The sequence below is a fragment of the Paraburkholderia sp. GAS348 genome, from assembly GCF_050434205.1.
Classification (GTDB): Bacteria; Pseudomonadota; Gammaproteobacteria; order Burkholderiales; family Burkholderiaceae; genus Paraburkholderia.
This window is the reverse complement of record NZ_JBNPVT010000020.1, coordinates 57,034-111,737: the sequence shown is the minus strand read 5'-3', so window position 1 is coordinate 111,737 and position 54,704 is coordinate 57,034. Positions and strand designations below refer to the sequence as shown.

Genomic DNA, 54,704 nt, shown 5'->3' with positions numbered 1-54,704 from the left:
GCTCGACACGCTGGTCGACAAAGCGCTCGCCGGGGCCACCAAGGGCGTGCATGCAATCGGGCCCGCCGCGGCGGCGCCGGTTGCGCCTCCCGCAGAGGCCAGCAGCTGTTTGCCGGCCTTGCCGCCCGAGGCCGCTTCAAGTGACTGTTTGCCCGCCTTGCCGGCCGAGGCCGATCTGACTCAGAAAGCCGGCTCGACCGGGTTGTAAGCGGATCGCACGGCTTTAGACGATTGCGATCGGGTTGCGGCCCGTTTGCAGCTGGTTTGCAGTTTCACCTTTCACCACAACACTTACCCGCGCTTCGGACCATCACATGCTGCAACAGGAAACGACTATTGTGAACAAGCTGGGGCTGCACGCGCGCGCGTCGGCCAAGTTGACGCAACTCGCGGGCAACTACCAGGCGGAAATCTGGATGAGCCGCAATGGCCGCCGTATCAATGCCAAGAGCATCATGGGCGTGATGATGCTGGCCGCGGGTATAGGCAGCACGGTGCTGATCGAAACGGAAGGCGCCGACGAAAAAGAAGCAATGGACGCATTGTTGAAACTGATTGCCGATAAATTCGGCGAAGGTCAGTGAATTCACGCGCTCCGCTTGCCTGAAGCGAAATGCCGCGGCTGTCCGCGGCATTTTTTTTAGCGCGAGACAATCGATGCATGACCGGTGTGAGGGTGCATGACCCGGTCGTGCCGGCGGCGCGTCAAGGGTGCGTTGCCGGAACGCAAGGCGGATGAGGGCGCATTGTCGTGGTCGGTTACGGCATTTCGTGCTGCGCTGCACACAGCCCCGGCGTACTTGCAAAGAGCGCGGAATTTATAATGACAAAGAGAGTCTGAGAGCATTGCAGCGGTTTGCCGCGGCATCACACAACTAGAGGAGGTGCGCGTGTCCTTCACGCTGCATGGAATTCCCGTGTCACGCGGTATCGCCATCGGGCGGGCTTATCTGATCGCCCCGGCTGCACTTGACGTAGACCACTATCTGATCGAACCCGCTCAGATCGAGGGCGAGATCGAGCGCTTTCGCGCGGCCCAGCAACATGTGCACTACGAACTCGACGCGTTGCGCGCCGATCTCGCTGTGGATGCGCCGAGCGAAATGGGCGCGTTCATCGACGTTCATTCAATGATCCTGAACGATGCAATGCTCGTGCAGGAAACCATCGACCTGATCCGCACGCGCCGTTACAACGTCGAGTGGGCGCTGACCGAACAACTCGAGCGCCTGTCGCGCCATTTCGACGATATCGAAGACGAATACCTGCGCGAGCGCAAAGCCGACATCGAACAGGTCGTGGAGCGCGTGCTGAAGGCGCTCGCCGGCGCGTCAGTGGCGCTGGTGGACGGTGTGCACGGTACCTGCGACGAGATGATCGTGGTCGCGCATGACATCGCGCCGGCCGACATGATGCAGTTCAAGACGCAAACGTTTCAGGGGTTCGTCACCGATCTCGGCGGACGGACTTCACATACGGCGATTGTCGCGCGCAGCCTCGGCATTCCGGCCGCGGTCGGCGTGCAGCATGCGAGCCAGCTGATTCGCCAGGACGATCTGATCATTGTCGACGGCGATCACGGCATTGTGATCGTCGATCCTGCGCCGATCGTGCTGGAAGAGTATTCATACCGCCAGAGCGAAAAAGAGTTGGAGCAGCGCAAGCTGCAACGGCTCAAGTTTTCGCCGACGCAAACACTCTGCGGCACGCGCATCGAGCTGTGCGCGAACATCGAATTGCCGGAGGACGCGCGCGCCGCGGTCGATTCGGGTGCGGCCGGTGTGGGCCTGTTCCGCACCGAGTTCCTGTTCATGAATCACAAGCACCAGTTGCCGGAAGAGGAAGAGCAGTTTGCTGCCTACCGTCGCGCGGTCGAGTTGATGAATGGCTTGCCGGTGACGATCCGTACGATCGACGTCGGCGCCGACAAGCCGCTCGATTCGATGGCGGGAGGCGACGGCTACGAAACCGCACCGAACCCCGCCTTGGGGCTCAGAGCGATTCGCTGGAGCCTCTCGGAGCCGCAAATGTTCCTGACGCAACTGCGCGCTATTCTTCGCGCGTCGGCGTTCGGCAAGGTGAAGATTCTGATTCCGATGCTCGCGCACGCGCAGGAGATCGATCAGACGCTCGATCTGATTCGCGAAGCCAAACGTCAGCTGGACGACGCCGGCATCCCCTACGATCCGAACGTGCAGGTCGGCGCGATGATCGAGATTCCGGCTGCCGCGATTGCGTTGCCGCTGTTTCTCAAGCGGCTCGATTTCCTGTCGATCGGCACGAACGATCTGATCCAGTACACGCTGGCGATCGATCGCGCGGATAACTCGGTCGCGCATCTGTACGACCCGTTGCATCCGGCGGTGCTGCACCTGATCGCCTTCACGCTGCGCGAGGCGAAGCGGGCGGGTGTGCCGGTGTCGGTGTGCGGCGAGATGGCGGGCGATCCGGCGTTGACGCGTCTGTTGCTCGGCATGGGCCTCACCGAGTTTTCGATGCATCCGAGCCAGTTGCTGGTGGTCAAGCAGGAAGTGCTGCGCTCGCATCTGAAGACGCTCGAGAAGCCGGTGGCCGACGTGCTGGCTTCGTTCGAACCGGAAGAAGTACAGGCGGCGCTCAAGCGTGTGGTGCTGGCTTGAAACTGAGAGCCGGTTAGGTTCAAACGGAAAACGCCGCACAGTGTGCGGCGTTATTTATTCGGCGTCCTGCTTGGGCTCAGGCCTGATGCCGTTCCCCGCATACCGGACAGTCCGGCTGGCGCGCAATGCGCATCGTGTTCCATTCCATTCGAAGCGAATCGAGCATCGTGAGGCGGCCCACCAGCAGCGTGCCGATCTCGCCGATCACTTTTAGCGCTTCAGCGGCTTGCATCGAACCGATGATGCCGACCGTGGGCGCGAACACGCCCATGGTCGAGCACGCGACTTCCTCGAACGGTTGATCCTCCGGGAACACGCACGCGTAGCAGGGCGACGCGGCGTCGCGGAAATCAAAGGTGCTGATCTGGCCGTCAAAGCGCAATGCCGCCCCCGACACCAGCGGCACGCCATGATTCACGCACGCCCGGTTGATCGCGTGGCGCGTGGCGAAGTTATCGGTGCAATCGAGCACGACGGTGGCGTGCGGCACCTCGCGATCGAGCCATGCATCGTCGACGCGTTCGCCTACTGCGTTCACTATTACTTCGGGATTGATCTGGGCGATCGCGTCGCGCCCGGACTCCACCTTCTTGCGCCCGACCGACGCGCTCACGTGCAGAATCTGCCGCTGCAGATTGGTCAGGTCGACCGTGTCGGCATCGACCAGCGTCAAGCGGCCGACGCCTGCCGCCGCCAGATACATCGCTGCAGGCGACCCCAGCCCACCCGCGCCGACGATGATCGCGTGCGCGTCGATAAAGCGCTGCTGCGCCTCGATGCCGATTTCGTCGACGAGGATATGGCGGGAATAGCGGAGGAGTTGATCGTCGTTCATGGCGGGGCGCGTGGAGTGTCGCGCAATGAAATGCAGGACCAGTGGCCTGCCGTGCGCGGTTTCGTTATTTTAATCGCGCGGGGAGCGGGTGTTCATGCTGGTGCTGGGTATAGCAAGGTGCACTGCGACGTGTCTTCGCAGCAGGTTCGGCTGCGAAGACACGTTGAATTTACTGCTTAGTTGCTTTGCGCAGCAGGCGCCGAGGCCGGGACCGATGCGCCCGGCACCGGTTGCGTCGGCTTCACCGCGACCGGCGCGGACGCCGAAGCTGCCGGCTTGTTCTGCGCCAGACGCCGCTCGGTCAGCGACTTCGATTCCACCACCGGCTTGCCTTCCAGCTTGTTCAGCGCCTGTTGCAGCATGAAGTCGTCGGTCGAACCGAACTCGACCGGCTTGCGCTCACGATCCTTCTGACGCTGTTCCGGCGTCTTCTTGTCGTTCTGCTCTTCGAGCTGACGCAGTTGGTCCATGCGTTCCTGTTCGCGCTGTTCCGCTTCCTTCTTCTCGTTCGGATCCTGCGTGTTCGCAAGGTGGTTCGAGTAATCGACTTCGCGGGTGACCAGTGCGTCGTCCGGATCGCCCTCCGCGTATTGATCGACCGCGGTGTCAGGACGGATGCCCTTGTTCTGGATCGAACGGCCGCTCGGCGTGTAGTAGTACGCCGTGGTCAGACGCAGGGCCGTGTCGGCCGTCATCGGACGGACGGTTTGCACCGAGCCCTTGCCGAAAGTAGTCTTGCCGACGATCAGCGCACGATGCTGATCCTGCAGCGCGCCCGCGACGATTTCCGAAGCCGACGCCGAGTAGGCGTTGGTCAGCACGATCATCGGCACCGTCTTGAAGATCGGCGCTTCGTCTTTCAGCGGATCGCTGTCGAACGATTGCAGGCGGTAGTTATCGTACGTATCGCGATAGACCTGCTTCGAATCCGGAATCTGGCCGTTGGTGGACACCACCACCGAATTCGGCGGCAGGAACGCGCCGGCTACGCCGACCGCGCTTTGCAGCAGACCGCCGCCGTTATTGCGCAGATCGAGCACGAGACCCTTCAGGTTCGGCTGTTGACGGGCGATGTCTTGCAGCCTGGCGGCCAGATCAGGCGTGGTGCGTTCCTGGAAGCTGGTGATGCGGATATACGCATAGCCCGGTGCGAGGATCTTCATCTTGACCGACTGGACCTTGATGATCGCGCGCGTCACCGTGAGCGGGAACGTACGGTCGTCGGTCTTGCGGAAGATGGTCAGCGTGACCTTGGTGCCCGGATCGCCGCGCATCTGCTTGACGGCCTGGTCGAGCGTCATGCCGCGCACGGGTTTGTCGTTGATGCGGGTGATCAGGTCGCCCGGACGGATGCCGGCGCGGAATGCGGGCGTGTCTTCAATCGGCGAGATCACCTTGATCAGGCCGTCTTCAGACGAAATTTCGATGCCGAGACCCGCGAAGCGACCCTTGGTCTGCTCCTGCAGTTCTTCGTAATCGGTCTTGTCGAGATACGACGAGTGCGGGTCGAGGCTCGACACCATGCCCTTGATCGCAGCGGTGAGAAGCTTTTTATCGTCGACCGGTTCGACGTACTCATGCTTGATTTGCCCGAAGACTTCGGCAAAGAGCCTGAGCTGGTCCAGCGGCAACGGCGCCACGGCGCTCGAGGCGGCGCTGGCGGGTTGCTGGGCCGAGGCGGAGAGTTGCAGGGTGGCGAATGCGCCGGTAGCAAGGCCCGCGGCAATCAGGCCGATATTTTTCAGGTTCTTTCGCATAGAGTCTGTTGCGGTCGGAAGCGCGTGGCAGCGTCGATAGAGATGGGACGGACAAGTATAACTGCACACCCGCCCGGTCAGGGCGCAGCACAGGGAATCGTGATTCGACAGCGCGGGCCGGACCTGGTTCGTGAGATCGCCGCTGCGGTGGTGAAGTAATGTGCGGTAACCGTAGGATGGCGGCCAGAAAGGCGCGCTCGGGGGATGCGGGCCGCGCTGACCGGTATGTGTGTTGCTGGTCGGCGCGGCCCGTTTGCCGCAACCCTGCTGCATTTTTCACCGCGGGGCTGCGGTTCGAACGGGCTTAGCCTGCCTTGCCTTGCTGGGCCACAGCGGCTTGCGCCTTGGCAATCGCGTCCTGGTCGCCAAGATAGTAGTGCTTGATCGGCTTCAGATTTTCGTCGAGTTCATAGACGAGCGGCACGCCGTTCGGGATATTCAGGCCGACGATGTCGTCGTCCGAAATGTTGTCGAGGTACTTCACCATCGCGCGGATCGAGTTGCCGTGCGCGGCGATCACGACCTTGCGGCCCGACTTGATGGCCGGTGCAATCGACTCGTTCCACAAGGGCAGAACGCGCGCCACGGTGTCTTTCAGGCACTCGGTGAGCGGCAATTGCTCGCGCGGCACCTTGGCGTAACGCGGATCGCGGTAGGGCGCGCGGTCGTCCGACGGATCGAGCGCCGGCGGCGGCGTGTCGTAGCTGCGGCGCCAGACCAGCACCTGCTCGTCGCCGAATTTGGCTGCGGTTTCCGCCTTGTTCAGGCCCGACAGCGCGCCATAGTGGCGCTCATTCAGACGCCACGAATGCACGACCGGCAGATACATCAGATCCATCTGGTCCTGCACATGCCACAGGGTACGGATCGCGCGCTTGAGCACCGACGTATAGGCGATGTCGAACGTATAGCCCGATTCCTTCAGCAGCACGCCGGCTTGCTGCGCTTCGCGATTGCCCTGCTCGGTCAGGTCGACGTCGACCCAGCCGGTGAAGCGGTTTTCCTTGTTCCACGTCGATTCGCCGTGGCGGATGAGAACGAGTTTGTACATGAGATTGCCGGTCGGTAGTAAGGAAGCGGTAAAGCGTTGCGAGGGTCCTCTAGAGGAGCGTCGCCATCGCGTCAGACGGTTATTTTATAATGGGCGGATTGCCCTTTTCGATTTCTCTCTTTTTCGGCGGATTTTCCGTGAAGTTTTTCACTGATTACACAAACCTTGTACTGATCGCAATCGTCCTCATCTCCGGTGGATTGCTGCTGTGGCCGACGATCAGCCGGCGTGGCCGCGGGGGCCTGTCGGCCGCTGAGGCGACTCAACTGATCAACCGGCGCAATGCAACGGTCATCGATCTGCGTCCGTCCGCTGATTTTGCCAAGGGCCATCTGCCTGCGGCGCGGCAGCTTGAATTTGCCGAGTTGCAGGCGAAAGTCGCGCAACTCGTGAAGAATAAGAACAACCCGGTGCTGCTGGTGTGCCAGACCGGCCAGCAGTCGAACAAGGCGGCGCGTATCGTGCAGGATGCCGGATACGCCGAAGTCCATGTTCTCGAAGGCGGTGTCGACGCCTGGCAGAAGGCCGGTATGCCGGTTGTGAAACAAGGAGCAGTCAAGTGAACAAAGTGATCATGTACAGCACGCAGGTGTGCCCGTATTGCCAGATGGCCGAACGTCTTTTAAAGTCGCGCGGCGTCGAGCACGTTGAAAAGGTACTGATCGACAAAGACCCGGCCCGTCGTGAAGAAATGATGACCCGGACCGGTCGCCGTACGGTGCCGCAGGTGTTCATCGGCGAGACGCATGTCGGCGGGTACGATGACCTTTCCGCGCTCGATCGCGCGGGCGGTTTGATGCCTCTGCTCGAACCTGCCTGAACGAAGCTGCGCTTACTTGTGCGCCGGCCTTATGCGCCGGCCGGCTCGTGAGTGGGGCGGGTGAAATACAAGTCGGCGCATGCTGGCCCTATCAGGGCACGCGATGCGTCGCAACGATCTGGCGGTCCGTGAAGCCATGGGCCGCCGCCATGCATACCTATCAGGGAATCACTCAATCATGTCCGACGAGAATAACCAGCCGTTCTTCAATATCCAGCGCATCTACCTGAAGGACATGTCGCTCGAGCAGCCGAATTCGCCGGGCATCTTTCTCGAGCAGGAAATGCCGTCGGTCGAAGTCGAAGTCGACGTGAAGGCCGAGCGCCTCGCCGACACTGTGTTCGAAATCCTCGTCACGGGCACGGTCACGGCCAAGGTGTCGGACAAGGTTGCGTTCCTGATCGAAGCCAAGCAAGCCGGCATTTTCGACATCCGCAACATTCCCGCCGAACAGATCGACCCGCTGGTCGGCATTGCCTGCCCGACGATCCTGTTCCCGTACCTGCGCTCGAACATCGCCGACGCGATCACCCGCGCAGGCTTCCCGCCGATCCACCTCGCCGAGATCAACTTCCAGGCGCTGTACGAGCAACGTCTCGCGCAAATGGGCGGCCAGGACGGCGCGACGCAAAACGGCGTCACGCATTAACGCGTCCGTTCGGTGCCGGCTATGAAGGTCGCTGTCCTCGGCGCCGGTGCATGGGGCACAGCCCTCGCCGGACATCTTGCCGCACGGCACGACACGGTGCTGTGGGCGCGAGAACCCGCGCTCATCGCCGATCTCTCCGCTTCGCACGAAAACGCCCGCTATCTGGCGGGCGTTGCGTTGCCGCCGTCCCTTCGCTACGCAGCCGATCTGAACGCAGCGCTCGACCACGCGCTCGCCGACGACGCGTTATGCATCGTGGCGACGCCCGTCGCCGGTCTGCGGGGGCTGTTCCGGGCCATGCACGACGCGGGCAAAGTGCCGGCGCATGTGGTGTGGTTGTGCAAAGGTTTCGAAGCCGACTCACAGTTGTTGCCACATCAGGTGGTCGCGGCTGAACTGCCGGGGCATGGCAGCAACGGCGTGCTGTCGGGTCCAAGCTTTGCGCGCGAAGTCGGGCAGGGCTTGCCGGTCGCGTTGACGATCGCGAGTACGTCATTAGCATGCCGCGAGCGCACGGTTGCCGCGTTCCATCATGGCGCCATGCGCATCTATACCGGCGACGACATCGTCGGCGTGGAAGTGGGCGGCGCGGTGAAGAACGTGCTGGCGATTGCCACAGGCATTGCTGACGGTCTTGGCCTCGGTCTCAATGCGCGCGCGGCGCTGATCACGCGTGGCCTGGCGGAGATGTCGCGCCTTGGCGTGACGCTCGGCGGACGGGCGGAGACGTTCACCGGTTTAACCGGCCTGGGCGATCTGATCCTGACCGCCACGGGCGATCTGTCGCGCAATCGCACGGTCGGCGTGCAACTCGCCGCGGGCCGTACGCTCGACGACATCCTCGGTGCCCTTGGTCACGTGGCAGAGGGCGTGCGTTGTGCGCAAGCCGTGCTGGCGATTGCTCGCGCTCATGCGATCGAGATGCCGATCACGCAGGCAGTCTGCGCCGTGCTGTTCGACGGTGTAGCGCCCCGCGACGCCGTCAGCGCCCTGCTGCGGCGCGATTCGAAAGCAGAATAAGTCTTGTCTTTCAGCCGTTTAGCGCGAAAAGCGCTGAACGGCTGCCCGCTATCGCTGTCCACGTTTTATCGACGCTTCGGGCCAGCGAGGTTCCCATGCTCAGTTTCTACAATTGCACGCTAGACGCGCGCGTGGTCGACATCACGACACTCGTCGTGGATGTGATTGTCAACGCTGCGAATACTTCGTTGTTAGGTGGAGGTGGCGTGGATGGCGCGATTCACCGCGCGGCCGGCAAGGAATTGCTGCGTGAGTGCGAGGCGCTGGGCGGCTGTGCGACCGGCGACGCGAAAATCACCCGCGGCTACCGCTTGCCGGCCGAACACGTGATCCATGCGGTCGGCCCGGTTTGGCAGGGCGGTGCGCGCGGCGAGGCGGATCTGCTTGCCTCCTGCTATCAGCGCTCGCTCGAGGTCGCGCATCAGGCGCATTGCACAAGCATTGCGTTTCCCGCGATTAGTTGCGGCATCTACCATTTTCCTGCCAATGAAGCCGTGCAGATCGCCGTGGGCACTGTGCTCGAAACTTTGCCGCGCACCCCGAAGATCGAACGCGTGGTGTTCGCCTGTTTCGACGACGCCATGCTCGCGCGCTACGAAGCCGAGCTGAAACGCCGTCAGGCGCCCCCGTCGAAGCCGGTCTGACGCCACGCTTCGAACACGACCACGGCGACCGTATTCGACAGATTCAGGCTGCGGTTGCCCGGCCGCATCGGCAGGCGCACGCGTTGTTCATTGGCGAATTGATCGAGCACCGTGTCAGGCAGGCCGCGCGTTTCGGCGCCGAACACGAACCAGTCGCCGGATTGAAACGCATGCTCGTGAAACCGGCCCGAGCCGCGGGTGGTGAAGGCGAACATCCGCGCCGGATCGGGTGCCTCTTTGGCGACGAACGCACCCCAATCGGCATGCACATTCATCTGCGCATACTCGTGATAGTCGAGGCCGGCGCGGCGCAACTTGGCGTCGTCGAGCGGAAAGCCGAGCGGCTCGATCAGATGCAGCCGCGCGCCAGTGTTGGCGCACAGGCGGATGACGTTGCCGGTGTTCGGCGGGATTTCCGGTTCGACGAGAACGACATTGAACATGATGGCTTCAGGTAGAGACTAGTTTTTCGGCGTACGCAGCGCGACGAAGTTGGTGACGCGCCGCGCACCGGCAGCTTTGAGCTTACGTGACAGCGCTTCGAGCGTCGCGCCGGTCGTCATCACATCGTCGACGATGCCGACATGCAGGCCTTGCACCGGTTTGGCGATTTCGAACGCGCGGCCTACGTTCAACCGGCGCGCGTCCAGGTCGAGCCGTGATTGCGGCGCGGTGTGGATCACGCGATGCAGCAGGGTGGCGTCGCTGCGCACATTCAGCGCGCGGGCCAAGGGCCTCGCAATCTGCCAGGCCTGGTTGTAGCCGCGCTCGGTAAGACGTTTGTTGGCGAGCGGCACGGGTGCGAGTACATCCGGTTTTTCGGCCGCGTCTGCCCAGGTGTCCTCCGCGAGACGCGCAAGGCGTTGTGCGAATTCGCGCGCCAGCATCAGCCGGGCGCGGAATTTCAGGCCGAGCGCCAAGGCGTCGAGCGGCTGACGGTAATCGGCGAGAGCAAAGGTGGCCTCGAACGGCGGCGGCTCGCCGATGCAATCCGCGCAGCGATATTGCGCGTGACCCGCCAAGCGTATTCCGGACAACGGGACCGCGCACACCGTGCAGCGCAACCTGCTTTCGTTCCAATATGTCTCATCGCAACCGGCACACAGCGTCTTATGCGACAAATTGCCGCACAATGCGCACAGGTTCGGCAGCGCGGCGTGCATCACATGCGGCCATGCCGAATACAAGCCGCGCGCGAATCGTACAAAACGCGCGTTCGAGCCGCCGGAAAAGGAAGATTTTTTTCGGAATGGCATGATTGGACCGACCGCGAAGGCCTTTCACGCTGAATGGACGGAAGCGAGCGAGTATACTTCGTGCTCTACGCCAGTACGACACCCATGCCCCCAACTTCGTCTCAATCTGGCCGTCCGGCCTATGATTCCCGGCGCCTCAGGCAGATTTTCGACCGCCGTGCGGCGACGTTCGGCAACGTCGCCTTCCTGCCGCGCGAAATCGCCCAGCGCATGCGCGAGCGCCTCGACTACATCAAGGTTACGCCGGCGAGCGTGCTCGACGCCGGTTGCGGCGCGGGCGAAGACATCCCCGCGTTGCGCGAACGCTTCCCCGAGGCGCCGGTGTTCGGCACCGACCTGTCGTACGGCATGCTCAGCCGCGCGCTGCGTCACGATTCCGGCGACACGAGCTGGCGGCGCTTTCTGCCGGCCACGCTCGGCAAGGCGCTCGGCGCCCGCGGTCCGCGTTTCGCGCAGGCCGACTTCTCGGCGCTCCCGTTCGGGGCCGGCGCCTTCGAATTCATCTGGTCCAATCTCGCCCTGCACTGGCACTCGCGGCCCGACCTTGTGTTTCCTGAGTGGCAACGGGTGCTGAAAGTGAACGGCCTGCTGATGTTCAGCACGCTCGGTCCGGATTCGCTGAAGGAATTGCGCGGCGCCTACGCCGAGGTCGAGGCCGCGCATGGCGTTGCTTCGCGCCAGCATGTGATCGACTTTGTCGACATGCATGACCTGGGAGATATGCTGGTGGAGAGTGGTTTCGAGATTCCTGTGATGGATCAGGAAACACTCACTATTACGTATAAGTCGCCCGAGTCGCTGCTCGCGGACGTGCGCCGCTGGGGTGCCTATCCGTTCGAGCGCGAGGCCACCTCGAATGCCATCGCGCGTAGGCTGCACGAGGCTTTGCTGGGAGCGCTCGAAGCCCGTCGGCGCGCCGACGGCACGATCGCGCTGACCTTCGAGGTGATCTACGGCCACGCCTGGAAAGCCGTGCCGCGCACCACGGCTGAAGGTCATGGGATCGTGAGGATCGAGGATATCGGGCGAGGTTCGTCGAGGAATCGGTGAGGAACCAAGGAAGCGGTAAAGAGGACATCTGTTATGTCTGAAATTACCGCTTCAAAAGACGCGCGAAAGCTGTGTCAAAACGGCGCGGAGGCTTGTCGCACCTGGCTTGTAAGCCGATTGAGGCTTGCTTGTGGATGCTATGGATCGCGCCTATAATGCGTCAGTTTGTCGCCCGGAGTTCCCACATTTGGGGCGACAGGCCCGAAGCACAGGGCTGCAACATGAAGTGGCGCGGCGGTGATTGAGGGGCCGCTGATGGGCCGTTAGCGGTCGGTCGCGAGCAATGGCCGCAGGTGGCGCTTGGTGAGGGTCGGCAGGAGGCAGCGATGGAAGCATCAGATCTGCTGGCGGATTCAGAACCGGTTCTCAAAGACTGGACGATGAAGCGCAACTGTTCGATTTCGCCGCGGCAGTTTGTATGTTTCTACGTATCGCTTGCGTTGTTCTCGTTGGCAATTGCTTTCATGCTGGTTCTGGTCGGCGCCTGGCTGGTGTTGCCGTTCACCGGTATCGAATTGCTGGCGGTTGGCATCGCGTTTGCCATATATGCGCGTCATGCTGTCGATTACGAGCGCGTGCGGCTGTTTCAGAACCGGCTCGTGATCGAGCAGGTCAGCGCCGAGCGGCTCACGCAGTTTGAATTCAATCCGCGCTGGGTGCGGATCGAACCGGGCGCGACGCCACGTGACCAGATCAAACTGGTCTCGCGCGGCCAGACGATCATGATCGGGCAACATCTCGCGCAATATCGGCGCGCGCAGTTCGCAGGCGAACTGCGTATGTGGCTCACGCGGTGTTAGACGTGTTGAGACGTGCGGCGTTCCCGGGGAGCGCGAGACAGCCTGCCAGCGGGGTCGAGGGTTTGAATGGAAATTTTGGGTAAGGAAGCTATGAAAACAATCAAGCGAGCCCTCATGGGCGTGCTGGCGATGAGCGGACTGCTTTTCGCCGGCGCGGCCCTGGCAGTGGGCGATGTTCCGGGCGGCCCTGCCGTCAACGAGATCAATCTCCAGCCGCCAGCGACGAAAATCGCTGAGGAGCTCTACAGCCTCCACACGTTCATGCTGATCCTGTGCACGGTGATCTTCATCGGCGTGTTCGCAGTGATGTTCTATTCGATGTTTGCGCACCGCAAATCGAAAGGCCACAAGGCTTCCCATTTCCACGAAAGCACTACCGTCGAAATCATCTGGACGATCGTGCCGTTCGTCATCGTCGTGCTGATGGCGCTCCCCGCCACCAAGACCGTCGTCGCGATGAAGGACACCACGAATGCCGACGTCACCATCAAGGTCACCGGCTACCAGTGGAAGTGGGGCTACGACTACGTGAAGGGTCCGGGTGAGGGCATCAGCTTCCTGTCCACGCTGGCCACGCCGCGTGCGGAAACCGATGGCCGTCAGCCGATTTCCACCACGTATCTGCAGGAAGTCGACAATCCGCTCGTCGTCCCGGTCGACAAGAAAATCCGCATCATCACTACCGCGAACGACGTGGTCCACTCCTGGTACGTGCCGGCTTTCGGCGTGAAGCAGGATGCGATTCCGGGTTTCGTGCGCGACACGTGGTTCAAGGCTGACAAGACGGGCACGTTCCGCGGCTTCTGTACCGAACTGTGCGGCAAGGAACACGCGTTCATGCCGGTGGTGGTCGAAGTGCTGTCGGCAGACGACTACGCGAAGTGGGTCGATGTGCAGAAGCAGAAAATGGCCGCCGGCCAGGACGATCCGAACAAGACCTACACCATGGCCGAGTTGATGGAGCGCGGCGGCAAGGTGTACGCATCGAACTGCGCGGTCTGCCACCAGCCGACCGGCAAGGGCGCAGGCGCATTCCCGGCGCTGGACGGCAGCAAGATCGCCAACGGTCCGATCGCAGAACATGTGAGTCTGGTGCTGAAGGGCAAGAACGCGATGCCTTCGTGGGCGCCGACGCTGAACGACGTTGAAATCGCTTCGGTCATCACGTACGAACGTAACTCTTGGGGCAATCACACCGGCGACATTCTCCAGCCGAAGCAGATTCTGGACGCCCGTAACGGCAAGCTGCCGGAAGGCGGCAACCATCTGGCCGACGCAGGCGCGGCTGCTAGCGGCGCGGAAGCAGCTTCGGGCGCAGCGGCTGCCTCGGGCGCTGAAGCGGCTGCGGCCGGTTCGGACAGTGCGGCAGCATCGCAAGCAGCCCTCCCGGCTAGCATCTACTTCGACATCGGCAAGAGCACATTGCCGGCCGACGCGAAAGCGGCGGTCGACGCGGCCGCGGCCTACGCGAAAGCGCACCCGGACGCCAAGTTCACGCTGTCGGGCTTCACCGACGCCACCGGTTCTGCCGAAGTCAACGCGAAGCTCGCGAAGACCCGTGCCGAAGCGGTGCGCGACGCACTGAAAGCAGCCGGCATTGCCGAAGACCACATCATTTTGAAGAAGCCGGAAACGATCACGGGCGGCACCGACGCGAAAGAGGCCCGGCGTGTTCAGATCAGCCCGGCCGCCTGACGTGTTCATGGTCAGCACCGCAGAATTCGCATTAGGAGATTGTCATGTCTAGCATCGGACACGATGTAGTCGCGGGCCACGAGCACGTGCACGGCGACCATGCCCACGAAACGCCGCACGGCTGGCGTCGTTGGCTGTTCGCAACCAATCACAAGGACATCGGTACGCTGTACCTGATCTTCTCGTTCATCATGTTCCTCTCCGGGGGCGTGATGGCGCTGATGATCCGTGCCGAACTGTTCGAGCCGGGTCTGCAGATCATGCGCCCCGAGTTCTTCAACCAGTTGACCACCATGCACGGCCTGATCATGGTGTTCGGCGCGATCATGCCGGCTTTCGTCGGCTTCGCGAACTGGATGGTGCCGCTGCAGATCGGTGCATCGGACATGGCTTTTGCGCGGATGAACAACTTCAGCTTCTGGCTGCTGCCGGTGGCTGCGGTGTTGCTGGTCGGCTCGTTCTTCGCACCGGGCGGCGCGACCGCCGCGGGCTGGACGCTGTACGCGCCGTTGTCGACGCAGATGGGCCCGGGCATGGACTTCGCGATTTTCGCGGTCCACTTGATGGGTGCGTCGTCGATCATGGGCGGGATCAACATCGTCGTGACGATCCTGAACATGCGTGCACCTGGCCTCACACTGATGAAGATGCCGATGTTCGTATGGACGTGGCTGATCACCGCGTACCTGCTGATTGCCGTGATGCCGGTTCTGGCGGGCGCGATTACCATGGTGCTGTTCGATCGCCACTTCGGCACGTCGTTCTTTAACGCGGCAGGCGGCGGCGACCCGGTCATGTACCAGCATATTTTCTGGTTCTTCGGGCACCCCGAGGTGTACATCATGATCTTGCCGGCGTTCGGGATCGTGTCGCAGGTGATCCCGGCGTTCTCGCGCAAGCCGCTGTTCGGCTATAGCTCGATGGTGTATGCAACCTCGTCAATCGCGATTCTGTCGTTCATGGTCTGGGCGCACCACATGTTCGCAACCGGCATGCCGGTGACGGGCCAGCTGTTCTTCATGTACGCGACGATGCTGATCGCCGTGCCGACGGGTGTGAAGGTGTTCAACTGGGTCGCGACGATGTGGCGCGGTTCGCTGTCCTTCGAAACGCCTATGCTGTTCGCGGTCGGCTTCCTGCTGGTGTTCACGTTCGGCGGTCTGTCGGGCCTGATGCTCGCTATGGCGCCGCTCGACATCCAGTATCACGGTACTTATTTCGTGGTGGCCCACTTCCACTACGTGCTGGTTGCGGGTTCGCTATTCGCGCTGTTCTCCGGGTGGTACTACTGGTCGCCGAAGTGGACCGGCTGGATGTACAACGAAACGCGCGGCAAGATCCACTTCTGGGCGTCGATGTTCTTCTTCAACCTCGCCTTCCTGCCGATGCACTTTGTCGGTCTCGCAGGTATGCCGCGTCGTTATGCTGATTACCCGGCACAGTTCACGGACTGGAACCAGGTGATCTCGATCGGTGCATTCGGCTTCGGTCTGGCACAGGTCTACTTCCTGTTCGCGGTTGCACTGCCGGCCTATCGTGGCGGTGGCGAGCACGAAGAAGCGGGCGACAAGCCGTGGGACGGCGCAACGGGCCTCGAATGGACCGTACCGAGCCCGGCTCCGTTCCACACGTTCGAAAACCCGCCGACCGTCGAGTAATCGTCGTTCTGGGCGGTTGCCGGTTCTGGCGGCGGGCGGCATGTCCCCGCCGGATCCCGGCAGCGAGCGAAGCAGTGGCGGCACCCTGTAGTCACGAAAGTATTCAGAAAGTCGAGCATGACGCGCAATCCTCAAGAAAGACGTACACCCGAGCAGATTCGCGCGGGCAATCGGCGAATCGGTATCGTGATGTTTGTCGTCGCCGCCGCGTTTTTTGCGAGCGTCATCATTCATCAGAAGTGGTTCTCCTGAAGCAGTGGTTCAAGTCTGCGCGCAGGATTGTTGAGGATTGAGATGTCGACGCAACCGCCGGCTCGGGCCGATCGCTCTTTTAACCGTTCGATGCTGATCAAGCTGTTCCTCGTCGCTTTGATGATGTTCGGTTTTGGTTTTGCGCTGGTGCCGATGTACCGCGCGATCTGCCAGATCACCGGCATCAACAACCTCGTGCAGCGTGATGCCACGGCGCGCGAGGCTAAGAATACGCAGGTCGACATGAGTCGCACGATTTCGATCGAATTCGATGCGAACGCGCGCGGCCCGCTGGGTTTCAAGCCGGAGCAGCGCAGTCTCGACGTGCATCCGGGCGAAGTGACGACTGTGATGTACGAGGTGAGCAACGAACAGGCGCGCACGATTCAGGCGCAGGCCATTCCGAGCTATGCACCGAAGCAGGCCACCGAGTACTTCAAGAAGATCGAGTGTTTTTGCTTTACTCAGCAGACTTTGACTGCGAATCAGACAAAACGGATGCCGGTGGTGTTCGTGGTCGACCCGAAGTTGCCGAAGGATGTGAAAACGATCACGTTGTCGTACACGTTCTTTGAGTTGAATACGCCGGCAGCGGCGACGGCCGGGAGCGCAGCACCCACGGCCAATACGGCGGCAACCAGCGCCAATCCCGCTTGACGGTTTTTGCCGCGGGCGAAGGAACGAGACGTAATGAGCGATAACAGCGGCGGCCCGCGCAAGAGCAGTTTTGGCCAGTCCATGAAAGCCGTGTTCTGGTCGTTTTTCGGGGTACGCAAGCGTCGTGATCTGGAAGCGGACGCGACGCAGCTGAACCCGCTGCACGTGATCGCAGCGGCATTGATCAGTGTGGCCATTTTCATCGGCGTGCTGATCCTGATCGTGCGCGCAGTGGTGGGCTGAGGCGTTCAGGTTCACGCGCAGTACAGGGCGAAGCAGAGCCCACGAATTAGAGTGAAGCGGTGCGGTATCGACGCGCCGCCGAGGATACAGCCGGAGATTCCGGAACAACTGGACTGAAGTGGAGAATCAAGAATGAGCGGTCAAAACGAGAGCCCGTACTATTTCGTACCGCATCCGTCGCGGCATCCGATCAGCGCCGCTGTCGGGTTGCTGGTCATGCTCGGATCGCTTGCGGCCTGGATCAACGACCATGACTGGGCACCGCTCGGCGTAGTCGCCGGCCTGCTGTGGCTGCTTTATACGTTGTGGCACTGGTTCGGCGACGCGATCGCAGAATCCGAAGGCGGCATGTACGGCAAGAATGTCGACAAGTCGTACCGCTGGAGTATGAGCTGGTTCATTTTCTCCGAAGTGATGTTCTTCGGTGCTTTCTTCGGCGCGCTGTTCTATGCACGCGAAATCGCGCTGCACCAGCTCGGCAGCCTCGATTACAAGCTGATCTGGCCGGATTTCTCGGCGGTGTGGCCGAACAACGGTCCGGCAGCGCTGGTCTCGACCTTCAAGTCGATGCAGCCGTGGCCGGTGCCGACCATTAACACGGCGCTGCTGCTGTCGTCCGGCGCTACGTTGACGGTTTCGCACCACGCGCTGCGTGAAGATCATCGCAAGAAGGCGATCATCTGGCTGGCGGCTACGCTGGTGCTCGGCGTCTCCTTCCTGTTTCTGCAAGGCTTCGAGTATTTCCACGCGTACAACGAACTGAACCTGACGCTGGCCTCGGGTGTGTACGGTTCGACGTTCTTCCTGCTGACGGGCTTCCACGGTTTCCACGTGTTCCTCGGCGGTACGATGCTGGCTGTAGTGCTGGTGCGGATGATTCGCGGCCACTTCACGGCGGAGCATCACTTTGCATTCGAAGGCGCCGCGTGGTACTGGCACTTCGTGGACGTCGTGTGGCTTGGGCTGTACGTCGTCGTGTACTGGCTGTAACGCAGTCTGGCCTGCATACGTTTCGAAAACCGGCCGGTTTCCGGAACGCGTGCAGACCGTTCGCGCATCGCCTTTCAAGGCGCGGCGCACGAGCAGTACGCAAGTCATGCAGCGCCGCCCTCGACCCTGTCAGGGCGGCGTTTTGTTTGGAGCGCCTGGAGCGTCCGGTCCGTTTGGGGCGCTGGGTGAGTTCGACGAGCGTGGCGGCGTGAGGTTCTTTCCGCCGAACTCAACGCCCGTAAGGAATACCGGTCGACTGAATCCATCCCATCCAGTGAGCGAACAGGATGAACAGGAATAGCGAGATCGACAGGCCCACCCGTGTGGCGAGCGACCAGACCATCCGCTTGGTTTTGCCCTTGTCATGCATCATGAAATACAGCGCCGACACCATGCTGGCGATGATCAGGACGAAGGCGATGGGAACGAGAATGTGCATGGAACCAACTGAAACCAGAAAGCGCAGAGGCAAGACTTTTATTATCGCACCGCGCGCCGGCGTCTGCCGCCGGTTCCGGACGCTGTCGCAAGCGGTGGTGTCGGAGTGCGTTCAATGAAGTTCCGCCTCATTCCCGCGCTGTTGATTTTGCTGGTGATTGCGGTGACCATGCGGCTCGGTTTCTGGCAGCGCGACCGCGCCCATCAGAAGGAAGCGCTCGAAGCGCACATCGCGCAGTTCGAAGACGCGCCTGCGCAGCCGGTCAACGCTACGCCGGTCGAACTGAAGGACATCGAATTCCATCGCGTGAAGGCGCGTGGCAGTTTCGTCGCCGATAAAGTCGTCTATCTGGATAATCGCCCGTATAACGATCAGCCGGGCTTTTACGTCGTGATGCCTTTTAAACTGGCCGACGGCGGTTACGTGCTGGTCAATCGCGGCTGGCTGCCGCGCAACATGAACAGTCGCGAGACCATCGCGCCGTACAGCACGCCTCAAGGCGAGATCGAAATCGAAGGCATTGCGCGCGCCGATGCCTCGCGTGCATTCGAGTTGGGGCAGGGGGGATCGGCCGCGCATCAGAAGATCCGCCAGAATCTGGATACGACGGCCTACGCTGCCGAAATCGGGCTGCCGTTGCAATCGTTCGTGATTCAGCAATTGAGCGACGACGGCGACAAGCTGGTACGCGACTGGCCGGCGCCGACAACCGGCGTCGAGACCAACTACGGCTACATGTTCCAGTGGTGGGGCATGGCGGCCGCGGCCCTGGTCTTCGGTTTGTACGCCGCGCGCCGCGCCGCGAAGAAAGAGCACGCCCCGAGCGTGTAATGCATCGCCTGCGGTTTCGTGCCCTGAGAGCAAGGGCCTCGAAGCCGCGCAATCATTGAAAGAGGTCCTGTAGTGTCGACGCAATCTCCCCGTTCGCCGCAAGCTGGCAAACCCGCAGCTCCGAAAGTGGTGCCTGGTCAACCCAATGGCGAGGGATCGTGGAAGCGTGGCCGCTGGATGCTGCTGCTGCTGGCGTTCATCTGCGCGGCGCCGATCGCCGTGTCGTATTTCGTTTATTACGTGGTCAAGCCGACCGGCGGCAGCACGAGCTACGGCACGCTGGTCGAACCGCAGCGGCCGATCCCCGATTCGCTCGTCGTGACGGGTGAAGACGGCAAGCCGCTCAAGCTCGCGTCGCTGCGCGGCCGCTGGCTAATGATCTCCGTCGACAACAGCGCATGCGACAAAGCCTGCGTCACCAAGCTGTACTTCATGCGACAAATCCGCGCAGCTCAGGGCCCGGAACGCGAACGCGTCGTGGAAGTGTGGCTGCGCACCGATGCAGGCAACGTGTCCGACGTGATACAAAAAGCCTATCCCGACACCAACATGCTGATCGCCAACCCGGCGCAGGTGTCCGCATGGCTACCGACCGACACCGGCACTCAACTCACCGACCACATCTACATGGTCGATCCGAACGGCAATCTGATGATGCGTTTCCCGAAAGATCCGAACCCCAGCAAGATTAAGGTCGATGTGACCAAGCTGCTCAAATGGTCGAGCATCGGCTGACGCCGCAACAAGGGTAAGAAAGATGTTCGTATTGCAACTGGCCCTGATTGGCTTGTGTATCGCGTTGTTGCCGCTGTCCTATGTGTGGGTCAAGGCCGACGACAACAAATTCCGCAAGCTGGTGTGGCTCACCACCTTCCTGACGCTGGACCTGGTGATGTTCGGCGGCTTTACGCGTCTCACCGATTCCGGTCTCGGCTGCCCGGACTGGCCCGGTTGCTATGGCACGTCGTCGCCGTTCATCGCACACGCCGCGATTACCGCCGCGCATCAATTGATGCCCACCGGCCCTGTCAGCATGACGAAAGCCTGGATCGAGATGATCCACCGTTACTTCGCGATGGCGATTGGCGTGCTGATCATTGCGCAGACGTTGATTGCGTGGACTGCACGGTTCAAGCGCCGTCCGCTGCATGTGTCGCCGTGGTGGCCGACTTCGCTGCTGCTGCTGATTCTCGTGCAGGGCGCATTCGGCGCGTGGACCGTGACCCTGAAATTGCAACCGATCATCGTCACGACCCATCTGCTGCTCGGCCTCGCGTTGCTCGGCACGCTCGGTTGGCTGGCTGCGCGCCAAACGCCGCTGCCGGCTTATGAGCCTGAAGCCGCGCGCTGGCGTGCGGCGGCGATCGCCGGGTTGGCGCTGCTGATCGTGCAGATCGCATTGGGCGGTTGGGTCAGCACCAACTACGCGGTGCTGGCCTGCACGGACTTCCCGACCTGCAACGGCCAATGGGTTCCGCCGATGGACTTCGCGCACGGCTTCCACTTATGGCGCGCACTCGGCATGACCGGCGACGGCGACATGATCACGCAAGATGCGCTGGTCGCCATTCACTGGACACACCGCACGTTCGCGATCGTCGTGGTCGCGTATCTGGTGTGGTTGGCGCTGAAACTGCGCCGTTTCGAGTCGCTGCGGCGGCCGGCAAACGGCGTGTTGCTGGTAGGGTTGGTCCAGTTCGTCACCGGTCTGTCGAACATCGTCCTGCAATGGCCGTTGCCCATTGCCGTCGCGCATAACGGTGGGGCCGCAATCCTGCTGCTTCTGCTCGTTATGTTAAACTTTCGGATCGCTTCTAGCCGTCCCGGCCGCGCCGCGTTGCCTGCGCGCGATGCCGCGCCAGCGTGACCTCACATGGACAGCACAACTCTCTCCCAAACACCCGGCAGCCGGGTCTCCCAGTACATCGCGCTGACAAAGCCGCGCGTCACGCAGCTCGCTGTGTTCTGCGCAGTCATCGGCATGTTTCTGTCAACGCCCGGCATGGTGCCGTGGACCGTCCTGATCGGCGGCACCGTTGGCATCTGGCTGCTGGCCGGTGCGGCGTTCGCCATCAATTGCCTTGTCGAACAGAAGATCGACGCGAAGATGCGTCGCACGTCCTGGCGCCCGTCCGCGCGCGGCGAAATCACCACCGCGCAGATCCTGCTGTTTTCGGCGGTGCTCGGCGGCCTCGGCATGTGGACGCTCTATACGTTCGCCAATCCGCTGACCATGTGGCTCACGCTCGCCACCTTCGTCGGCTATGCGGTCATCTATACGCTGCTGCTCAAACCGGCCACGCCGCAGAACATTGTGATCGGCGGCGCGTCCGGCGCGATGCCGCCGGCGCTTGGCTGGGCCGCCGTCACCGGTCATGTGCCGGGCGACGCGTGGATTCTCGTGCTGATCATTTTCGTGTGGACGCCGCCGCATTTCTGGGCGCTCGCACTGTATCGCCGTAAAGACTACGAAAATGCCGGTCTGCCGATGCTGCCGAATACGCACGGCGAAAAGTACACGCGCCTGCATATTCTGCTGTACACCGTGATCCTGTTCGCGGTCACGATGATGCCGTTCATCTCCAGCATGAGCGGTGCGGTGTACCTCGTGGCGGCAGTGTTGCTCGGCGCCGTGTTCCTCGCGTATGCGTGGAAGATCTACTTGGAATATTCCGACGACCTGGCGCGCAGGACCTTCCGTTACTCGATCGTTTATTTGTCGCTGCTCTTCGCCGCGCTGTTGATCGACCACTATGCGCGCGTCGTGATCGGCGCATAACACCCATGCTTACACAACGTTTTGTGCGCACGGCGCGTGCCGCCGCGCGTGTCACCGTGATCGCTTGTGTGCTCGGCGGCGCGCTGCTGGTGGCGGGTTGCGGCAAGCAGCCGCCGGCGTTCCAGAACCTCGACATCACCGGCAACACGCAATTCGGGAGCAACTTTTCGCTGCCCGACACGTCCGGCAAAGTCCGCACGATGGCGGACTACAAGGGCAAGGTGGTGGTGCTGTTCTTCGGCTACACGCACTGCCCGGACGTTTGCCCGACCACGATGGCCGAGCTTTCGCAAGCTCTCCAGCAACTTGGCCCGGAAGACGCGAAACGCGTGCAGGTGCTGTTCGTCACTGTCGATCCCGACCGCGACACGCCGGCCCTGCTCGCGCAATATGTGCCCGCGTTCAATCCGGCGTTCGTCGGCTTGCGTCCGGCGGACCAGGCGCAACTCACGAAGATCACGAAAGACTTCCGCGTCTACTACGCGAAAGTGCCGGGCAAGACGCCCGATAGCTACACGATGGACCACACGGCGGCGAGCTATGTGTTCGACACGGACGGCAAGCTGCGTCTGTTCGCGCGCGATGGCCAGGGCGCCACGCCGTGGGTGCACGATATCAAGCTGCTGCTCGATTGATGTATTGATTCAGACGGGCGCGTGCGTCTGCCGCGTGCCCATATTCAATTCCCTTCGCTGTCGTCCTCAAGCCGGGATCGGCAAATTCATTCCCGGCGCTAGCCGCGTCGTCTTGAAAGCGTGTTTTGCGTGAACGCCGCCGCTCAATACGCATAACGATATGCAATCGTGATATTTCCCATCTCGCTGGGCATATGAGACCATTTGCGGTCCAGTTGGCGGCGCGTCCACAAGATGTCGGCCGCCGGCTTCCACCCGAATCTGACATCGATCAGAAAAAGCGAGAATGACATGCAGCGCAGAAACATCCTCAAAGCCCTCTCGGCAGTGATCGCCGGGGCGGCGTTCGTCACCAGCTTCGGCGCACACGCCGACGACAAGGTCATCAAGGTCGGCACCATCGGTGGCCCGGACGCGCAAATCTGGGAAGTCGTCACGAAAGTGGCGAAGCGCGAAGGTCTGAATGTGAAGGTCGTCGAATTCAACGACTACGTACAGCCGAACGCCGCGCTCGACGCAGGCGACCTCGACGCCAACAGCTTCCAGCACCAGCCGTACCTCGACAGCCAGATCAAACAACGCGGCTACAAGATCGTCAATGCCGGCCTGACGTACATTTCGCCGCTCGGTATCTATTCGAAGAAGCTGAAGTCGCTGAAGGATCTGGCGCAAGGCGCGAAGATCGCGGTGCCGAACGATCCGTCGAACGAGAACCGTGCGCTGCTGCTGTTGCAGGCGCAAGGCGTGATCAAGCTGAAGGCGGGCGCGGGCACGAACGGCAATAACGCCACGCCGCTCGACGTCGCGGAGAATCCGAAGAAGATCAAGCTGGTCGAACTCGACGCTGCGCAACTGCCGCGCTCGCTGTCGGATGTCGACGTGGCCGCGATCAACACGAACTTCGCGCTGTCGGCCGGTCTGCTGCCGACCAAAGACGCGATCGCGCTCGAAGACATCCACAGCCCGTACGCGAACCTGATCGCCGTGCGCGCGCAGGACAAGGACAAGCCATGGGTCAAGAAGCTGGTCGCGGCTTACCAGTCGGAAGACGTGCGCCAGTTCATCAAGACGCAGTTCAAGGGTTCGATGGTGCCGTCGTTCTAAGCTGCGGTTCGCTCTCGCGCGCATCCCACGCCCGATCCTACAGCTCCAACTCCCATCGCTCGAGCATCAGATCCTTGCCGAAGCGCCGCTCCGCCGTCGTGCGAGCGAGCCGGAAGCCGGCACGCTCGCATAGCCGCCGCGGCTCCTTGAGCGTGCTGGCCGTGGTCAGCGTGAGTTTGGTGTACCCCGCGCGCCGGGCGAACCGCACGCATTCACTCAGCAGTTGCGTGCCGATCCCAAGACGCTGCACGTCCGGTTCGACCCATAGGAGCCGCACGCCTGCCACTGTCGTCGAGATTCCTACGATGCACACCGAGCCGACCACCATGCCTTCCTGATCGGCAACCCAGCACATCTCGCGCACCGGATCGCCGCGTTGCGAGTAGTCGGCGACGACGCGCGAAAGCAAGCCTTCGAACGATTGGTCCCAGCCGTGTTGCGCGGCGAACCACTGCGCCTGCCGATGCACGAGCCAGCCGCAGTCGCCGGCGCGTGGTTGGCGAAGGGTCACGAGTTCGTGCTTCGGCTTGCTGTCGAGCAGCCGCTCGATCACTTTCATCGCGGTGATCAACTGTTCCTGGGAGAGCGCAGTCAGTCCGTTCAGCAGTGCCGATACTTCTTCGATCGCTGCTGTATCAAGCGGTGCGTAGGCCGTGTGGCCGTCGTCGGTGAGGGCAATCAGCGACTGGCGCGCGTCCGAGTCGGACGGGCGCCGCGTAATCAGGCTGCGTCGTTCGAAGCTGGTTAGAAGGCGGCTGAGGTAGCCGCTGTCGAGGCCGAGATTGCGCCCGAGCACCGAAGCCGTCTGCGCGCGTCCGGTGGACAGTTCATGCAGAACGCGCACTTCCGTCAGCGAGAAGGCGCTCTTGGGCAAATGCTCATGCAGAGCGCCGATGCGCTGGGTATAGAAGCGGTTGAAATGGCGGACGGCCTGAGCCAGCCGCAGCGCCTCGGAATCTGTCAAATGCTGCTCCCCGGGGAATTTTTATGGCTTGCTACACAGCACTATATTGGAACGAAACCCATTAAAAAAGCAGCGCGGCTAAGGAGCACATCAAATTGGTATCAGAAAGGTATCGATTTTAGGCCACGCCGACAGCCGGGAAGAGAACCAATGTGGACCATGCACCCGTCGTCTGGTATCTCGAATACGGGTAAATCCCGATCCCTGCAAAGCGTCCTTCCGCGCCCCCAAATCACGCTGTGAAGCTTATCCAGCAAGGCTTTCCGCGAATCATGCCGGCATGGGACCAGTTGATTGACTGGTATTATGTTGGTTATATAATGGGCTCTCATTTTCGTAGGCCGCATTCTTCGAGACGACCGCCGGAGCCCCATGGAAACTCGCTGGTCCGCACTGATGCCCGACGCTCGCAACGTCACGCCGCTCTATCTGCAGCTTGCGCGCAATCTGGCGACGGCGATCCACTGCGGCGTGTGGTCGGCGGGTGAAGCACTGCCTTCGGAGCGCACGCTCTCGGATGCGATCGGCGTGTCGCGCATCACCGCGCGCAAGGCGATCGCGCTGCTGGTCGAGCAAGGCCTGATCCGGCGGGCGCGGGGCGCGGGCAGCTTCATTACGCCGCGCGTCGAAGATCCGTTGTCGCGGCTCACTGGCTTCACGAAGAAGATGCAGCAACGCGGCTTCCGGCCGGATTCGGTGTGGCTCGAGCGCGATATCCGCGCTGCCAACCGTGATGAGCTGGTCCACCTCGGCCTGTCACCCGGCGCGGTGGTGACGAGTCTGCGGCGCCTGCGGCGCGCGGACGGCATCGTCATGGCGGTCGAGCATTCGGCGCTGCCCGCGGCGATCGTGCCCGATCCGCAGGCCATCGGCGTCTCGCTTTACAGCTATCTCGAACAACATGGCGCGGCCGTCGTGCGCGCCTTGCAGCACTTTCGCGCGGTCAATGCTTCGAGCGAGATCGCCTCGTTGATGGACATCGAACCGCGCTCGGCGCTGCTAGTCATTACCCGAATCGGGTATAGCGCGGACCAGCGTGCGATCGAACTGACCGATACCTATTGCCGCGACGATTACTACGATTTTGTCGCTGAATTGCGCACCTGATCGGCGCGCCTGAGAGGCTGCGCGGCCCGCCGTCACGTGCGGCTCGATCGAACGCAATTCAGTCACACCCCGCATTACGCCTCACCAGAGAGACTCATGCTGACCGGAAACATACTCACCACCGACGGGTGGATTCACGGCACGCTCGAATACGAAAACGGCCGCATCACGGCGCTGACCGGCGAACGCAGCGATCCGTCGAAGAACGACGCGCCGTACATCCTGCCTGGCTTTATCGATCTGCACGTGCATGGCGGCGGCGGCGCCGACGTGATGGAAAGCGGCGACGCGATCGAAACCATTACCCGCACGCATGCGCGTTACGGTACGACTAGCCTGCTCGCCACTACGATGACGGCGCCGCGCGACGAGCTGATGAGTGTCGTCGCAGGGCTGGGCAACAACGCGCGCATTCGCACGCCAGGCGGTGCGCGCGTGCTCGGCGTCCATCTGGAGGGTCCGTACATCAACCCCGGTAAGCTCGGCGCGCAGCCCGACGCCGCCGTTTCGGCGGTGATGGACGAAGTGCTGAAATATCTGTCGATCGCGCCGATTCGCGTGGTCACGCTGGCGCCGGAAATCGCCGGCCATATGGAGATCATCTCCGAGATGGCGGCGCGCGGCGTGCGTGTGCAGCTCGGCCATTCGCTCGGCACTTACGACGACGCCGTCGCCGCGCTCAAGCATGGCGCCTGCGGCTTCACGCATCTGTTCAACGCGATGTCGCCGCTGCATCACCGCAATCCCGGTCTTGTCGGCGCCGCGCTCGCGCACGCCGAATTCGCCGAAATCATTCCCGACCTGCTGCACGTTCATCCGGGCGCAATCCGCGCCGCGTTGCGCGCGATTCCGCGTCTCTACGTCGTGACGGACAGCACCTCGGCTACCGGCATGCCCGACGGCGAATACCGCCTCGGCAGCCAGCACGTGACGAAGTGCCTCGGCGGCGTGCGTCTTGCCGACGGCACGCTCGCCGGCAGCACCCTGACGATGGATCAGGCGCTGCGCAATCTCGTCTCGATCGGCTTGCCGATCGCCGATGTTTCAAACCGTTTGTCGCGCTACGCCGCCGACTACCTAGGCATCGAAGACCGCGGCCGCATTGCGCGCGGCGCGTGGGCCGATGTGGTCGTGTTCGATCGTGAACTGGCGTTGACCGCGACATACGTCGAAGGAGAAGCAATTGTCGAATATGCTTAACGAGGCGCTGGCGTCCGCTGAAACGGTCGCCGCGCAACTCGCGGAACCCTCGCGCGTCGAGGCGCTGGCGGCTAAGCTCGCCAGGCAACCGCGCCATGTCGCGCTGACGGTCGCGCGTGGCAGCTCGGATCACGCAGCGAGTTACTTCGCAAGCCTGACGATGAGCCGCCTCGGCCTGCCGGTCGCCTCGCTGCCGATGTCGGTTGCGACGCTCCAGCAAGCGCCGCTGCAGGTGCGCGATCAGCTTGCGCTGGCGTTCTCGCAATCGGGTAAGAGCCCGGATCTGGTCGGCACGATGGAAGCGTTGCGCCGGGCCGGCGCGTTGACCGTGGCCGCCGTGAATGCGCCGAGCTCGCCGCTGGCCGACGCTTGCGAATTTCACCTGCCGCTCATGGCCGGTCCGGAACTGAGCGTCGCGGCGACCAAGAGTTACATCGCCATGCTGTCGATCTCCGCGCAACTGGTCGCGCACTGGCAGAAGGACGACGCGCTGCTCGGCGCGCTGAACACGCTGCCCGACGCACTGCAAGCCGCTGGCAAGCTCGACTGGTCGAACGCGGTGGATGAACTGCGTGGCATCGAACGCATGATTGTGATCGGCCGCGGTCTGGGTCTCGCGATCGCGCAGGAAGCCGCGCTGAAATTGAAAGAGACCTCCGGCATTCAGGCGGAAGCGTTTTCGAGCGCGGAAGTGCGGCACGGTCCGATGGAACTGATCGACCGCGACTATCCGCTGTTGGTCTTCGCACCGCGCGGTCCCGAGCAAGCCGGCTTGCTGCAACTCGCGCGCGACATGCAGGCGCGCGGCGCCCGCGTGCTGCTCGCCGCACCGGCCGACGTGCCGGAAGCGACGCTGCCGCTCGCTACCACCGCTCATGCGGCGCTCGACCCGATCGCCGCGATCCTGTCCTTTTACGTGATGGCAGCCGGCCTTGCCGCCGCGCGCGGGCGCAATCCTGATGCGCCACGCCATCTCAACAAAGTCACCGAAACTCACTGACGAGAAATCAGATGCGACGTGTCGAGGAGTCCCGCTTGATGAGCCATTCTGAAGGCCATATTGTTTTGCTCGCGCCGATGACCGGTCCGGTCGTATCGCTGGCGAACGTGCCCGACCCTGTGTTTTCGGGCGGCATGTTCGGTGACGGCATCGGCATCGATCCGCTCGAGGGGCGACTCGTCGCACCGTGCGACGGCATCATCACCCATCTTGCGCGCACCGGCCACGCGGTCACGCTCGCGACGGCCGAAGGTGTGGAGATTCTGCTGCACATCGGTATCGACACGGTCGAGCTGAATGGCAAGGGCTTTGCGCCGATGGTCGCGCAAGGTGCCCACGTGCGAACGGGGGAAGTGCTGATCGAATTCGATCAGGATCAGGTCGCGCTGAATGCGCCAAGTCTCGTCTCGGTGATCGCAATTGCCAATTCGGATGCGTTCGAGATTGTCGAGCGTGCGCAGGACGGCATGTTGACGGCAGGTGAAACGCCGTTGCTGATGCTGCGCGCTCGCGGCGGCGAGGCGGCGCACGCAGCGCGCGAGGCGAGCGCCACCAACGTAACCGAGGAAGCCCGTCAACAAGTCACGCTGGTCCACGCAGGCGGTCTGCATGCGCGGCCGGCGGCGCGCGCTCGTGAAGCGGCGCGCGGTTTCGATGCGCGCGTCGAAGTGCGTTACGAAGGGCGTAAGGCTGCGATCGAGAGCGTGGTCGGTTTGCTCGGTCTCGGCGCAGGCGAAGGGGCGACTGTCGAGTTGCTCGGCGTCGGCCCGCAGGCCAAAGCCGCGATCGAAGCGATCGCCCACGAATTGACGCGGGAAGCGCACGGCGAAGTCGAAGAAAAGCCGGCGCGACAAAGTTCACCGGCGCCGCAAGCGATTGCGTATGCGGCGAACGAAGCGCTTGCGCCGAATATGCTCGCGGGTGTGTGCGCGTCGCCGGGCGTCGCGGTCGGCAAGCTGGTGCGCTGGGATGACGCGGATATCGATCCGCCGGAAAAGGCGAACGGCACGTCGGCGGCTGAAAGCCGATTGCTCGACAAGGCGATTGCCACCGTCGACGCCGACCTCGGTACCACCGTGCGCGATGCGTCGCAACGCGGTGCGGTGGGTGAGGCGGGTATTTTCGCGGTGCATCGAGTCCTCCTCGAAGATCCCACGCTGGTCGACGCCGCGCGCGATCTGATCAGCCTCGGCAAGAGCGCCGGCTTTGCGTGGCGCGAAGCGATCCGCGCACAGATCGCCATCCTGACGAAGATCGAAGACGCATTGCTCGCGGAACGTGCCACCGATCTGCGCGACATCGAAAAGCGCGTATTGCGCGCGCTCGGTTATTCGAATGCTGCGGCACGCACGCTGCCGGAAGAAGCTGTGCTGGCGGCTGAAGAGTTCACCCCGTCGGATTTGTCGTCGCTGGATCGCACGCGCGTCACCGCGCTGGTGATGGCGCGTGGCGGTGCCACTTCGCATGCGGCGATTCTTGCTCGCCAGGCCGGTATTCCGGCGCTGGTGGCAGTCGGCGACGCATTGCACGCGATCCCCGAAGGTACGCAAGTGGTGGTGAACGCCACCACCGGCCGCCTCGAATTCGCGCCGACCGAGCTCGACGTCGAACGTGCGCGTCTTGAGCGCAGCCGCCTCGCCGGCGTGCGCGAAGCGAACCGCCGCACGTCGCAACAGGCGGCCGTGACTTCCGATGGCCGCGCGATCGAAGTCGCCGCGAACATTGCCACGCTCGACGATGCGAAAACCGCTGTCGACAACGGCGCCGATTCAGTCGGCCTGCTGCGCACCGAACTGCTGTTCATCCACCGCGCCGCCGCGCCGACCATCGACGAACATCGCCAGAGCTACCAGGCCATCGTCGATGCATTGAGCGGGCGCACCGCGATCATTCGTACGCTGGACGTCGGCGCGGACAAGGAAGTCGACTACCTGACGCTGCCGCCCGAACCGAATCCGGCGCTCGGCCTGCGCGGCATTCGCCTCGCACAAGTGCGCCCGGATCTGCTGGACGATCAGTTGCGCGGTCTGCTCGCGGTGCAACCGCTCGGCGCCGTACGCATCCTGCTGCCGATGGTGACGGATGTCGGTGAATTGATCCGCATCCGCAAACGCATCGACGAATTCGCCCTTGAATCGGGCCGTACCGAACCGATCGAAGTCGGCGTGATGATCGAAGTGCCATCGGCGGCGCTGCTTGCCGATCAACTGTCGCAACACGCGGATTTCCTGTCGATCGGCACCAACGATCTGACGCAATACACGCTCGCCATGGACCGTTGCCAGGCCGACCTCGCGGCGCAGGCTGACGGCTTGCATCCGGCGGTCCTGCGCCTGATCGCAGCGACCGTGCAGGGCGCCAACAAGCATGGCAAATGGGTCGGCGTCTGCGGCGCACTGGCGGGCGATCCGCTGGCCATGCCGCTGCTCGTCGGTCTCGGCGTGACCGAGCTCTCGGTGGATCCGGTGTCGGTGCCGGGCATCAAGGCGCGAGTGCGCAACCTCGATTATCAGTTGTGCCGTCAACGCGCCCAGGATGCCCTGGCGCTCGAATCGGCGCAGGCGGTAAGAGCAGTGAGCCGCGAAACCTGGCCATTGGACTGAACCCTGCACAGTCCGCAACCAGCTTCGCATAGTCAGGACGTAGAGCGACAAAACTTAACGACGACAGTCGACAACGAGACATGGATTGGAGGTGTCAATGGATGGGAATCCGTTTCTGAAGATTCAGCGCCTGGGCCGGGCGTTGATGCTGCCGATTGCAGTGCTGCCGGTTGCCGGCCTGCTGCTGCGATTGGGCCAACCCGATGTGTTCAACATCAAGATGATCGCCGACGCCGGCGGCGCGATCTTCGACAACCTGCCGTTGCTGTTCGCAATCGGCGTGGCGGTCGGCTTCGCGAAAGACAACAACGGCGTGGCAGGTCTCGCGGGTGCGATCGGTTATCTGATCGAAGTCGCGGTGATGAAGGACATCAACGACAAGCTCAACATGGGCGTGTTGTCCGGGATCGTGGCGGGTATCGTCGCGGGCTTGCTGTACAACAGGTACAAAGACATCAAGCTGCCCGACTACCTCGCATTCTTCGGAGGGAAACGCTTCGTGCCGATTGTCACCGGCGTGGTCTGTCTGGCGATAGGCATTGTGTTCGGTTACGTATGGCAGCCGGTGCAAGGCGTGATCGACACGGCCGGCCATTGGCTGACGACCGCGGGTGCGCTCGGCGCGTTCGTGTTCGGTGTGCTGAACCGCTTGCTGCTCGTCACGGGTCTGCATCACATCCTCAATTCGCTGACGTGGTTCGTGTTTGGTACCTTCACGCCCCCGGGCGGCGTCGCGGTGACGGGCGACCTGCATCGCTTCTTCGCAGGCGACCCGACTGCGGGCACATTCATGACGGGCTTTTTCCCGATCATGATGTTTGGCTTGCCAGCCGCATGTCTCGCGATGTACCACGAGGCACCGAAAGAGCGCCGCGCGATGGTGTTTGGCCTGCTGGCGTCGATGGCGCTCACCTCGTTCCTGACGGGCGTGACCGAGCCGATCGAATTCAGCTTCATGTTTCTTGCGCCGGTGCTGTACGCGATCCACGCGGTGCTGACGGGCTTGTCGCTGGCAATCTGTTCGGCGCTCGGGATTCATCTCGGCTTCACCTTCTCGGCTGGCTTTATCGACTACGTGCTGAACTACGGCCTGTCGACCAAGGGCTGGTGGGCGATTCCCCTCGGACTCGTGTACTCGGTGGTGTACTACGGCCTGTTCCGCTTCTTCATCCGCAAGTTCAACATGGCGACGCCGGGCCGCGAACCCGCCGCCGAAGACGAACAGATCGAGTCGTTCACGGCTGGCGGTTTTGTTTCGCCGGTGGCGGGTGCCGCCATGCCGCGCGCGCAGCGTTATATTGCTGCGCTGGGTGGCGCGTCGAACCTGTCGGTGGTGGATGCGTGCACGACGCGCCTGCGTCTGTCGGTGGTCGATGCCAACAAGGTTTCGGAAGGCGAACTGAAGACGATCGGCGCGCGTGGCGTGCTCAAGCGCGGCTCGACCAACGTGCAGGTGATCATCGGGCCGGAAGCGGACATCATCGCCGACGAAATCCGCACGGTGATCGCACAAGGCGGTGGCGATGCTGTGAAGCCGGTGGCTGCGGCTGCTGTCGCTGCGGCTCCTGTGGCGGCTGCAAGCGGTGCTCAGAGCGGTCCGCTCGACCCGGATCCGCTGCATTGGCTCGCCGTGTTCGGCGGCGCGGGCAACGTCGTGTCGCTGGACGCTGTGGCGGCAACGCGTCTGCGGATCGTGGTTCGCGATCCGTCGGCGGTCGATCGTCAATGTCTGGCTACGCTCGATACGGCGTGGGTCTCGGCGGATACGTTCCATATCGTAGTTGGCGACGCGGCCAAGCGCTACGCCGCGCAACTGGCCACGCGTCTGTCGACCGATACCGGTGCCGGAACGGAGCCGCAGCCCGCGTAGTGCAACGTTAAGGAGCGGCCAGCGCCGCTCCATTGCCGCGCTTATCTTCCGATGACGCGGTAAACGCAAAAGCGGCACCTTGATTCAAGGTGCCGCTTTTGCGTTTACCGGCTTGGACCTAACGGCGCGCGGCCGGCAACGGATGCATCAACGCGTCTTCTGCTTGCCCGCTTCTAAAGGCCGGCGCGATTCCAGCCACATCACGTTAATGATGCCGAACGCCAAAGCCACGCCAATGCCGAGAAGCCAACTGAAATACCACATCACAAACTCCTGTTAATCGTATTCCTGATCAATACATCGAATGATGATTTTCTTCGAGTGCCGCGGCGGTCACCTTGCCTCGCATCACGCGATACACCCAGCTCGTGTAGATCAGGATGATCGGCAGGAAGATGATCACGGCGATCAGCATGATCTGCAGCGTCATGCGGCTCGAGGTCGAATCCCACACGGTGAGACTGCTGCGGCCGTCGAGCGAGGAGGGCATGATGAACGGGAACATCGAGAAGCCCGCCGTCAGAATCACGCCGATGACCATCAGCGAGGTCGACAGGAAGGCGCTCTTTTCAAAGCGCGAGCGCGCCAGCAACAAGGCGAGTACGCCGCCGACGAGGCCGGCCGCCGGCGCGCTCACCATCCACGGATAGTTCGCGTAGTTGGTGAGCCAAAGACCGGGTGCGCCGATCACGTTCTTCAGCAACGGATTGGCAACCGTGTCGAGCGGCGCGGCGTCGACGATCTGGTAGCCGCCGATCATCGTGGCGATCAGTGCGCCGGCAAGCAGGAACAGCACCACGGTGGCGAACGAAGCAATCCGCAGCGCCAGCGAAGCACGCTCGGCGACGATGTCGTCCGCTTTCATCTTCACGAAGGCTGCGCCGTGCGCGGCCAGCATCGACACGCTAACCAGCCCGCACAGCACGGCGAACGGGTTGAGCAGCGCGAAGAAACTGCCGTGATATGTGACGCGCAGATCGGTGTCGAACGAGAACGGCACGCCTTGCAGCAGGTTGCCGAACGCCACGCCGAACACCAGCGCCGGTACGAAGCCACCGACAAACAGCGCCCAATCCCACGCGTTGCGCCAGCGCGGGTCTTCACGTTTGCTGCGGTAGTCGAAGCCGACTGGCCGGAAGAACAGTGAGAACAGCACCAGCAGCATCGCGAAGTAGAAGCCGGAGAACGATGCGGCGTACACCAGCGGCCACGCGGCGAACATCGCGCCGCCCGCTGTGATGAGCCACACCTGATTGCCTTCCCACGTCGCGCCGACCGTGTTCACGACGATGCGCCGCTCCGCGTCGGTCCTTGCGATGAACGGCAGCAGAATCGCCGCGCCCATGTCGAAGCCGTCGGTGAGCGCGAAGCCGATCAGCAGCACGCCGATCAACACCCACCAGATCAGTTTGAGGGTTGCGTAATCCATGATGAACTTTCCCTTGGAACAGAGTGGCGGCGAATCATGCGGCCGTGTTGGTCGGCAGCGGCTGATTCAGCGGCTGTTCGTGGTGATAGCGCCCGGTGTGCAGCGACGAAGGTCCGAGTCGCGCGTACTTGAACATCAGCATGATTTCGATGATGAACAGCACCGTGTAGAACACGACGAAGCCGGCAATGCTCAGGTAGAGATCGCCTGGCGTCAGGCTCGAGGCGGACAATGCGGTCGGCAGAATGCCGGCAATGGTCCACGGTTGACGGCCGACTTCAGCGACGATCCAGCCGAATTCGGCAGCGAGCCACGGCAACGGAATCGCCCATACGGCCCAGCGCAGGAACCAGCGGCGCTTCTCCAGCAGCAGGGAGCGCTGCGCGCAGAACCAGAACGCCAGCACGAAGGTCGCAAGGAACAGGATGCCGAGGCCAACCATCAGGCGGAACGAGAAGAACACGGGCGCCACCGGCGGAATCGTCTTCTTGGCGGCCTGCGCAATCTGATCTGGCGTGGCATCGGTGACGTTCGGGGTGAACTGCTTGAGCATCAGGCCGTAGCCGAGATCCTGCTTGTGTGCGTCGAAGGCGGCTTTGGCTTCGTCCGTGGCGTCGCCTAGCTTCAGCTTTTGCAGTGCGGCGTAGGCGAGCATGCCGTTCTTGATGCGCACTTCGTTCTGCGCCATCAGGTCTTTCAGGCCGACCACCGGTTCGTCGATCGAGCGCGTGGCGATGAGGCCGAGCGCATACGGAATGCGGATCGCATAGTCGGTGCGCTCTTCCTTCTGGTTCGGAATGCCGATGATCGTGAACGGTGCGGGTGCGGGCGCCGTTTCCCATTCGGATTCGATGGCAGCCAGCTTGACCTGCTGAACTTCGCCGGTGCGGTAGCCGGACTCGTCGCCGAGCACGATCACGCACAACGTCGACGCCAGACCGAAGCCCGCGGCAATGGCGAACGAGCGCAAGGCGAATTCGGTGTCGCGGCGCTTCAGCAGATACCACGACGACACACCGAGCACGAACATTGAAGCCGTCACATAACCGGCCGATACGGTGTGCACGAACTTTACCTGCGCGACGGGGTTGAACAGCACCGAGAAGATGCTGTCGAGTTCCATGCGCATGGTCTGATAGTTGAAGGTGGCGCCGACCGGATTGTTCATCCAGCCGTTGGCCACCAGAATCCACAGCGCCGACAGGTTCGAACCGAGTGCGACGAGGAACGTGACGATCACGTGCTGCACTCTCGAGAGCCGCTTCCATCCGAAGAAAAACAGGCCGACGAAGGTCGACTCGAGGAAGAACGCCATCAAACCTTCAACGGCCAGCGGCACGCCGAAAATGTCGCCGACATAGTGCGAGTAGTACGACCAGTTGGTGCCGAACTGGAATTCCAGCGTGAGACCGGTGGTGACGCCCATCGCAAAATTGATGCCGAACAGCTTGCCCCAGAACTGGGTCATGTCTTTGTAGATCTGCTTGCCGGTCATCACATAAACGGACTCCATGATGACGAGCAGCCAGGACAGACCGAGCGTGAGCGGCACGAACAGAAAGTGATAAAGCGCCGTGATGGCGAACTGGAGGCGCGACAGTTCTACGACTTCGCTAACGGGCATGTTGATCACCTTGGGACTGATGCGAGGCAGGCACGGACAGCAGTGCCTGCGCGACTTGTTCAGGCGGCAGCGACATATGCTCCGCCTGCGGATGGTTGAAGAACGCGTATTTGAGCACCATCAGCAGTGCGAATTTGATGGTGAGGACGATGGCAATATCGCGCGCCAGCGTCGGACCGCGCACCCAGGCGGCGAGCCGTTTGCGCAGGCTCGAGCGAGGGTTGCTATGGCGATTCAGGGCTATGGTCATGATCGGTCGAAGGCGACTTCACACCGGGTTAACCGGCTGGATCCAGGCCGTTTCAGCGGTCTGGCGAGTGCATCCCGATTCTAGAAGCAAGGACCTTGCGCGCGTTAGTTCGGCGCTGCGGCATTGGGTCGCGAACGTCACCACGCGCGGACAGTATCGCTACGAGGTTTGTGATACGTCAAGAAACGCGTGCTTGGTGGACATGTTCTTGAGTGCGTGCGCGTGTGCATGCGTGTGCGATTGAGCGCATGCATCGTCGAGCGGGCACAAAAAAGCCCTGCCTTCTTGCGAGGGCAGGGCTCTGCAGCCATACAACTGCGCGCCGGACGAGCCGGCACAACTAAAGGGTTTTAAGCCTTAGGCATATTCGGCCAACGCGCCGCGCATTTTCTTCATTGCGCTCGCTTCGATCTGACGAATACGTTCGGCCGACACGCCGAATTCGTCGGCCAGTTCGTGCAGTGTCGAGCCACCCGAACCGTCGTCTTCCACCTTCAGCCAGCGTGCCTCGATGATGCGGCGGCTGCGGGCATCCAGCGCATCCAGCGCACTCGCAATACCGTCGCTTTGCAGCTTGTCGCGCTGACGCGAAGCCAGCACGGCAGTCGGCTCGCTATGCGAGTCGGCGAGGTAGGCGATCGGCGCGTACGACTCTTCGCCGTCTTCGACCTGGCCCTCCAGCGCAATATCGCCGCCGGACAAGCGCGTTTCCATTTCAGCCACTTCTTCACGCTTCACGTTCAACTCCTGGGCGAGACCTTCGATCTCGTCCGGCGTGAATGCGCCCAGCCCCTGCTTGTGGCTGCGCAGGTTGAAGAACAGCTTGCGCTGCGCTTTGGTGGTGGCGACTTTCACCATTCGCCAGTTGCGCAGAATGTATTCGTGGATCTCAGCCTTGATCCAGTGCATGGCGTACGACACGAGCCGTACGTTCTGCTCCGGATCGAAGCGCTTCACGGCCTTCATCAGGCCGATATTGCCTTCCTGGATCAGGTCGGCGTGCGGCAGGCCATAACCGAGGTAATTGCGCGCGATCGAGACGACCAGCCGCAGGTGCGACAGGACGAGGCGGCGCGCGGACCCGAGGTTGTCCTGCTCGCGAAATTCGGTGGCGAACTGGCGTTCTTCTGCCGGCGTCAGCATCGGAATCCGATTTACGGCCTGGATGTAGGCGTCGATATTGCCCAGTTGGCCGGGCAGCAGCGAGGAATGCGAGAGCGCCAGTGCACCTGCCGAAGCGGCCTTAGCCGAAGACGGGCTCAAAGTACTCGGAAGGGTCATTGCATGGCTCACGTAGGAAACTCCTTTGGAATCAGACAAAAGCGTATTCAGTTAACGACTCCAGCGTTGGATGTTAGCACTCTGATTTGCCGAGTGCTAATACTTAGAAGGTGTAGGGGCATCCAAGTTCCGTATTTTCCTATTGAAATTCTGGTTTCGATAGCTATGTATCGCGACTGCGGCCGACAGTGTATGGGCCGTAGAATTTACCTGGCGAAGCGCCGCCGTTCTTATAAGTAGTCAGCATTTTGTAAAATCGAAGTGACTAATTGCGGAAATTTAAGTTTCGTCAGATGATTCATAGGGTCAGGATTGACTTTAGAATAGAAGAACAATGCGAAGGTAATCAACGTTCGACTAGCTCGGGTGTTCGATGAACAACAAAAAAAACGTTCTGCGTGGTCTGGCTCTAAAAGGCGCTTCGGCGGCTATTCTGTTTGGCGCTTCGGGACTGGCCGCAGCTGACCAGTTCGGCGTGCAGATCGCCGGCGGTCTGGGAGATCACCACATTAAAAAGCTCGATCTCGGCCTGGTCTGGGATCCGAATCTGACGTGGTGGCAGATCGGCGACTGGCACTTTTCGCTGATCGGCGAGGCGCACGTGGCCTGGTGGCATACCGACGAAGGGAATGTGCACGAGAACATCGGCGAGATCGGTGTGACGCCGATCATTCGCTTCATCGACGGAGCGGGGGCGATTCGCCCTTACATCGAAGCGGGCGTCGGTATCCGCCTTCTGTCGAGTCCGAGAATCTCCACTGACCTCACGCTCGCGACCGCGTTCCAGTTCGCCCCCATGGCGGGAGTCGGCCTGCAATTCGGCAGTCACCAGCAGTACGAGGCGGGCTACCGCTTCCAGCATATTTCCAATGGCGGTATCAAAGAGCCGAATCCTGGTATAAATTTCCACCAGCTATATTTGCAATATAACTTCTGACGACCGTGGCCACGTTCGGCTCATCGGTGCAAGGGGCTGAGCAATGGCGGCAAAGATAATCGAAGCGATTCGCGGGCTCGAGCGTGAGCGCTTTCGTGCGATGGTCGACGGCGACGGGCAGTCGCTCGATAGGCTGCTCGCGGACAACGTGAGCTATGTCCATACGAACGGCAAGCGTGAAACGAAGCGGCAGTTCATCGACGGCATTACCGCCGGGCGCCGCCGCTATCGGCAGATCGAAGTGCAGTCGCAAGAGGTGCTGCCGGTGGGGCGTGAGACCTGCGTCGTCACCGGGCGCGCGTTGATCGAAATGGAAGCGAACAACGGGGCGCTCCTGTTTCCGATTGCGTACACGGCGATTCATACACAGGAAGACGGGCGATGGCGTCTGATCGCCTGGCAGGCGACGCGTTGCGCGATCGAGTGAGCCTTTTGAGTTCACTCCGTTTCGCTAGTCGCGATCGGTGAGCGCCTTGTGAGCACTCAAGCAGCTACGCGCTGCAGTTCCTCATCGCTCCGCACCGGCCGCTTCGCCGCATCACCGGCATACGGATGCCGCGGATGCACCGGAATCTGGTTGTAGCGCTCGGCCATGCGCCGCGCACGTCACACGGGCGTTTTCGCGACATCCACGATCAATTCCACTTGCCGTTCAATCGCACTCGGCACGGGCGCTTCGCCGCGCAGCACGGCACCGATCCACGCGGCCGTGGTGGCGGCGTCGCGAGCTTCGGGCAAGTCGACTTCAGGCGCGCCGGGCGACGAGCGCTCGTGCGGCACGCGCGTCTCGCAGACGCCATCGTGCAGCCAATCCACTTGCACCTGGCGCCGCGTGTCGGCCACCGCTTCGCCTTCGGTGCCGCGTGCGAGCAAGGCGCCGCCCGCTGCGGCGTCCGGGTGCGTGTTGAACAGCTGCGTGAGACTGTCACGATACGGCGGATGCGTGTAGTTCACGAGCCGCAGCCCCGCGGGCGCGAACGGTTGCAGGATTTTCACGAGCGTATGCGTTGAATTGCGCACGCCCATCCGCCGGCGTAGCGAAAGAAGGTGCGCCAGCTTCGGTGCGAGGACGTCGACCGGCGCGAACGCGAGACGTCGTTCGGCGAGACCGTCTTCGATATCGGCGTGCGATTGCGCGTGCGGGATCTGCAGATGCGTGAAAATTTCGGCGCTCGTCACGCGGCCCGGATCTTCGGTGACGCCATGCACCAGCACCGGCACACCCTCGCGCGCCAGCAGAAGCGCAAGCAGCGGCACCAGGTTGGGCTGTTTGCGCGCGCCGTTATACGTGGGTATCGATACGGGCCGGAACGCCGCGTGCGGCAAATGAATCGGTTCGAACGACGCATGCGCGCCGGCCAGCATGGCGGCGAGTTCGTCGGCGGTTTCGCCTTTCACGCGATACGCGAGCAGCACGGCGCCGAGTTCGAGATCGGCCACGCGGCCGTCGAGCATCGCGGTGTAGAGCACGCGCGTGTCCTCGGCGGTCAGGGCGCGCGCGCCGTTCGGGCCGCGGCCGATTTCCTTGATATAGCGGGCACAGGGGAACGGATTGGCGGTGTCGGCGGAGTCAGTCATCGGGCGCAGTGGGACGGGTGGCGTGCCGCCGTTGGGCGGTCGGTCACGGTATTCAAAGGACGCTATTTGGTGTGAGTATCGCATCTATGGCGATCCGGTGGTCCGGTGGTCCGGTGGTCCGGTGGTCCGGTGGTCCGGCGATCCGGCGATCCAGTGATCCGGCGATCCGGCGATCCGGCGATCCAGCGCGACGATGCGCCGGGGCCACCGGATCGCGCGCGCCCGTGCCGATCGGCTGCGCCGCGCTTTGCTGCGCGTTACACTCGCTGTTTCATTGCCGCGCGGGCGCGGTTCAATTCAAAAAACGGAGAACGGGATGAGTTACGTATTTGCACCAGCACCGGTAGTCGCGGTGCCGGTCGTGGGGTCCAGCGAGCAGTTCGCGGTGCGTCGCATCTACTGTGTGGGCCGCAACTACGAGGCGCACGCGCGCGAGATGGGGCACGATCCCGACCGCGAACCGCCGTTCTTCTTTACCAAGCCGGCCGACGCCGTGCTGTATGTGGCGCCTGGCGCGACCGGCGAATTCCCGTATCCGCCGCAATCGAAGAACGTCCACTTCGAGATGGAACTGGTGGCGGCGATCAGCAAAGGCGGCAAGAACATTCCGGCCGAAAGCGCGCTCGACCACGTGTACGGCTATGCCCTCGGTCTCGACATGACGCGCCGCGATCTGCAGGCCGAAGCGAAGAAGCTGGGCCGTCCGTGGGATACCGCGAAGGGTTTCGATCACTCGGCGCCGCTCGGCCCGATTCATCCGGTTACGAAGGTCGGCCATGTCGGCAAGGGTGCAATCTGGTTGTCGGTGAACGGCGAGGAAAAACAGCACTCGGACGTGTCGCAACTGATCTGGTCGGTTGCCGAGACGGTCGCCTATCTGTCGACGCTGTTCGAACTGAAACCGGGCGACCTGATTTTCACCGGCACGCCGGAAGGCGTCGGCGCCGTGGTACAGGGCGACCTGATGAAGGGCGGCGTGGACGGGCTCGGCGAGCTCAGCGTACGCGTCGTCTGAAGAGCGGTCGAAGGAGACACACAACATGAAGCTTTACAGCTATTTTCGTAGCTCGTCGTCTTATCGCGTGCGCATTGCGCTGAACTTGAAGAACCTGCCGTACGACTATGTACCGGTGCACCTCGTGCGCGACGGCGGCGAGCAGCTGAAGCCCGAGTACCGCAAGGTGAATCTGGACGGCATCGTGCCCACGTTAGTCGACGGCAACGAACTGATACCGCAGTCGCTCGCGATCATCGAGTATCTGGAGGAAACGCATCCGGAGCCGCCGCTATTGCCCGGGACGCCGGCCGAGCGCGCGTATGTGCGCGCGGTGGCGTTGCAGGTGGCGTGCGAGATTCATCCGCTGAACAACCTGCGCGTGCTGAAGTACCTGAAACACACGCTGTGTGTCGATGACGACGCGAAAGACGCGTGGTACAAGCATTGGGTCGAAGCGGGTTTTACGACGGTCGAGGCGCATCTGGCGGGCGATTCGCGCACCGGCAAGCTGTGCTTCGGCGATACCCCGACGTTAGCCGACGCATGTCTGATTCCGCAAGTGTTCAACGCGCAGCGCTTCAAGGTCGACACGGCGAAGTTTCCGACGATTCAGCGCATCTACGATCACGCGATGCAACTCGATGCGTTCGCTCGCGCGGCGCCCGGGGTTCAGCCCGACGCGGAATGATGCTGTGGTTTGAATGAAAAAAGGGCGCCCGTAAGAGCGCCCTTTTTGATTGTTCCGCGACCGACGTTGTTGAACGCTGTTGTATTCAACCGCCCAGCAAGGCGTCCGAAAACTCTTCCGCGCTGAAAGGTTGCAAGTCTTCCACCTTTTCGCCGACGCCGATGAAGTACACCGGGATCGGACGCTGACGCGCAATCGCCGCGAGAATGCCCCCCTTCGCTGTGCCGTCGAGCTTGGTGACGATCAGACCGGTGAGACCCAGTGCGTCGTCGAAGGCTTTCACTTGCGCGAGGGCATTCTGGCCGGTGTTCGCGTCGATCACCAGCAGCACCTCATGCGGTGCGCCGTCTTGCGCCTTGCCGATCACGCGCTTCACCTTGCGCAGTTCTTCCATCAGGTGCAGCTGGGTCGGCAGACGGCCGGCCGTGTCCGCCATCATCACGTCGATCTTGCGCGCACGCGCGGCGCCAACCGCGTCGAAAATCACGGCGGCCGGGTCGCCGCTTTCCTGCGACACCACCGTTACGTTGTTGCGCTGGCCCCAGATTCCGAGTTGCTCGCGCGCGGCGGCGCGGAAGGTGTCGCCCGCAGCCAGCAGCACCGACTGATCGAAGCTCTGCAGATGCTTGGCGAGCTTGCCGATGCTGGTGGTTTTGCCCGCACCGTTGACGCCCGCGATCATCATGACCAGCGGCTGCGCGCGGCCGAGCATCAGCGATTTTTCCAGCGGCTTGAGCAGGTCGATCAGCAGCGTGCGCAGTGCCGCTTTCACCTGCTGAGGATCGGTGAGGCGCTCGGTGCGCACTTTCTCGCGCAGCGATTCGAGCAGGAACTCGGTGGCTTCGACGCCCGCATCCGACATCAGCAGTGCGGTTTCGAGTTCCTCGTACAAATCCTCGTCGATCTTCGTGCCGATGAAAATGCCGGTCAGGCTCGAACTCGTTTTCGACAGGCCGGTTTTCAGGCGAGTGAGCCACGAGCGCTTGGCGCTCGCGTCCTGCGTAGGCGGCGGGACGATTTCGACGGTTTCGAGCGCGGCTGCTTCGGGTTCGGGCGCACTGATGGACACAGCAGCCGGCTGCGTATCGGCGCCAACCGGAGCAGCCGGCTGCGGCGCTAGCGGCGCGGCGGGCGCTGACGGCGGCGCCTCTACGGCGTGTTCGGGCGCCAGAGCTTGCGGCGCGGTCTGCGATTCTTCTGGCGCGTTATCGGACTCTTTCGAACCCTTGAATCGTTTGAAAAAGCTGAACATGATCTGGCGTGGTGAGAGCGCCCGCCGATGCGCGCAGCCGGGGCAAGCCCGTGGGAGCGGCAGGCAGCGTTGCGATGCGGGATGCAAGGCGCTGGAAGCCGCACATTTTATCAGGCGCGCCGCCACCCGTCGTATTGGCCGAACGGCCAGGCTGGACGCCGCGCGCCCCTGTGGTAACGTTGGCCCTCCAGCCCACACGCATCGGCGTCGTGGGCGTCCCTATAACGTATTCGAAACTGCATGCCCCGTTCTGCTCCTTCACGCGCCCATGGCGCTTCGTCCAAAAGCGGCAAGGCGCACGCCATCCGTATCATTGGCGGCGACTGGAAGCGCACGCCGCTGCCCGTGCTTGACCTCGACGGCCTGCGCCCCACGCCCGACCGCGTGCGCGAAACGCTGTTCAACTGGCTCGGCCAACGGCTGGACGGCCAACGCTGCCTCGATCTGTTCGCCGGCAGCGGCGCGCTCGGCTTCGAGGCCGCCTCGCGCGGCGCGGCGCGGGTGTTGATGGTCGAGCGCAGCGCGAAGGCGGCCAGCCAGCTGCGCGCGAACCAGGAACGCCTCTCGGCGCGTACCATCGAAATCGCGGAAGCCGACGGCTTGCGCCTCGCGGCGAGTCTCGCGCCGGGATCGTTCGACGTAGTTTTCCTCGATCCGCCGTTCGGCGACGATCTGCTCGGCAAGGCGCTCGCCCTGGCCGTGCCGCTGCTGAGTCCGGAAGGTTTTCTGTATGTGGAGGCGGGCGTTGCGCTCGAGCTCGAAGGGAACGAGACGCTAGCCGGTTGGGAAATCGTGCGGCAAGGCAAAGCAGGTGCCGTCCACTTTCATTTGCTGCAGCGCGAAAATAAGGAATAATGCGCGTTCCAAAACAAGCATCGGGCGGGTTACCGTCACGCATGCGGTCGGTGCCAAATGCGTCGCGTGGACGCTTTAACGTGCCAATTTGTCTGAAAAGAGGAGAAGTCTCATGGTAGTCGCCGTGTACCCGGGCACGTTCGACCCGCTGACGCGCGGTCACGAAGACCTCGTTCGACGCGCGTCGAGCATTTTCGACACGCTGGTGGTGGGGGTTGCCGACAGCCGCAACAAGAAGCCGTTCTTCACGTTGAAAGAGCGTCTCGACATCGCTCATGAAGTGCTCGGGCACTACCCGAACGTTAAGGTGATGAGCTTCAAAGGGCTATTGAAAGACTTTGTCCGCAGCAATAACGCTCGGGTGATCGTGCGTGGCCTGCGTGCCGTCTCGGATTTCGAATATGAGTTCCAGATGGCCGGAATGAACCGCTATCTGCTGCCGGACGTCGAAACCATGTTCATGACGCCGTCCGATCAGTACCAGTTCATCTCCGGCACCATCGTGCGTGAAATCGCGCAATTGGGCGGCGACGTCAGCAAGTTCGTGTTCCCGTCGGTCGAAAAATGGCTGACGGAGAAGGTTGCTTCGCTGGATCCGAATGAGGGTGCTTCGGCGGGACAACCGTAACTGGCTAAATCGACATGTTGCTGTGCGAGCGTGGGACAGCAGGTCTTGCAACCCATGATTGCATGGTTCGGCGAACCGAGACGTCGCCGTTAAATGCATGAACCCGTCCTTTGTTTCTCGATGGCCTGCCTGGGTTATGATCTCGCGCGCTGCACGCTAGCCGCACCATCGTCCAGCGGCCTGATCAGAAATCGCGGGGATTGCACTTGAGAAACATGGGGATTGCTGCTGCGGTTAGCGGCATTGCATCGGCGTTGGCTTGCCAGGGCGCTTCGGCCCAAAGTTCGGTTACGCTTTACGGCATGACTGATCTTGGCATCCGTTATTTGACAAATGCCGACGCGCAGAACGATAACAAGCTGTTCATGGCTAACGGGGCAGTAATTAACAGCCACGTTGGATTGCGTGGTACGGAAGATCTTGGCGGTGGACTGAAAGCGGTCTTCCAACTGGAAAGCAATGTCAATCCGCAGGACGGCACCCTCAGCGATAGCGGGCGGCTGTTCGGCAGCGAAGCATATGTTGGTCTAGCCAGCCGATACGGTACGCTGACATTCGGTCGCCAGAATACGCCACTGTTTGACAAGCTCGTCAGCACATACGATCCGCTGACTTACGCGAACTACCCTGAAAATTCGTGGTTGCCGTTCGCACTTGGTGCGGGGTTATCCGCCGATAACTCGATCAAGTACGACGGTCAGTTCGGCGGCCTGGAGGTCGGGGCGATTTACTCGTTCGGCAGCAACTACGAGTCGAATGGCGCAGACGGTTTCTCGGGCGAGGTTCCGGGCCACCTTGGTGCAGGCAGCATGTTCGGCTTCATCGCATCGTATGTTACTGGCCCTGTCAGCGTCGCCGCCGGTGTGCAGCAAACGAGCGACAACTCGAACAACAAGCAGACCGTCTACAACGCGGATATTGCCTATGCGTTCAGCAAGGCGAAAATCTATCTTGGTTATCTGCATTCGCAGGACAATACTGGCCTTGTCGATACTCTGCTTGCAGAGCAACCGATTGCCGACATTGGCCAGTTGAAGAAGACCGATCGCATTGACGATGGCCCGTTTGCAGGTGCGGCGTGGCAGGTGAGCGGCCCACTATTGCTGACCTGCGCGTTTTATTACGATCACATGCGCAACGCAGCAACCGCCGATGACGCGCCTGGCACTGGCACCCGCTACACCGTGGTAGCGCTGGCCGAGTATTCACTGTCGAAGCGGACGGAGGTCTATGGCACCGTCGATTTTAATAGGGTGAGCGGCGCGGCGACGGTTGAATTGCCAGGACGCAGCAACCAGACGGGTGTCGCAATTGGTCTGCGCAATTTCTTCTGACTGTGCGTGAATGCGAACGGGGTGGCTCTTGCGGAATCAGGCGCCTCGGAACCCGAACTGTCGGCTCGACCGACAAAGGGAAGGCTGTTCAGGCGCCTTTCGCAGCTTTGGCGAAGGCTTCGGCGAGCTTGTCGAAGTGCCGAAGCGCAGCCGGGGTAAGTTCGATCTGCTTGCGACGCGCGTCCTCGGTATCGCTGAGTATTAGCCAGCCTTTTTCGCGCATCGACGTGATGCGGGCGTGAAGCGTCGCAGGTGAGCCGAGCTCGCTTTGAGCCATCATGTCCCGGACGGAAAGCCGGTCGTTTTTCTGCATCACGCGAGCAACGAATTCGAGGATTTTTTCTTCTAGCGGATCAAGTGCAGGAAGCGAAGGCAGACCACGTAGTGCTTCGGTCAGCTGCAGGAATCGCAGATAGATATCAGCAGGACGTGTCATTGCTTACGCACTGTTGAGAATAGGCTGTTGAAGATAGGCGCTCGCGGGACGGCATGCAGGCGCGTTATGATCCGCTCGATAATAAACATGGAAGGGTAGTTTACCGCAATGTCCAGCTTACGTTTGCATTTCTGGTCGATCACTGGGACTCTGATCGCGTTTTTGGTGTCGCTGTGGATAAACCAGGAGGTGTTCACTCACACGTCTTTCGTTCGCGGCATAAACTGGATTTTCCTGCCGTCCGGTGTTCGGCTTCTCAGTACGTTGCTGGTTGGGTTCGATGGTGCAATCGGCCTGCTGCTTGCCGGTCTGATTACCGATTTTCTTTACTGGTTTCCGCATGACCCGGTGCGCGCCATCGCGGGCGCTTTCCTTGGATCTCTGGCGCCGTATCTGGTCTACCGGTTTGCGCTTGAGTATTACGATCTGCGTGCATCACTGACTAACCTTACCCCGAAGCGGCTTCTTGTTCTGGCTGTCGCCTATTCGATAGCAAATCCGCTGTTCCATCACTTGTGGTTTGCGCTGACCGGTACGACGAAGGACTGGTTCGAGAGCTTCTTCAGCATGTTTGTGGGCGACCTGACGGGCGCGCTGATCATGCTGTATACGATAAAGGGAATTTTGGCGTTGTTGCCGAAACAGCGGAGCAGTTCCCGTATGTCAAACGGCATGTTCAACATTCAACTGGCCTTAAACAGGGCATATAACAATCAGTCAGCACGCCACATCATATAACAGGCAGTCTACTTGCTGCTCATAGCCTTTATGAGGCAGTCAAACAGCATGTCGAAATGATGGAGGGCGACTGGTGCGAGTTTGATCTGTTTGCGGCGGCCATCTTCGGTATCGCTGAGTTGAATCCAGCCCTTTTCGCACACGGAAGTGATGCGGGCGTAAAGCGTAGCGGGTGAACCAGGCTCGCGCTGCGCCATGACGTTCCGCACCGACAAACGTTCGTTGGTGTGTGTTGTGCAGGCAACAAATTCGATAATCCGCACTTCAAGCGGATCGAGCGCAGGCAGTGACGAACCATCACGCAGCGCATCCTTCAGTTGAAGGATGCGCGCGAAGTAGTCAGCAAAACGTATCATTGGCTACTCGCTGTAGAGGACCAGCGTTCATGTAACGGCGGGCGCACGTGCCACGTGATATGCGCCCTGAACGGATTGCCGCACAGCACAAGGTTTGCAGACGAGAGGAAGTCGAAGAGTGACTACATGAGTCACTCTTCTGGGCTGCTGCTTGAACAGCTTACTGGAAAGAGCCAATTCCGATGTTCAGGTGGATCACTCCGAGTATCCCCAGTAAGCGTCAAGGGAGATTTGCCCGTAATTCGAGGATAGGTCGAGGTTCCGCGTGATGCCAGAGGCAAATGCAGCGAACGAGCAGGCAGACGGGCATGTCTGGGTGCCTGCCTGATTGACGCCGGCAGTTACGGATGTGGAATAAGTGCCGGACGCATTCACGCTTGCCGGGCCTTGCCCAACGCCAACGATGTTGTCAGTGGCGGCTGAGCCTTGTGTTGTTATTTCAGGAAACGTCACAAGCGGAGCAATGTTAGCCCCGTTGACAAGGTTCGACCATGAAACATTAACCGTTTGCTGGGCAGCCGCCTGTGGCCCGTTGGGGTTGAGAAATGCATGTATCGTGTCACCCGAAAGCGTTTGCCACGGAATGTTGGCGCCGTTGGTTGCGGCGATGTTTGGCGTAGGATTGACGACGCTTGTCTGTCCGATCTGTGTGCCGGATGCGTCATAAAAAGTGACGGTATACGTCGCGTACTCGGGCACCGTCGAAACATCAATAGGCTGTGGCGCATACTTTTGCCCAAGGTTATTGGAACTTGGGACGAAAGTGCCGGTGACACCGGGCAAGGTCTGCCATGACCAGCGGTAGCCCCACGCTTGTGTGTTGGAGGTCCGGCCGCCAGTCGGTACGCTGGTTTGAGGCGCACGGGCAATCGACATGAGACTTGACCCGGCTTGTGCGGGGAGCACGTAATAAATTGTGCCGGTGATTCCAGGACCAGTTACCGACGCCGACGCGAGATTTGCCGGGTTAGGCGTGCCTGCCGCGCCGAGTGGGATCGCAATGTCGATGCCGGACTCCCAGCGCGATACGTTCGAAGGCCAGGTATCGTTGTCGAGTGTCTGTCGTCGCTGGATAAACGACTGGATATGGACGTTGTACTGCTGCTGGTTGCCGATGATGTCCCAGCCATTTGCCGTCTGCTGCGCAACCGTGTACTCGAATCCCGATGCCCCGCCCGACGTTGTATAGGGAAGAGCGATTAGCACTTGCTTACCAGAAGTACCAGGCATGAATTCCAGGATTTTAGCTACGCCGAGGCTGACGCCGGATGCTGCAAGAGATGGATGCGCTTGCGTGAAGCTGGTAAATCCATTGTCTTTATAGCTCGCGTCGATTGCTTGCGAGCACGAACCCGAAGAGCCACCAAGACATTCAGTCAGAGCAGTCATCAACGGTGCGAGGAATGCGCCTGTCGCGGGAGGTGCGGGAAGCGATGAAGATGCTGTAGCGCCAGAATTTAATGCCAGGTTCGCAGATGAGTTTGGATTAGCGGTGGAGATCAGTTGGAAGCCACCAGCGGATCCTGTTGCCGGAATGACCTGTACGGCATCGAGCGCAGCATCCGCGCCCGTCTGGTTTGCGGTGAATGGCGTGGCGATTGGATCGAAGCTCTTTGGATCGAGATTGTTAGCACTAAGAATATTTGCGGTCGCATTGCTGAGCGTCTGCACTGCTTTGCTGACTGCCGCAAGGGTGACAAGGGAGGACAGGTTCTGGCTGTTCGCGAGGTCAAGCGGATTGCCGCTTTGTGTCACCAGAGCGGCGGCAGCGGTCGTCAAACTTGTGACGTTCGCGATGACCGGCGCGGATGAGTTAGCAGGTATGGCTGGGACCACGGAAGCGAGCGGGGGTGCGATGCCGCTTGGATCCGTAGCGAATACTGCGAACGGCGTAGTGAGCCCGGTCAGTGGCACCTGATAATTGCCTTTAGCGTCCGCCGTGACCGTTACGCTTTTGCCTGTCGAATCTACGATTTGAACGTTGGCTCCGCTGACGGGTGCGCCAGTTGCGACGGTCCCACTCAATGTCGTCGGCATAGCGGGTCTGGTCGAACTGCTGCTTGGAGTGCTTGATCCGCCGCCGCCGCAGGCAGTGAGAGTTGCCGCAACTGCTGCGCAAAGCGTAAGCTTTGCTGTCAAATGTTTGGGAGGAGACGTATTGATCGTTAGAAATCCAGAAAACATGGATGATCCTTGAATTTACTGTTATAAAAATAAGATCGATTTAAGCGGTGTGACCACGTACGCCGAGCTGGCGATCACCTACTCCCTGCTTGCCCCTCCAGCAAATACTGCAACAGGGCTGCTGTATCGTTATATAAAATATAGCGATGTGGGCGCATAACCTATGCTTCGCGTTAACGGCGAGTCACTGCTGGACTTTATGGGCTATAGAGAAAATTTAGGACGGGCGGCAGCACGTGGCTCAGTCCCACGGGTCTAGTGCAGTCTCGCCCTTTCCGGACAGTTATGCAGTCAGGCGCTCATACAGAAGGTGCCAATCGACCGCGAGAAGCGGTATCGTTTTGTCGTTGCGTGACCAATACGCGAAGAAGCGCGTCCAGCCTTCAAGGAAGATACCTTTGCCGGGGCTAAGCAAACAAGGTTGCCTTGCAACCAAGGGCACGCACATTGGCGGAAATTGCACGGCGAGAACTTCAAGTGGTGTCGAACTGATGTCCTGTAAGTTTTCGCTGTTTGTGCCAGCTGACAGGTAGCCTTCTATTGCCTCCGCCACACGAGTCGTAGCGAGTTCGACGTAAGCGACGCGAACTTCGTTAAGAGTGGCCACTGTAAGGGTTGGTGAGCCCGCTCCCGTGGCTGTGCGCTTTAGTACCGAAAGCTTCGCCCAATGAGGTAGCGCTCGAAAGTTGGTCTCCCCGCCTTGCAGCGCGTCTTCGAACGTTGGATAGCACGCCAGCCATGAGGGTGAAACGCAGCCGACCGGTCGAGATTCTTTGACTGTTCCATCAACCGTGACGGCGCGTTTCTGTTGCTGCAGTTCTCTCAGGTTCATTGTTATAAAAACTATAACTATAAGACGGCGGGTTGGCAAGTGGTGTCGCGTAAGGCGACGGCTACTTCAAGGTTTTCGGTCACGTCAGGACGAACTTTAGGGTGCCGTGTAAGTTTTTTGGGGCCGGCACTTTTTGCCGCTCGGCCATAGGTGAAGATTGAAGTTCCGAGACCTGGATATGTCGGCCAACCGACAACCTGAGCTGAAACGACGTTCGCTGCTCGTTGCCAGAGGCTGGATCATTTCAATCTCAGGTGAACGGAGGTCGGGTCGATCACGCTAATTTCCGGCACCATCGAAATCGCGTCGTTCGGGCACTCCGGCTCGCATACGTCGCAATTGTGTTAAAACGTCGTGCTGGTCATGGCCTAGCGTGCGATCTGGACTTTGCGCGCTGCACAATTTGCAACACCTGTGCAACTCAGTCGCAACCCGCAAGCATGAATTTCGGGGGATTTTGCACGACCGTGCGGAAGGCTGAAAAGCTATAATGTATTGTTTTTCCTAGGAAAGTTGGTGGCAGCATGGCCCTGATGATTACCGACGAGTGCATCAATTGCGACGTGTGCGAGCCCGAGTGCCCGAACGACGCGATTTCGATGGGCCCGGAAATCTACGTGATCGACCCGAAGAAATGCACCGAGTGTGTCGGTCATTTCGACGAACCTCAGTGTATTCAGGTGTGCCCGGTAGAGTGCATTCCGCGCGACCCTGAGCATCTGGAGACGGTGGAAGGTCTATTGGCGAAGTACCACGCGCTGCAGGCGGCGAAAAGCGCGTGAGAGTTGAATGATGGTTGAACGGCGCGGTGTCTGCCTCGCCGTTTTCTTTTGCTGCAACGCTTCGTGTTGTGCGCGAAGTTATCCCGATCGCTACCCGACGTAAGCGCTGAAAATGTCGCGCAGCGCATTCAGCAGAATGTCGCATTCGGCGTCGGTGCCGACCGAGATTCGCAGATGCTGGTCGATTCGCGCCGCCTTGAAGTGGCGCACGAAGATTTCCTTTTCCCTTAGCCGTGCCACGAGCGTCGCTGCGTCGTAGCCTTCGTGGCGCGCGAACAGCAGATTCGCAGCCGAAGGCACGACCTCGAAGCCCAGTGCTGTCAAGCCTGCCGCCAACCGCTCACGGCTAGCAATCACCTTGGTGCAGTTGTTGCGGAACCACGCATCGTCCTCGTATGCAGCAACGGCCGCGACTTGCGCCAGACGGTCGAGCGGATACGAGTTGAAGCTGTCTTTCACGCGGTTCAGTGCGTCGATCAGTTCCGGATTGCCGAACGCGAAGCCGACGCGCATGCCGGCCAGCGAACGCGACTTCGATACCGTTTGGATCACCAGCAGGTTGGGATAGCGGTCGATCAGCGCGATGGCCGATTCGGCGCCGAAATCGACATAGGCCTCATCGATTACCACCGCCGATTCGGTGTTTTTCGTCACCAGACGCTCGATATCGGCGAGCGGCAGCGGTCGTCCAGTCGGCGCGTTCGGGTTCGGGAACAGTATGCCGCCGTTAGGCGCCGTGTAGTCGTCGACATTGATCGCGAAGCTGTCGTCGAGTGCAATGGTCCGATAGTCGACTTCAAAGAGCCGCGCGTAGGTCGGGTAGAAGCTGTAGGTGATATCCGGAAACAGCAACGGCTTGTCGTGCTTCAGCAAGGCCTGAAAGGTGAGCGCGAGAACTTCGTCCGAGCCGTTGCCTGCGAACACCTGTTCAGGGCGGATGCCGTGGTACGCGGCTACCGTTTCGCGCAACTTGCGCGCTGTCGGGTCGGGATAGCGCCGCAGTGACTCGCCCATGTCGCCCAGTTCCTGGCGGATCGCGTCAAGTACGCGCGGCGACGGGGGATAAGGATTCTCGTTGGTGTTCAGCTTCACCGGATGCGCAACCACGGGCTGCTCGCCCGGCACATACGGCGTCAGACGGTGAACGATGTCACTCCAGTAGCGGCTCAAGCGATTCTCCTGTTGATGGCGATACGGCGATACGGCGATACGGGCCCTAGCAAGCCGTCGCTCAGGGATTGCGATGCAGTTGCATCATCGCCCGCTCGAGCTCGCCTTTGATAATTTGCGGCATCACGGCCAACGCGCGTTCGATCGACGCGTCGATCAGATCCTGTTCTTCCCGCCGCGGCGGCTTCAGCACGTAATTGGCGACGTCCGGCTTGGCGCCGGCTCGCGCGCTTTCGGGAATCAGGTCGCGCGGATGACCGATGCCGACCCGCAGCCGCCAATACTGTTGCGAGGACAGATGCGCGGTGATGTCCTTCAGCCCGTTATGGCCGCCGCTGCCGCCACCGAGCTTCAGCTTGACGCTGCCGGGCGGCATATCGAGTTCGTCGTGCGCGACCAGAATTTCGTCCGGAAGAATCTTGAAGAACTGCGCGACCGCCACGACCGACTGCCCAGAGCGGTTCATATACGTCTGCGGTTCCAACAGATGCACTTCTTCGCCGTGAAGCCGGGCCTTCGCGTAGAAACCGTGGAAGCGCCGCTCGTCGCGCAGCGTCGTGCCTGCTTCGCGCGCCAGTTGATCGACCAGCCAGAAGCCGGCATTGTGGCGCGTCGCGGTGTATTCGGCGCCCGGATTGCCGAGCCCGACGATCAGCTTGATCATGATTGCGTAGGTCCATCTGGCCCGGGCGCCGAATGCGGCCAAGCCGAAAAAAAACCGAAAAAAAACCCGCCGGGGCGAACCTCGGCGGGTCACATCGACCGTTTCATTGAAACGGCTCGAGAGGATTGTTCGCTCAGTGCAGCTTAAGCAGCCGGCTTTTCGCCTTCGCCTGCAGCAGCAGCGTCGCCTTCAGCGATTGCGCCAGCCGGGATCGTTGCCAATGCGACGACCGGGTTTTCTGCTTCGACGTGAGCAACCAGTGCCACGCCTGCCGGCAGCGCGATGTCCTTAGCGTGCAGCGAGTGGCCAGCTTCGATCTTCACCAGGTCGACTTCGAGGAATTCCGGCAGTGCCGACGGCAGGCACTCGATTTCGATTTCGTTGAGGACGTGCGAGATCACCGCGCCCGACAGCTTCACTGCCGGGTTGGTTTCCTGGTTCATGAAGTGCAGCGGCACCTTGGTGTGCAACTTCTTCTTCGCGTCGACACGTTGGAAGTCCACGTGCAGCACGAGCTGACGGAACGGGTGGTATTGCACGTCGCGCAGCAGAACCTGTTGCGACTTACCTGCCACTTCCAGTTCGAGGATCGACGAGTGGAAAACTTCTTTCTTCAGCGCGTGCCAGAGTGCGTTGTGGTCCAGTTCGACCAATTGCGTTTCAGCACCAGCGCCATATACGATGCCCGGGGTCTTACCCGAGATACGCAGGCGGCGGCTCGCACCCGTACCTTGCAAGGAACGCTCGAAAGCGACTACTTTCATATTGAATCTCCAATGCACTGCCCGCGACCAGGCAGTAAAAACGGGGCCTCCAAGCCATTACGGCTGAGGCCCCAGAGCGATGGCACGAACCTTCGTTCGTTCATGCCAATTGTGCAAAAGCGCAGTGCGCGGTACTGCAATACGCGCTGCGCCTTCGCAAATACTTAACTTTCAGCGAACAGCGACATCACCGAATCGCCGCGGCGAATCCGCGAGAACGTTTCGGCGAGCAGGCCGGCGCTGGTCAGCGAACGGATCTTGGCGCACGAGCGGGCTTCTTCGCCGAGCGGAATCGTATCGGTGACAACGAGTTCGTCGAGTGCCGAAGCTGCAATACGCTCGCCCGCACCGCCCGACAAAACCGGGTGGGTGGCGTAAGCGAACACCTGCTTCGCACCGCGTTCCTTCAAAACCTGAGCCGCCTTGCAAAGCGTGCCTGCGGTGTCGACCATGTCGTCCATGATCACGCAGGTGCGGCCTTCGACTTCACCGATGATGTTCATCACTTCGGCAACGTTCGCCTTCGGGCGGCGTTTGTCGATGATCGCGAGATCGCAATTCAGTTGCTTGGCCAATGCACGGGCACGCACCACGCCGCCGACGTCCGGCGAAACGACCAGCAGGTTCTCGTAGTTCTGCTTGCGCAGATCGCCGAGCAGCACGGGCGTAGCGTAGATATTGTCGACCGGGATGTCGAAGAAGCCTTGAATCTGGTCGGCGTGCAGATCCATCGTAATGATCCGCTCGACACCGGCGATTTCCAGCATGTTCGCCACGATCTTCGCCGAGATGGCGACGCGCGCCGAACGCGGGCGTCGATCTTGACGGGCATAGCCAAAGTAGGGGATGGCTGCGGTGATCCGACCGGCTGATGCGCGCTTGAGCGCATCGACCATGATCATCAGTTCCATTAGATTGTCGTTCGCCGGTGCGCACGTGGATTGCAGGACGAAGACATCCTTGCCACGCACGTTTTCCTGAATCTCGACTTGGATTTCACCGTCCGAGAAACGGCTGACCATTGCTTTGCCGAGGGGAATACCGAGGATTTTGACGACTTCCTGTGCAAGCGCGGGATTTGCGTTGCCAGTAAAAACCATCAGGCCGTCATGGCTGCTCATCATGCACCTACTTCAGGCTGGGGGCGAGGGAAATGCGAGAATTTTTGGCAGGGGAGGAAGGAGTCGAACCTTCGAATGCCGGAATCAAAATCCGGTGCCTTAACCAACTTGGCGACTCCCCTACACTAACTTTGAGCTTCACCGAACGAGGGAACGTTCGACGAGGCAAAACTTATGACGCGAAAGCAAAGAGTGGATGCTGATCGAGACTTGCAGTCACCGCGCTGTTCCATTCGCCCGGCAGTTTGGCTTGCGC

60 protein-coding genes, 1 tRNA gene and 1 pseudogene (2 of these 62 only partly in view) are annotated in these 54,704 nt (G+C 61.3%); 37 read left to right on the top strand and 25 right to left on the bottom strand.

The window, feature by feature from the left end; translation table 11 throughout:
• The 3 genes from P3T22_RS26290 to ptsP (P3T22_RS26280) all read left to right on the top strand — a co-directional run.
• Nucleotides 1-208: the final stretch of a PTS sugar transporter subunit IIA gene (locus tag P3T22_RS26290; protein ID WP_429326551.1), read on the top strand. It extends 320 nt beyond the left edge of the window; the window shows 208 of its 528 coding nt (coding positions 321-528); its start codon lies off the left edge, out of view; its stop codon occupies nt 206-208.
• Nucleotides 209-314: 106 nt separating this feature from the next.
• Nucleotides 315-584, top strand: a complete 270-nt coding sequence (locus P3T22_RS26285) for an HPr family phosphocarrier protein (protein ID WP_007179472.1) — start codon at nt 315-317, stop codon at nt 582-584.
• A gap of 306 nt (nt 585-890) precedes the next feature.
• The gene (gene ptsP, locus P3T22_RS26280) at nt 891-2,639 is read left to right on the top strand and encodes a phosphoenolpyruvate--protein phosphotransferase (RefSeq protein WP_063494640.1); all 1,749 of its coding nucleotides are present in this window, start codon (nt 891-893) and stop codon (nt 2,637-2,639) included.
• 76 nt (nt 2,640-2,715) lie between these two features.
• Here ptsP (P3T22_RS26280) and P3T22_RS26275 read toward each other — a convergent pair whose 3' ends face one another.
• From P3T22_RS26275 to gpmA, 3 genes are all read right to left on the bottom strand, one after another.
• Nucleotides 2,716-3,474: a HesA/MoeB/ThiF family protein gene (locus P3T22_RS26275; RefSeq protein WP_429326550.1), complete on the bottom strand. Its 759-nt coding sequence runs from the start codon at nt 3,472-3,474 to the stop codon at nt 2,716-2,718.
• Between the two features lie 176 nt (nt 3,475-3,650).
• Nucleotides 3,651-5,231 (bottom strand): S41 family peptidase, encoded by a 1,581-nt coding sequence (locus P3T22_RS26270; protein ID WP_063494642.1) that lies wholly within the window; start codon nt 5,229-5,231, stop codon nt 3,651-3,653.
• Nucleotides 5,232-5,535: 304 nt separating this feature from the next.
• On the bottom strand, nt 5,536-6,282 hold the full coding sequence (gpmA, locus tag P3T22_RS26265) for a 2,3-diphosphoglycerate-dependent phosphoglycerate mutase (protein WP_063494643.1): 747 nt from the start codon (nt 6,280-6,282) through the stop codon (nt 5,536-5,538).
• A 137-nt stretch (nt 6,283-6,419) separates the two neighbouring features.
• Between gpmA and P3T22_RS26260 the strand changes: the two genes are divergently transcribed.
• The 5 genes from P3T22_RS26260 to P3T22_RS26240 all read left to right on the top strand — a co-directional run bounded on the left by P3T22_RS26260 (nt 6,420) and on the right by P3T22_RS26240 (nt 9,415).
• Complete coding sequence (locus P3T22_RS26260; protein WP_063497792.1) at nt 6,420-6,845, top strand: rhodanese-like domain-containing protein; 426 nt, start codon at nt 6,420-6,422, stop codon at nt 6,843-6,845.
• On the top strand, nt 6,842-7,102 hold the full coding sequence (gene grxC, locus P3T22_RS26255; RefSeq protein ID WP_054035740.1) for a glutaredoxin 3: 261 nt from the start codon (nt 6,842-6,844) through the stop codon (nt 7,100-7,102). Before P3T22_RS26260 ends, grxC begins: the two co-directional genes overlap by 4 nt.
• 178 nt (nt 7,103-7,280) lie before the next feature.
• Entirely contained in the window at nt 7,281-7,751 is a 471-nt protein-coding gene (gene secB / locus P3T22_RS26250) for a protein-export chaperone SecB (protein ID WP_063494644.1), read from the top strand.
• 21 nt (nt 7,752-7,772) lie between these two features.
• Entirely contained in the window at nt 7,773-8,771 is a 999-nt protein-coding gene (locus P3T22_RS26245; protein WP_063494645.1) for an NAD(P)H-dependent glycerol-3-phosphate dehydrogenase, read from the top strand.
• A gap of 95 nt (nt 8,772-8,866) precedes the next feature.
• Nucleotides 8,867-9,415, top strand: a complete 549-nt coding sequence (locus P3T22_RS26240) for an O-acetyl-ADP-ribose deacetylase (protein ID WP_429326549.1) — start codon at nt 8,867-8,869, stop codon at nt 9,413-9,415.
• Here the strand turns inward: P3T22_RS26240 and trmL are convergent.
• On the bottom strand, nt 9,388-9,858 hold the full coding sequence (trmL, locus tag P3T22_RS26235) for a tRNA (uridine(34)/cytosine(34)/5-carboxymethylaminomethyluridine(34)-2'-O)-methyltransferase TrmL (protein WP_063494647.1): 471 nt from the start codon (nt 9,856-9,858) through the stop codon (nt 9,388-9,390). The genes P3T22_RS26240 and trmL overlap by 28 nt on opposite strands.
• Before the next feature lie 18 nt (nt 9,859-9,876).
• Entirely contained in the window at nt 9,877-10,671 is a 795-nt protein-coding gene (locus P3T22_RS26230) for a ComF family protein (RefSeq protein ID WP_429326548.1), read from the bottom strand.
• A gap of 84 nt (nt 10,672-10,755) precedes the next feature.
• Between P3T22_RS26230 and P3T22_RS26225 the strand changes: the two genes are divergently transcribed.
• From P3T22_RS26225 to P3T22_RS26190, 8 genes are all read left to right on the top strand, one after another.
• The gene (locus P3T22_RS26225; protein ID WP_429326547.1) at nt 10,756-11,721 is read left to right on the top strand and encodes a methyltransferase domain-containing protein; all 966 of its coding nucleotides are present in this window, start codon (nt 10,756-10,758) and stop codon (nt 11,719-11,721) included.
• Nucleotides 11,722-12,047: 326 nt separating this feature from the next.
• Complete coding sequence (locus P3T22_RS26220; RefSeq protein WP_063494650.1) at nt 12,048-12,521, top strand: DUF2244 domain-containing protein; 474 nt, start codon at nt 12,048-12,050, stop codon at nt 12,519-12,521.
• Between the two features lie 66 nt (nt 12,522-12,587).
• Complete coding sequence (coxB, locus tag P3T22_RS26215) at nt 12,588-14,216, top strand: cytochrome c oxidase subunit II (RefSeq protein WP_429326546.1); 1,629 nt, start codon at nt 12,588-12,590, stop codon at nt 14,214-14,216.
• Between the two features lie 44 nt (nt 14,217-14,260).
• Entirely contained in the window at nt 14,261-15,874 is a 1,614-nt protein-coding gene (ctaD, locus tag P3T22_RS26210) for a cytochrome c oxidase subunit I (protein ID WP_063494652.1), read from the top strand.
• A 117-nt stretch (nt 15,875-15,991) separates the two neighbouring features.
• A complete protein-coding gene (locus P3T22_RS26205; RefSeq protein WP_236720879.1) occupies nt 15,992-16,126 on the top strand; it encodes a cytochrome oxidase small assembly protein in 135 nt (44 codons plus the stop codon).
• Nucleotides 16,127-16,168: 42 nt separating this feature from the next.
• Nucleotides 16,169-16,783 carry a cytochrome c oxidase assembly protein gene (locus P3T22_RS26200; protein ID WP_063494653.1) on the top strand — a complete coding sequence of 205 codons (615 nt, stop codon included), beginning with the start codon at nt 16,169-16,171 and terminating at the stop codon, nt 16,781-16,783.
• Nucleotides 16,784-16,816: 33 nt separating this feature from the next.
• A complete protein-coding gene (locus tag P3T22_RS26195) occupies nt 16,817-17,026 on the top strand; it encodes a DUF2970 domain-containing protein (RefSeq protein WP_063494654.1) in 210 nt (69 codons plus the stop codon).
• Nucleotides 17,027-17,158: 132 nt separating this feature from the next.
• Nucleotides 17,159-18,016, top strand: a complete 858-nt coding sequence (locus P3T22_RS26190) for a cytochrome c oxidase subunit 3 (RefSeq protein WP_063494655.1) — start codon at nt 17,159-17,161, stop codon at nt 18,014-18,016.
• A 229-nt stretch (nt 18,017-18,245) separates the two neighbouring features.
• On the opposite strand, the gene P3T22_RS26185 is transcribed toward P3T22_RS26190, so the two are convergent.
• Entirely contained in the window at nt 18,246-18,455 is a 210-nt protein-coding gene (locus P3T22_RS26185) for a twin transmembrane helix small protein (protein WP_007179452.1), read from the bottom strand.
• 114 nt (nt 18,456-18,569) lie between these two features.
• Between P3T22_RS26185 and P3T22_RS26180 the strand changes: the two genes are divergently transcribed.
• The 6 genes from P3T22_RS26180 to P3T22_RS26155 all read left to right on the top strand — a co-directional run bounded on the left by P3T22_RS26180 (nt 18,570) and on the right by P3T22_RS26155 (nt 23,804).
• Entirely contained in the window at nt 18,570-19,286 is a 717-nt protein-coding gene (locus P3T22_RS26180; protein ID WP_429326545.1) for an SURF1 family protein, read from the top strand.
• A gap of 72 nt (nt 19,287-19,358) precedes the next feature.
• Nucleotides 19,359-20,021: an SCO family protein gene (locus tag P3T22_RS26175; protein ID WP_063494657.1), complete on the top strand. Its 663-nt coding sequence runs from the start codon at nt 19,359-19,361 to the stop codon at nt 20,019-20,021.
• A 22-nt stretch (nt 20,022-20,043) separates the two neighbouring features.
• On the top strand, nt 20,044-21,153 hold the full coding sequence (locus P3T22_RS26170) for a COX15/CtaA family protein (RefSeq protein WP_063494658.1): 1,110 nt from the start codon (nt 20,044-20,046) through the stop codon (nt 21,151-21,153).
• 6 nt (nt 21,154-21,159) lie between these two features.
• Nucleotides 21,160-22,065 (top strand): heme o synthase, encoded by a 906-nt coding sequence (cyoE, locus tag P3T22_RS26165; protein WP_063494659.1) that lies wholly within the window; start codon nt 21,160-21,162, stop codon nt 22,063-22,065.
• Nucleotides 22,066-22,070: 5 nt separating this feature from the next.
• The gene (locus P3T22_RS26160) at nt 22,071-22,700 is read left to right on the top strand and encodes an SCO family protein (RefSeq protein ID WP_063494660.1); all 630 of its coding nucleotides are present in this window, start codon (nt 22,071-22,073) and stop codon (nt 22,698-22,700) included.
• 291 nt (nt 22,701-22,991) lie between these two features.
• Nucleotides 22,992-23,804 carry a MetQ/NlpA family ABC transporter substrate-binding protein gene (locus tag P3T22_RS26155; protein WP_063494661.1) on the top strand — a complete coding sequence of 271 codons (813 nt, stop codon included), beginning with the start codon at nt 22,992-22,994 and terminating at the stop codon, nt 23,802-23,804.
• Between the two features lie 37 nt (nt 23,805-23,841).
• On the opposite strand, the gene P3T22_RS26150 is transcribed toward P3T22_RS26155, so the two are convergent.
• Nucleotides 23,842-24,768: a bifunctional helix-turn-helix transcriptional regulator/GNAT family N-acetyltransferase gene (locus P3T22_RS26150; protein ID WP_063494662.1), complete on the bottom strand. Its 927-nt coding sequence runs from the start codon at nt 24,766-24,768 to the stop codon at nt 23,842-23,844.
• 372 nt (nt 24,769-25,140) lie between these two features.
• On the opposite strand from P3T22_RS26150, the gene P3T22_RS26145 reads away from it, so the two are divergent.
• The 5 genes from P3T22_RS26145 to nagE all read left to right on the top strand — a co-directional run bounded on the left by P3T22_RS26145 (nt 25,141) and on the right by nagE (nt 32,548).
• Nucleotides 25,141-25,875 carry a GntR family transcriptional regulator gene (locus tag P3T22_RS26145; protein WP_063494663.1) on the top strand — a complete coding sequence of 245 codons (735 nt, stop codon included), beginning with the start codon at nt 25,141-25,143 and terminating at the stop codon, nt 25,873-25,875.
• 96 nt (nt 25,876-25,971) lie between these two features.
• The gene (nagA, locus tag P3T22_RS26140; protein WP_063494664.1) at nt 25,972-27,075 is read left to right on the top strand and encodes an N-acetylglucosamine-6-phosphate deacetylase; all 1,104 of its coding nucleotides are present in this window, start codon (nt 25,972-25,974) and stop codon (nt 27,073-27,075) included.
• Nucleotides 27,068-28,075 (top strand): SIS domain-containing protein, encoded by a 1,008-nt coding sequence (locus tag P3T22_RS26135; protein WP_429326553.1) that lies wholly within the window; start codon nt 27,068-27,070, stop codon nt 28,073-28,075. The genes nagA and P3T22_RS26135 overlap by 8 nt, the downstream gene beginning before the upstream one ends.
• An 11-nt stretch (nt 28,076-28,086) precedes the next feature.
• The gene (ptsP, locus tag P3T22_RS26130; protein ID WP_429326544.1) at nt 28,087-30,678 is read left to right on the top strand and encodes a phosphoenolpyruvate--protein phosphotransferase; all 2,592 of its coding nucleotides are present in this window, start codon (nt 28,087-28,089) and stop codon (nt 30,676-30,678) included.
• Between the two features lie 97 nt (nt 30,679-30,775).
• Complete coding sequence (gene nagE / locus P3T22_RS26125; RefSeq protein WP_429326543.1) at nt 30,776-32,548, top strand: N-acetylglucosamine-specific PTS transporter subunit IIBC; 1,773 nt, start codon at nt 30,776-30,778, stop codon at nt 32,546-32,548.
• 147 nt (nt 32,549-32,695) lie between these two features.
• Here the strand turns inward: nagE and cydX are convergent, their stop codons facing one another.
• From cydX to rpoH, 5 genes are all read right to left on the bottom strand, one after another.
• A complete protein-coding gene (cydX, locus tag P3T22_RS26120) occupies nt 32,696-32,812 on the bottom strand; it encodes a cytochrome bd-I oxidase subunit CydX (RefSeq protein ID WP_063494668.1) in 117 nt (38 codons plus the stop codon).
• 28 nt (nt 32,813-32,840) lie between these two features.
• Entirely contained in the window at nt 32,841-33,977 is a 1,137-nt protein-coding gene (gene cydB, locus P3T22_RS26115; RefSeq protein WP_063494669.1) for a cytochrome d ubiquinol oxidase subunit II, read from the bottom strand.
• Nucleotides 33,978-34,011: 34 nt separating this feature from the next.
• Entirely contained in the window at nt 34,012-35,601 is a 1,590-nt protein-coding gene (locus P3T22_RS26110) for a cytochrome ubiquinol oxidase subunit I (protein ID WP_429326542.1), read from the bottom strand.
• On the bottom strand, nt 35,591-35,851 hold the full coding sequence (gene cydP, locus P3T22_RS26105; RefSeq protein WP_063494671.1) for a cytochrome oxidase putative small subunit CydP: 261 nt from the start codon (nt 35,849-35,851) through the stop codon (nt 35,591-35,593). Before cydP ends, P3T22_RS26110 begins: the two co-directional genes overlap by 11 nt.
• 357 nt (nt 35,852-36,208) lie before the next feature.
• The gene (gene rpoH, locus P3T22_RS26100; RefSeq protein WP_063494672.1) at nt 36,209-37,144 is read right to left on the bottom strand and encodes an RNA polymerase sigma factor RpoH; all 936 of its coding nucleotides are present in this window, start codon (nt 37,142-37,144) and stop codon (nt 36,209-36,211) included.
• Nucleotides 37,145-37,505: 361 nt separating this feature from the next.
• Here rpoH and P3T22_RS26095 point away from each other — a divergent pair, with 361 nt between their 5' ends.
• Genes P3T22_RS26095 through P3T22_RS26085 form a run of 3 tightly spaced genes read left to right on the top strand, consistent with a single transcriptional unit; the run spans nt 37,506 to nt 38,652 of the window.
• Nucleotides 37,506-38,069 carry an acyloxyacyl hydrolase gene (locus P3T22_RS26095; RefSeq protein ID WP_063494673.1) on the top strand — a complete coding sequence of 188 codons (564 nt, stop codon included), beginning with the start codon at nt 37,506-37,508 and terminating at the stop codon, nt 38,067-38,069.
• A gap of 43 nt (nt 38,070-38,112) precedes the next feature.
• The gene (locus P3T22_RS26090; RefSeq protein WP_063494674.1) at nt 38,113-38,496 is read left to right on the top strand and encodes a nuclear transport factor 2 family protein; all 384 of its coding nucleotides are present in this window, start codon (nt 38,113-38,115) and stop codon (nt 38,494-38,496) included.
• A 48-nt stretch (nt 38,497-38,544) separates the two neighbouring features.
• A complete protein-coding gene (locus tag P3T22_RS26085; protein ID WP_429326541.1) occupies nt 38,545-38,652 on the top strand; it encodes a zf-TFIIB domain-containing protein in 108 nt (35 codons plus the stop codon).
• Between the two features lie 23 nt (nt 38,653-38,675).
• Here the strand turns inward: P3T22_RS26085 and ybiB are convergent, their stop codons facing one another.
• Nucleotides 38,676-39,647: a DNA-binding protein YbiB gene (gene ybiB / locus P3T22_RS26080; RefSeq protein WP_063494675.1), complete on the bottom strand. Its 972-nt coding sequence runs from the start codon at nt 39,645-39,647 to the stop codon at nt 38,676-38,678.
• 316 nt (nt 39,648-39,963) lie between these two features.
• Here ybiB and P3T22_RS26075 point away from each other — a divergent pair, with 316 nt between their 5' ends.
• Nucleotides 39,964-40,662 carry a fumarylacetoacetate hydrolase family protein gene (locus P3T22_RS26075; RefSeq protein ID WP_063497793.1) on the top strand — a complete coding sequence of 233 codons (699 nt, stop codon included), beginning with the start codon at nt 39,964-39,966 and terminating at the stop codon, nt 40,660-40,662.
• Nucleotides 40,663-40,687: 25 nt separating this feature from the next.
• Nucleotides 40,688-41,332 (top strand): maleylacetoacetate isomerase, encoded by a 645-nt coding sequence (maiA, locus tag P3T22_RS26070; protein ID WP_063494676.1) that lies wholly within the window; start codon nt 40,688-40,690, stop codon nt 41,330-41,332.
• Nucleotides 41,333-41,417: 85 nt separating this feature from the next.
• Here the strand turns inward: maiA and ftsY are convergent, their stop codons facing one another.
• A complete protein-coding gene (gene ftsY / locus P3T22_RS26065) occupies nt 41,418-42,584 on the bottom strand; it encodes a signal recognition particle-docking protein FtsY (protein WP_429326540.1) in 1,167 nt (388 codons plus the stop codon).
• Nucleotides 42,585-42,824: 240 nt separating this feature from the next.
• On the opposite strand from ftsY, the gene rsmD reads away from it, so the two are divergent.
• The 3 genes from rsmD (at nt 42,825) to P3T22_RS26050 (ending at nt 45,401) form a co-directional block, all read left to right on the top strand.
• Complete coding sequence (gene rsmD / locus P3T22_RS26060; protein WP_063494678.1) at nt 42,825-43,439, top strand: 16S rRNA (guanine(966)-N(2))-methyltransferase RsmD; 615 nt, start codon at nt 42,825-42,827, stop codon at nt 43,437-43,439.
• 112 nt (nt 43,440-43,551) lie between these two features.
• The gene (coaD, locus tag P3T22_RS26055) at nt 43,552-44,067 is read left to right on the top strand and encodes a pantetheine-phosphate adenylyltransferase (protein ID WP_063494679.1); all 516 of its coding nucleotides are present in this window, start codon (nt 43,552-43,554) and stop codon (nt 44,065-44,067) included.
• 215 nt (nt 44,068-44,282) lie between these two features.
• Complete coding sequence (locus P3T22_RS26050) at nt 44,283-45,401, top strand: porin (protein ID WP_063494680.1); 1,119 nt, start codon at nt 44,283-44,285, stop codon at nt 45,399-45,401.
• Nucleotides 45,402-45,489: 88 nt separating this feature from the next.
• Here P3T22_RS26050 and P3T22_RS26045 read toward each other — a convergent pair whose 3' ends face one another.
• Nucleotides 45,490-45,837: a hypothetical protein gene (locus tag P3T22_RS26045; protein ID WP_063494681.1), complete on the bottom strand. Its 348-nt coding sequence runs from the start codon at nt 45,835-45,837 to the stop codon at nt 45,490-45,492.
• A gap of 108 nt (nt 45,838-45,945) precedes the next feature.
• On the opposite strand from P3T22_RS26045, the gene P3T22_RS26040 reads away from it, so the two are divergent.
• Nucleotides 45,946-46,575: a hypothetical protein gene (locus tag P3T22_RS26040; RefSeq protein WP_063494682.1), complete on the top strand. Its 630-nt coding sequence runs from the start codon at nt 45,946-45,948 to the stop codon at nt 46,573-46,575.
• Between the two features lie 8 nt (nt 46,576-46,583).
• On the opposite strand, the gene P3T22_RS26035 is transcribed toward P3T22_RS26040, so the two are convergent.
• From P3T22_RS26035 to P3T22_RS26020, 4 genes and pseudogenes are all read right to left on the bottom strand, one after another.
• Nucleotides 46,584-46,931 (bottom strand): hypothetical protein, encoded by a 348-nt coding sequence (locus tag P3T22_RS26035; RefSeq protein WP_063494683.1) that lies wholly within the window; start codon nt 46,929-46,931, stop codon nt 46,584-46,586.
• 195 nt (nt 46,932-47,126) lie between these two features.
• Entirely contained in the window at nt 47,127-48,968 is a 1,842-nt protein-coding gene (locus P3T22_RS26030; protein ID WP_082854909.1) for a carboxypeptidase-like regulatory domain-containing protein, read from the bottom strand.
• A gap of 430 nt (nt 48,969-49,398) precedes the next feature.
• Nucleotides 49,399-49,947, bottom strand: coding sequence for a hypothetical protein (locus P3T22_RS26025; protein WP_148662077.1), 549 nt, complete (start codon nt 49,945-49,947; stop codon nt 49,399-49,401).
• Nucleotides 49,948-50,213: 266 nt separating this feature from the next.
• Nucleotides 50,214-50,288, bottom strand: a pseudogene (locus P3T22_RS26020) (YfhL family 4Fe-4S dicluster ferredoxin); the annotation flags it as partial.
• A gap of 183 nt (nt 50,289-50,471) precedes the next feature.
• On the opposite strand from P3T22_RS26020, the gene P3T22_RS26015 reads away from it, so the two are divergent.
• Nucleotides 50,472-50,729, top strand: a complete 258-nt coding sequence (locus P3T22_RS26015) for a YfhL family 4Fe-4S dicluster ferredoxin (RefSeq protein ID WP_429326539.1) — start codon at nt 50,472-50,474, stop codon at nt 50,727-50,729.
• Nucleotides 50,730-50,819: 90 nt separating this feature from the next.
• Here the strand turns inward: P3T22_RS26015 and hisC are convergent, their stop codons facing one another.
• From hisC to ispE, 6 genes are all read right to left on the bottom strand, one after another.
• Nucleotides 50,820-51,899 carry a histidinol-phosphate transaminase gene (gene hisC / locus P3T22_RS26010; RefSeq protein WP_429326538.1) on the bottom strand — a complete coding sequence of 360 codons (1,080 nt, stop codon included), beginning with the start codon at nt 51,897-51,899 and terminating at the stop codon, nt 50,820-50,822.
• 61 nt (nt 51,900-51,960) lie between these two features.
• A complete protein-coding gene (gene pth / locus P3T22_RS26005; protein WP_063494687.1) occupies nt 51,961-52,563 on the bottom strand; it encodes an aminoacyl-tRNA hydrolase in 603 nt (200 codons plus the stop codon).
• Nucleotides 52,564-52,706: 143 nt separating this feature from the next.
• The gene (locus P3T22_RS26000; RefSeq protein ID WP_063494688.1) at nt 52,707-53,327 is read right to left on the bottom strand and encodes a 50S ribosomal protein L25/general stress protein Ctc; all 621 of its coding nucleotides are present in this window, start codon (nt 53,325-53,327) and stop codon (nt 52,707-52,709) included.
• Between the two features lie 164 nt (nt 53,328-53,491).
• Nucleotides 53,492-54,448: a ribose-phosphate pyrophosphokinase gene (locus tag P3T22_RS25995; protein ID WP_006048037.1), complete on the bottom strand. Its 957-nt coding sequence runs from the start codon at nt 54,446-54,448 to the stop codon at nt 53,492-53,494.
• A 45-nt stretch (nt 54,449-54,493) separates the two neighbouring features.
• Nucleotides 54,494-54,570: transfer RNA gene (locus P3T22_RS25990), tRNA-Gln, on the bottom strand.
• 50 nt (nt 54,571-54,620) lie between these two features.
• Nucleotides 54,621-54,704, bottom strand: the final stretch of a protein-coding gene (ispE, locus tag P3T22_RS25985; protein WP_063494689.1) for a 4-(cytidine 5'-diphospho)-2-C-methyl-D-erythritol kinase. The gene runs 798 nt beyond the window's last position; only the last 84 of its 882 coding nucleotides appear in the window; its start codon lies off the right edge, out of view; the stop codon is at nt 54,621-54,623.

Excerpts from the sequence above, each read along its gene's own strand:
- P3T22_RS26285 (WP_007179472.1), top strand. The coding sequence starts at position 315 with ATGCTGCAACAGGAAACGACTATTGTGAACAAGCTGGGGCTGCACGCG.
- P3T22_RS26275 (WP_429326550.1), bottom strand. The coding sequence starts at position 3,474 with ATGAACGACGATCAACTCCTCCGCTATTCCCGCCATATCCTCGTCGAC.
- P3T22_RS26270 (WP_063494642.1), bottom strand. The coding sequence starts at position 5,231 with ATGCGAAAGAACCTGAAAAATATCGGCCTGATTGCCGCGGGCCTTGCT.
- gpmA (WP_063494643.1), bottom strand. The coding sequence starts at position 6,282 with ATGTACAAACTCGTTCTCATCCGCCACGGCGAATCGACGTGGAACAAG.
- secB (WP_063494644.1), top strand. The coding sequence starts at position 7,281 with ATGTCCGACGAGAATAACCAGCCGTTCTTCAATATCCAGCGCATCTAC.
- P3T22_RS26245 (WP_063494645.1), top strand. The coding sequence starts at position 7,773 with ATGAAGGTCGCTGTCCTCGGCGCCGGTGCATGGGGCACAGCCCTCGCC.
- P3T22_RS26240 (WP_429326549.1), top strand. The coding sequence starts at position 8,867 with ATGCTCAGTTTCTACAATTGCACGCTAGACGCGCGCGTGGTCGACATC.
- trmL (WP_063494647.1), bottom strand. The coding sequence starts at position 9,858 with ATGTTCAATGTCGTTCTCGTCGAACCGGAAATCCCGCCGAACACCGGC.
- P3T22_RS26230 (WP_429326548.1), bottom strand. The coding sequence starts at position 10,671 with ATGCCATTCCGAAAAAAATCTTCCTTTTCCGGCGGCTCGAACGCGCGT.
- P3T22_RS26225 (WP_429326547.1), top strand. The coding sequence starts at position 10,756 with ATGCCCCCAACTTCGTCTCAATCTGGCCGTCCGGCCTATGATTCCCGG.
- P3T22_RS26220 (WP_063494650.1), top strand. The coding sequence starts at position 12,048 with ATGGAAGCATCAGATCTGCTGGCGGATTCAGAACCGGTTCTCAAAGAC.
- coxB (WP_429326546.1), top strand. The coding sequence starts at position 12,588 with ATGGAAATTTTGGGTAAGGAAGCTATGAAAACAATCAAGCGAGCCCTC.
- ctaD (WP_063494652.1), top strand. The coding sequence starts at position 14,261 with ATGTCTAGCATCGGACACGATGTAGTCGCGGGCCACGAGCACGTGCAC.
- P3T22_RS26205 (WP_236720879.1), top strand. The coding sequence starts at position 15,992 with ATGACGCGCAATCCTCAAGAAAGACGTACACCCGAGCAGATTCGCGCG.
- P3T22_RS26200 (WP_063494653.1), top strand. The coding sequence starts at position 16,169 with ATGTCGACGCAACCGCCGGCTCGGGCCGATCGCTCTTTTAACCGTTCG.
- P3T22_RS26195 (WP_063494654.1), top strand. The coding sequence starts at position 16,817 with ATGAGCGATAACAGCGGCGGCCCGCGCAAGAGCAGTTTTGGCCAGTCC.
- P3T22_RS26190 (WP_063494655.1), top strand. The coding sequence starts at position 17,159 with ATGAGCGGTCAAAACGAGAGCCCGTACTATTTCGTACCGCATCCGTCG.
- P3T22_RS26185 (WP_007179452.1), bottom strand. The coding sequence starts at position 18,455 with ATGCACATTCTCGTTCCCATCGCCTTCGTCCTGATCATCGCCAGCATG.
- P3T22_RS26180 (WP_429326545.1), top strand. The coding sequence starts at position 18,570 with ATGAAGTTCCGCCTCATTCCCGCGCTGTTGATTTTGCTGGTGATTGCG.
- P3T22_RS26170 (WP_063494658.1), top strand. The coding sequence starts at position 20,044 with ATGTTCGTATTGCAACTGGCCCTGATTGGCTTGTGTATCGCGTTGTTG.
- cyoE (WP_063494659.1), top strand. The coding sequence starts at position 21,160 with ATGGACAGCACAACTCTCTCCCAAACACCCGGCAGCCGGGTCTCCCAG.
- P3T22_RS26160 (WP_063494660.1), top strand. The coding sequence starts at position 22,071 with ATGCTTACACAACGTTTTGTGCGCACGGCGCGTGCCGCCGCGCGTGTC.
- P3T22_RS26155 (WP_063494661.1), top strand. The coding sequence starts at position 22,992 with ATGCAGCGCAGAAACATCCTCAAAGCCCTCTCGGCAGTGATCGCCGGG.
- P3T22_RS26145 (WP_063494663.1), top strand. The coding sequence starts at position 25,141 with ATGGAAACTCGCTGGTCCGCACTGATGCCCGACGCTCGCAACGTCACG.
- nagA (WP_063494664.1), top strand. The coding sequence starts at position 25,972 with ATGCTGACCGGAAACATACTCACCACCGACGGGTGGATTCACGGCACG.
- P3T22_RS26135 (WP_429326553.1), top strand. The coding sequence starts at position 27,068 with ATGCTTAACGAGGCGCTGGCGTCCGCTGAAACGGTCGCCGCGCAACTC.
- ptsP (WP_429326544.1), top strand. The coding sequence starts at position 28,087 with ATGCGACGTGTCGAGGAGTCCCGCTTGATGAGCCATTCTGAAGGCCAT.
- nagE (WP_429326543.1), top strand. The coding sequence starts at position 30,776 with ATGGATGGGAATCCGTTTCTGAAGATTCAGCGCCTGGGCCGGGCGTTG.
- cydX (WP_063494668.1), bottom strand. The coding sequence starts at position 32,812 with ATGTGGTATTTCAGTTGGCTTCTCGGCATTGGCGTGGCTTTGGCGTTC.
- cydB (WP_063494669.1), bottom strand. The coding sequence starts at position 33,977 with ATGGATTACGCAACCCTCAAACTGATCTGGTGGGTGTTGATCGGCGTG.
- P3T22_RS26110 (WP_429326542.1), bottom strand. The coding sequence starts at position 35,601 with ATGCCCGTTAGCGAAGTCGTAGAACTGTCGCGCCTCCAGTTCGCCATC.
- cydP (WP_063494671.1), bottom strand. The coding sequence starts at position 35,851 with ATGACCATAGCCCTGAATCGCCATAGCAACCCTCGCTCGAGCCTGCGC.
- P3T22_RS26095 (WP_063494673.1), top strand. The coding sequence starts at position 37,506 with ATGAACAACAAAAAAAACGTTCTGCGTGGTCTGGCTCTAAAAGGCGCT.
- P3T22_RS26090 (WP_063494674.1), top strand. The coding sequence starts at position 38,113 with ATGGCGGCAAAGATAATCGAAGCGATTCGCGGGCTCGAGCGTGAGCGC.
- ybiB (WP_063494675.1), bottom strand. The coding sequence starts at position 39,647 with ATGACTGACTCCGCCGACACCGCCAATCCGTTCCCCTGTGCCCGCTAT.
- P3T22_RS26075 (WP_063497793.1), top strand. The coding sequence starts at position 39,964 with ATGAGTTACGTATTTGCACCAGCACCGGTAGTCGCGGTGCCGGTCGTG.
- maiA (WP_063494676.1), top strand. The coding sequence starts at position 40,688 with ATGAAGCTTTACAGCTATTTTCGTAGCTCGTCGTCTTATCGCGTGCGC.
- ftsY (WP_429326540.1), bottom strand. The coding sequence starts at position 42,584 with ATGTTCAGCTTTTTCAAACGATTCAAGGGTTCGAAAGAGTCCGATAAC.
- rsmD (WP_063494678.1), top strand. The coding sequence starts at position 42,825 with ATGCCCCGTTCTGCTCCTTCACGCGCCCATGGCGCTTCGTCCAAAAGC.
- coaD (WP_063494679.1), top strand. The coding sequence starts at position 43,552 with ATGGTAGTCGCCGTGTACCCGGGCACGTTCGACCCGCTGACGCGCGGT.
- P3T22_RS26050 (WP_063494680.1), top strand. The coding sequence starts at position 44,283 with ATGGGGATTGCTGCTGCGGTTAGCGGCATTGCATCGGCGTTGGCTTGC.
- P3T22_RS26045 (WP_063494681.1), bottom strand. The coding sequence starts at position 45,837 with ATGACACGTCCTGCTGATATCTATCTGCGATTCCTGCAGCTGACCGAA.
- P3T22_RS26040 (WP_063494682.1), top strand. The coding sequence starts at position 45,946 with ATGTCCAGCTTACGTTTGCATTTCTGGTCGATCACTGGGACTCTGATC.
- P3T22_RS26035 (WP_063494683.1), bottom strand. The coding sequence starts at position 46,931 with ATGATACGTTTTGCTGACTACTTCGCGCGCATCCTTCAACTGAAGGAT.
- P3T22_RS26030 (WP_082854909.1), bottom strand. The coding sequence starts at position 48,968 with ATGCCGACGACATTGAGTGGGACCGTCGCAACTGGCGCACCCGTCAGC.
- P3T22_RS26025 (WP_148662077.1), bottom strand. The coding sequence starts at position 49,947 with ATGAACCTGAGAGAACTGCAGCAACAGAAACGCGCCGTCACGGTTGAT.
- P3T22_RS26015 (WP_429326539.1), top strand. The coding sequence starts at position 50,472 with ATGGCCCTGATGATTACCGACGAGTGCATCAATTGCGACGTGTGCGAG.
- pth (WP_063494687.1), bottom strand. The coding sequence starts at position 52,563 with ATGATCAAGCTGATCGTCGGGCTCGGCAATCCGGGCGCCGAATACACC.
- P3T22_RS26000 (WP_063494688.1), bottom strand. The coding sequence starts at position 53,327 with ATGAAAGTAGTCGCTTTCGAGCGTTCCTTGCAAGGTACGGGTGCGAGC.
- P3T22_RS25995 (WP_006048037.1), bottom strand. The coding sequence starts at position 54,448 with ATGAGCAGCCATGACGGCCTGATGGTTTTTACTGGCAACGCAAATCCC.